Source organism: Caballeronia sp. dw_19, assembly GCF_018449515.1.
In the GTDB taxonomy this organism is placed as follows: domain Bacteria; phylum Pseudomonadota; class Gammaproteobacteria; order Burkholderiales; family Burkholderiaceae; genus Caballeronia.
This window is the reverse complement of sequence record NZ_JAAVUQ010000003.1, coordinates 229,986-287,442: the sequence shown is the minus strand read 5'-3', so window position 1 is coordinate 287,442 and position 57,457 is coordinate 229,986. Positions and strand designations below refer to the sequence as shown.

At 60.6% G+C, this 57,457-nt stretch carries 50 protein-coding genes and 2 tRNA genes (2 of these 52 only partly in view); 24 read left to right on the top strand and 28 right to left on the bottom strand.

Going from position 1 to position 57,457, the window contains the following annotated elements:
- The 3 genes from HB376_RS06085 to HB376_RS06075 form a co-directional block, all read left to right on the top strand.
- Positions 1-188: the 3' end of an MFS transporter gene (locus tag HB376_RS06085; RefSeq protein ID WP_213762648.1), read on the top strand. It extends 1,003 nt beyond the left edge of the window; only the last 188 of its 1,191 coding nucleotides appear in the window; its start codon lies off the left edge, out of view; the stop codon is at positions 186-188.
- 1,051 nt (positions 189-1,239) lie between these two features.
- Positions 1,240-2,940, top strand: coding sequence for a group II intron reverse transcriptase/maturase (gene ltrA / locus HB376_RS06080; protein WP_213762524.1), 1,701 nt, complete (start codon positions 1,240-1,242; stop codon positions 2,938-2,940).
- 158 nt (positions 2,941-3,098) lie between these two features.
- Positions 3,099-3,188, top strand: a tRNA-Ser gene (locus HB376_RS06075).
- A 65-nt stretch (positions 3,189-3,253) separates the two neighbouring features.
- On the opposite strand, the gene HB376_RS06070 is transcribed toward HB376_RS06075, so the two are convergent.
- The 5 genes from HB376_RS06070 to HB376_RS06050 form a co-directional block, all read right to left on the bottom strand.
- Positions 3,254-3,541 (bottom strand): BrnA antitoxin family protein, encoded by a 288-nt coding sequence (locus HB376_RS06070; protein WP_213762523.1) that lies wholly within the window; start codon positions 3,539-3,541, stop codon positions 3,254-3,256.
- 6 nt (positions 3,542-3,547) lie between these two features.
- Positions 3,548-3,793, bottom strand: a complete 246-nt coding sequence (locus HB376_RS06065; RefSeq protein ID WP_255631178.1) for a BrnT family toxin — start codon at positions 3,791-3,793, stop codon at positions 3,548-3,550.
- A 72-nt stretch (positions 3,794-3,865) separates the two neighbouring features.
- Complete coding sequence (locus HB376_RS06060; RefSeq protein ID WP_213762522.1) at positions 3,866-4,144, bottom strand: BrnA antitoxin family protein; 279 nt, start codon at positions 4,142-4,144, stop codon at positions 3,866-3,868.
- Positions 4,104-4,376: a BrnT family toxin gene (locus tag HB376_RS06055; protein ID WP_213762521.1), complete on the bottom strand. Its 273-nt coding sequence runs from the start codon at positions 4,374-4,376 to the stop codon at positions 4,104-4,106. Before HB376_RS06055 ends, HB376_RS06060 begins: the two co-directional genes overlap by 41 nt.
- 130 nt (positions 4,377-4,506) lie before the next feature.
- Positions 4,507-4,665, bottom strand: a complete 159-nt coding sequence (locus HB376_RS06050; protein ID WP_213762520.1) for a hypothetical protein — start codon at positions 4,663-4,665, stop codon at positions 4,507-4,509.
- A 114-nt stretch (positions 4,666-4,779) separates the two neighbouring features.
- Between HB376_RS06050 and HB376_RS06045 the strand changes: the two genes are divergently transcribed.
- On the top strand, positions 4,780-5,259 hold the full coding sequence (locus HB376_RS06045) for a TonB family protein (RefSeq protein ID WP_213762519.1): 480 nt from the start codon (positions 4,780-4,782) through the stop codon (positions 5,257-5,259).
- Between the two features lie 67 nt (positions 5,260-5,326).
- Here HB376_RS06045 and HB376_RS40790 read toward each other — a convergent pair whose 3' ends face one another.
- Complete coding sequence (locus HB376_RS40790; protein WP_255631177.1) at positions 5,327-5,458, bottom strand: hypothetical protein; 132 nt, start codon at positions 5,456-5,458, stop codon at positions 5,327-5,329.
- Positions 5,459-5,634: 176 nt separating this feature from the next.
- Here HB376_RS40790 and HB376_RS06040 point away from each other — a divergent pair, with 176 nt between their 5' ends.
- The gene (locus HB376_RS06040) at positions 5,635-6,894 is read left to right on the top strand and encodes an MFS transporter (protein ID WP_255631200.1); all 1,260 of its coding nucleotides are present in this window, start codon (positions 5,635-5,637) and stop codon (positions 6,892-6,894) included.
- A gap of 64 nt (positions 6,895-6,958) precedes the next feature.
- Here the strand turns inward: HB376_RS06040 and HB376_RS06035 are convergent, their stop codons facing one another.
- Positions 6,959-8,092 carry an OpgC domain-containing protein gene (locus HB376_RS06035; RefSeq protein ID WP_213762517.1) on the bottom strand — a complete coding sequence of 378 codons (1,134 nt, stop codon included), beginning with the start codon at positions 8,090-8,092 and terminating at the stop codon, positions 6,959-6,961.
- Positions 8,093-8,287: 195 nt separating this feature from the next.
- Here HB376_RS06035 and HB376_RS06030 point away from each other — a divergent pair, with 195 nt between their 5' ends.
- On the top strand, positions 8,288-8,467 hold the full coding sequence (locus HB376_RS06030; protein ID WP_062080859.1) for a hypothetical protein: 180 nt from the start codon (positions 8,288-8,290) through the stop codon (positions 8,465-8,467).
- A gap of 308 nt (positions 8,468-8,775) precedes the next feature.
- Entirely contained in the window at positions 8,776-10,146 is a 1,371-nt protein-coding gene (locus tag HB376_RS06025; RefSeq protein WP_213762516.1) for a chloride channel protein, read from the top strand.
- Between the two features lie 208 nt (positions 10,147-10,354).
- Here HB376_RS06025 and HB376_RS06020 read toward each other — a convergent pair whose 3' ends face one another.
- From HB376_RS06020 to map, 6 genes are all read right to left on the bottom strand, one after another.
- Positions 10,355-10,660: a YXWGXW repeat-containing protein gene (locus HB376_RS06020; RefSeq protein ID WP_213762515.1), complete on the bottom strand. Its 306-nt coding sequence runs from the start codon at positions 10,658-10,660 to the stop codon at positions 10,355-10,357.
- A gap of 245 nt (positions 10,661-10,905) precedes the next feature.
- On the bottom strand, positions 10,906-11,160 hold the full coding sequence (minE, locus tag HB376_RS06015) for a cell division topological specificity factor MinE (protein WP_031359136.1): 255 nt from the start codon (positions 11,158-11,160) through the stop codon (positions 10,906-10,908).
- Between the two features lie 9 nt (positions 11,161-11,169).
- A complete protein-coding gene (gene minD, locus HB376_RS06010; protein ID WP_213762514.1) occupies positions 11,170-11,985 on the bottom strand; it encodes a septum site-determining protein MinD in 816 nt (271 codons plus the stop codon).
- Positions 11,986-12,082: 97 nt separating this feature from the next.
- The gene (minC, locus tag HB376_RS06005; protein ID WP_213762513.1) at positions 12,083-12,838 is read right to left on the bottom strand and encodes a septum site-determining protein MinC; all 756 of its coding nucleotides are present in this window, start codon (positions 12,836-12,838) and stop codon (positions 12,083-12,085) included.
- Positions 12,839-13,053: 215 nt separating this feature from the next.
- Positions 13,054-13,581: a GNAT family N-acetyltransferase gene (locus HB376_RS06000; RefSeq protein WP_213762512.1), complete on the bottom strand. Its 528-nt coding sequence runs from the start codon at positions 13,579-13,581 to the stop codon at positions 13,054-13,056.
- 193 nt (positions 13,582-13,774) lie between these two features.
- The gene (gene map / locus HB376_RS05995) at positions 13,775-14,557 is read right to left on the bottom strand and encodes a type I methionyl aminopeptidase (protein ID WP_213762511.1); all 783 of its coding nucleotides are present in this window, start codon (positions 14,555-14,557) and stop codon (positions 13,775-13,777) included.
- A gap of 470 nt (positions 14,558-15,027) precedes the next feature.
- Between map and HB376_RS40785 the strand changes: the two genes are divergently transcribed.
- Complete coding sequence (locus tag HB376_RS40785) at positions 15,028-15,204, top strand: hypothetical protein (RefSeq protein WP_255631176.1); 177 nt, start codon at positions 15,028-15,030, stop codon at positions 15,202-15,204.
- 90 nt (positions 15,205-15,294) lie between these two features.
- On the opposite strand, the gene HB376_RS05985 is transcribed toward HB376_RS40785, so the two are convergent.
- Positions 15,295-15,789: an outer membrane beta-barrel protein gene (locus tag HB376_RS05985; RefSeq protein ID WP_213762509.1), complete on the bottom strand. Its 495-nt coding sequence runs from the start codon at positions 15,787-15,789 to the stop codon at positions 15,295-15,297.
- A 449-nt stretch (positions 15,790-16,238) separates the two neighbouring features.
- Between HB376_RS05985 and HB376_RS05980 the strand changes: the two genes are divergently transcribed.
- Complete coding sequence (locus HB376_RS05980; RefSeq protein ID WP_213762508.1) at positions 16,239-16,613, top strand: hypothetical protein; 375 nt, start codon at positions 16,239-16,241, stop codon at positions 16,611-16,613.
- Between the two features lie 130 nt (positions 16,614-16,743).
- Here HB376_RS05980 and HB376_RS05975 read toward each other — a convergent pair.
- The 3 genes from HB376_RS05975 to HB376_RS05965 form a co-directional block, all read right to left on the bottom strand.
- Positions 16,744-16,833: transfer RNA gene (locus HB376_RS05975), tRNA-Ser, on the bottom strand.
- A gap of 153 nt (positions 16,834-16,986) precedes the next feature.
- Positions 16,987-18,285 carry a serine--tRNA ligase gene (gene serS / locus HB376_RS05970; RefSeq protein WP_213762507.1) on the bottom strand — a complete coding sequence of 433 codons (1,299 nt, stop codon included), beginning with the start codon at positions 18,283-18,285 and terminating at the stop codon, positions 16,987-16,989.
- A gap of 183 nt (positions 18,286-18,468) precedes the next feature.
- Entirely contained in the window at positions 18,469-19,782 is a 1,314-nt protein-coding gene (locus tag HB376_RS05965; protein WP_213762506.1) for a replication-associated recombination protein A, read from the bottom strand.
- 232 nt (positions 19,783-20,014) lie between these two features.
- On the opposite strand from HB376_RS05965, the gene cytX reads away from it, so the two are divergent.
- The gene (gene cytX, locus HB376_RS05960) at positions 20,015-21,352 is read left to right on the top strand and encodes a putative hydroxymethylpyrimidine transporter CytX (protein ID WP_255631175.1); all 1,338 of its coding nucleotides are present in this window, start codon (positions 20,015-20,017) and stop codon (positions 21,350-21,352) included.
- A 175-nt stretch (positions 21,353-21,527) separates the two neighbouring features.
- Here the strand turns inward: cytX and lolA are convergent, their stop codons facing one another.
- Both lolA and HB376_RS05950 read right to left on the bottom strand, forming a co-directional pair.
- The gene (gene lolA / locus HB376_RS05955; protein WP_213762504.1) at positions 21,528-22,205 is read right to left on the bottom strand and encodes an outer membrane lipoprotein chaperone LolA; all 678 of its coding nucleotides are present in this window, start codon (positions 22,203-22,205) and stop codon (positions 21,528-21,530) included.
- A gap of 57 nt (positions 22,206-22,262) precedes the next feature.
- Positions 22,263-24,578: a DNA translocase FtsK gene (locus HB376_RS05950; RefSeq protein ID WP_213762503.1), complete on the bottom strand. Its 2,316-nt coding sequence runs from the start codon at positions 24,576-24,578 to the stop codon at positions 22,263-22,265.
- 378 nt (positions 24,579-24,956) lie between these two features.
- On the opposite strand from HB376_RS05950, the gene trxB reads away from it, so the two are divergent.
- From trxB to HB376_RS05920, 6 genes are all read left to right on the top strand, one after another.
- The gene (gene trxB, locus HB376_RS05945) at positions 24,957-25,952 is read left to right on the top strand and encodes a thioredoxin-disulfide reductase (RefSeq protein WP_213762502.1); all 996 of its coding nucleotides are present in this window, start codon (positions 24,957-24,959) and stop codon (positions 25,950-25,952) included.
- A gap of 279 nt (positions 25,953-26,231) precedes the next feature.
- Complete coding sequence (locus tag HB376_RS05940) at positions 26,232-27,077, top strand: Smr/MutS family protein (protein WP_213762647.1); 846 nt, start codon at positions 26,232-26,234, stop codon at positions 27,075-27,077.
- Between the two features lie 2 nt (positions 27,078-27,079).
- Positions 27,080-27,700 (top strand): TRIC cation channel family protein, encoded by a 621-nt coding sequence (locus HB376_RS05935; protein WP_213762501.1) that lies wholly within the window; start codon positions 27,080-27,082, stop codon positions 27,698-27,700.
- Positions 27,701-27,880: 180 nt separating this feature from the next.
- Positions 27,881-28,534, top strand: coding sequence for a protein-L-isoaspartate O-methyltransferase (locus tag HB376_RS05930; RefSeq protein WP_213762500.1), 654 nt, complete (start codon positions 27,881-27,883; stop codon positions 28,532-28,534).
- 138 nt (positions 28,535-28,672) lie between these two features.
- The gene (locus HB376_RS05925) at positions 28,673-28,996 is read left to right on the top strand and encodes a rhodanese-like domain-containing protein (protein WP_213762499.1); all 324 of its coding nucleotides are present in this window, start codon (positions 28,673-28,675) and stop codon (positions 28,994-28,996) included.
- Between the two features lie 110 nt (positions 28,997-29,106).
- Positions 29,107-29,409, top strand: a complete 303-nt coding sequence (locus tag HB376_RS05920; RefSeq protein WP_213762498.1) for a hypothetical protein — start codon at positions 29,107-29,109, stop codon at positions 29,407-29,409.
- A gap of 74 nt (positions 29,410-29,483) precedes the next feature.
- Here HB376_RS05920 and HB376_RS05915 read toward each other — a convergent pair whose 3' ends face one another.
- The 3 genes from HB376_RS05915 to hemC all read right to left on the bottom strand — a co-directional run bounded on the left by HB376_RS05915 (position 29,484) and on the right by hemC (position 33,954).
- Positions 29,484-30,677, bottom strand: a complete 1,194-nt coding sequence (locus tag HB376_RS05915) for a heme biosynthesis protein HemY (RefSeq protein ID WP_213762646.1) — start codon at positions 30,675-30,677, stop codon at positions 29,484-29,486.
- The gene (gene hemDX / locus HB376_RS05910) at positions 30,677-32,842 is read right to left on the bottom strand and encodes a fused uroporphyrinogen-III synthase HemD/membrane protein HemX (RefSeq protein ID WP_255631174.1); all 2,166 of its coding nucleotides are present in this window, start codon (positions 32,840-32,842) and stop codon (positions 30,677-30,679) included. Before hemDX ends, HB376_RS05915 begins: the two co-directional genes overlap by 1 nt.
- 101 nt (positions 32,843-32,943) lie before the next feature.
- Positions 32,944-33,954, bottom strand: coding sequence for a hydroxymethylbilane synthase (gene hemC, locus HB376_RS05905; protein WP_213762496.1), 1,011 nt, complete (start codon positions 33,952-33,954; stop codon positions 32,944-32,946).
- A gap of 347 nt (positions 33,955-34,301) precedes the next feature.
- On the opposite strand from hemC, the gene ppc reads away from it, so the two are divergent.
- From ppc to HB376_RS05875, 6 genes are all read left to right on the top strand, one after another.
- Entirely contained in the window at positions 34,302-37,364 is a 3,063-nt protein-coding gene (gene ppc / locus HB376_RS05900; protein ID WP_213762495.1) for a phosphoenolpyruvate carboxylase, read from the top strand.
- 378 nt (positions 37,365-37,742) lie between these two features.
- Positions 37,743-38,582, top strand: coding sequence for a helix-turn-helix transcriptional regulator (locus HB376_RS05895; RefSeq protein ID WP_213762494.1), 840 nt, complete (start codon positions 37,743-37,745; stop codon positions 38,580-38,582).
- 385 nt (positions 38,583-38,967) lie between these two features.
- Positions 38,968-39,552, top strand: a complete 585-nt coding sequence (locus tag HB376_RS05890) for a sigma-70 family RNA polymerase sigma factor (protein WP_213762493.1) — start codon at positions 38,968-38,970, stop codon at positions 39,550-39,552.
- The gene (locus HB376_RS05885) at positions 39,552-40,325 is read left to right on the top strand and encodes an anti-sigma factor (protein WP_213762492.1); all 774 of its coding nucleotides are present in this window, start codon (positions 39,552-39,554) and stop codon (positions 40,323-40,325) included. The genes HB376_RS05890 and HB376_RS05885 overlap by 1 nt, the downstream gene beginning before the upstream one ends.
- A 230-nt stretch (positions 40,326-40,555) precedes the next feature.
- Entirely contained in the window at positions 40,556-41,962 is a 1,407-nt protein-coding gene (gene argH / locus HB376_RS05880) for an argininosuccinate lyase (RefSeq protein WP_213762491.1), read from the top strand.
- 145 nt (positions 41,963-42,107) lie between these two features.
- Positions 42,108-43,049, top strand: a complete 942-nt coding sequence (locus HB376_RS05875; RefSeq protein WP_213762490.1) for a bestrophin family ion channel — start codon at positions 42,108-42,110, stop codon at positions 43,047-43,049.
- A gap of 58 nt (positions 43,050-43,107) precedes the next feature.
- Here HB376_RS05875 and HB376_RS05870 read toward each other — a convergent pair whose 3' ends face one another.
- The 4 genes from HB376_RS05870 to apbC all read right to left on the bottom strand — a co-directional run bounded on the left by HB376_RS05870 (position 43,108) and on the right by apbC (position 48,105).
- A complete protein-coding gene (locus HB376_RS05870) occupies positions 43,108-45,402 on the bottom strand; it encodes an arginine/lysine/ornithine decarboxylase (protein WP_213762489.1) in 2,295 nt (764 codons plus the stop codon).
- Between the two features lie 104 nt (positions 45,403-45,506).
- On the bottom strand, positions 45,507-46,076 hold the full coding sequence (dcd, locus tag HB376_RS05865) for a dCTP deaminase (protein WP_089163519.1): 570 nt from the start codon (positions 46,074-46,076) through the stop codon (positions 45,507-45,509).
- Between the two features lie 244 nt (positions 46,077-46,320).
- On the bottom strand, positions 46,321-46,794 hold the full coding sequence (locus HB376_RS05860; protein WP_255631199.1) for a superoxide dismutase family protein: 474 nt from the start codon (positions 46,792-46,794) through the stop codon (positions 46,321-46,323).
- 222 nt (positions 46,795-47,016) lie between these two features.
- The gene (gene apbC, locus HB376_RS05855) at positions 47,017-48,105 is read right to left on the bottom strand and encodes an iron-sulfur cluster carrier protein ApbC (RefSeq protein ID WP_213762487.1); all 1,089 of its coding nucleotides are present in this window, start codon (positions 48,103-48,105) and stop codon (positions 47,017-47,019) included.
- A 261-nt stretch (positions 48,106-48,366) separates the two neighbouring features.
- Between apbC and HB376_RS05850 the strand changes: the two genes are divergently transcribed.
- Both HB376_RS05850 and metG read left to right on the top strand, forming a co-directional pair.
- On the top strand, positions 48,367-49,023 hold the full coding sequence (locus HB376_RS05850; RefSeq protein WP_213762486.1) for an OmpA family protein: 657 nt from the start codon (positions 48,367-48,369) through the stop codon (positions 49,021-49,023).
- Positions 49,024-50,476: 1,453 nt separating this feature from the next.
- On the top strand, positions 50,477-52,624 hold the full coding sequence (gene metG, locus HB376_RS05845) for a methionine--tRNA ligase (protein ID WP_213762485.1): 2,148 nt from the start codon (positions 50,477-50,479) through the stop codon (positions 52,622-52,624).
- A 126-nt stretch (positions 52,625-52,750) separates the two neighbouring features.
- On the opposite strand, the gene HB376_RS05840 is transcribed toward metG, so the two are convergent.
- Together HB376_RS05840 and HB376_RS05835 are read right to left on the bottom strand one after the other, a co-directional pair.
- Positions 52,751-56,809 carry a translocation/assembly module TamB domain-containing protein gene (locus HB376_RS05840; RefSeq protein ID WP_213762484.1) on the bottom strand — a complete coding sequence of 1,353 codons (4,059 nt, stop codon included), beginning with the start codon at positions 56,807-56,809 and terminating at the stop codon, positions 52,751-52,753.
- A gap of 37 nt (positions 56,810-56,846) precedes the next feature.
- Positions 56,847-57,457: the 3' end of an autotransporter assembly complex family protein gene (locus HB376_RS05835; protein WP_255631173.1), read on the bottom strand. The gene runs 1,243 nt beyond the window's last position; 611 of the gene's 1,854 nt are visible here — the last part of the coding sequence; the start codon falls outside the window, past its right edge; it ends in the stop codon at positions 56,847-56,849.

Below are 57,457 nucleotides of genomic sequence, written 5' to 3'. Positions count from 1 at the left end.
TGGGCGCCATCAATTCGCTGTTTATCGGAACATCGAATCAGTTGGGCGAGTTCGAGTCGGGGATGACGGCGGGATTGTTCGGCGCAGTGCCCGCGGTGCTGATTGGCGGCGTGGGCACGATCGCCGTTGCGTTGTTATGGATGCGATTGTTTCCCGGTTTGCGGGCGACCAGGTCGCTGGAAGGTTGAGTCCGTCTTGCTTGCTGGACGCGAGAGAAAGTTGCGCTACAATACGCGCCTTGGTGCGACACGTCGCATCGATTCGACGGTGAAAACTGTCCATAGGCTGACCCCTTGGGTTGGCACTTTTGTAACAAGCGAAACCCGGTGGGTGTATTGGGTTTCGCCATAGGCGATTCTCGGTATGTCGTTTATCACCGAGTATCGCATTGCATTTTCCTGACTACCGTCAGGTTCCGCCCTATCAGCGGCTTCATCTCCGCCGACAGGGCGGAATGTCGTTTGCAATTCCTCGCGTTATCAATGCTGGGTTTGTTACGTTTCGAGCGAAAGCTCGGTGTGTCATTGTTCTGCCCGCTTCTGCGGTTTAGGAGTGGCCAGTGAACCTGCTATACGACTAGCAGTAGCCTAGGAAGACATGCGTCACTGGTAACGGTGGGGTGTGAAGCTCTTCCGACAATGTAGCCCCCGGAAGTTCGGGCAGATGTGTGTCGTGAGGCACGCAGCTGGAGACTCCTAGCAGCGACGGGGTTGAGGAGCTAGGCTGGCTGATATGGTTAACTTATGTGAACTGCTGTTAAACACCGTGAGTATTGAGGTGCCCAAGCTGCTGCTAGGCATTAACCAAAAGGTGTGCGGTTGGTCATTCCGTTCAAGGCTCGGAATGCGTCGTTATTTATAACCGCCGGTGAAGAGGCAGAACCTAAGTCAGTCGTGTGACATGCCGGGAACGTGGTAAGCCCGTATGGTTGCCAGTGCTGTTTGGCTGGCAGGCGAACCGCAAGGAACGCTGTTGATTGTGCGGGTATGGGAGGACGGAAAAAGCGAACGCCGGGCTGTAATGGTCCGGATAGGGGTTGAGACATTACCTCACGCGAAAGCGGGCAGACTTCCGTCTGGTCTACCGTCGCAAGATGGCTGACTGACCCTTAGTAACTTGGTTAGGTACGGATGCATGCGTTCGTACTGAGAGTAATTTTCTGTTCCCCAGCGGGGCGTATCTGCCCCGCTGGGGGAGATGCGTCTTCTGCTTGGGGACTTTTCCGAGTAGGAGAGCAGCATGAAAGTATCTGGTCGAAAGACTGGATCTGCGCTTTCCCACGCACCAGACAACTGGTACGCCGTCGATTGGCGTCGGGTTGAACGGAACGTGAGGGGGATGCAGATTCGAATTGCGAAGGCGACGCGGGAAGGCAAATGGCGCAGGGTGAAAGCCTTGCAACGGATGTTGACCCGCACGTTGTCCGCGAAGCTGTATGCGGTACGACGTGTTACGCAGAACCAGGGTGCGCGAACGGCTGGAGTCGATCGCGAACTATGGGATTCGCCTGAAAGTCGACGGCTTGCTGTCGACCGGTTGAAGCGGCACGGATACAAGCCTCTGCCTTTACGGAGGGTCTTTATCCCCAAGGCCAATGGGAAGGAACGCCCTTTGGGCATTCCGACCATGCATGACAGAGCGATGCAAGCTCTGTATTTGCTGGCGTTGGAGCCAGTGGCAGAGTCAACGAGCGACCCGAATTCATATGGGTTCAGGAGTCATCGCTCAACGGCCGATGCCATGTCTCAGATTTTCGTTTCCATGTCTCAGAAGAGTTCAGCCCGATGGGTCTTGGAAGCGGATATAAAGGGATGCTTTGATCACATCAACCATGATTGGCTGGAACGCAATGTCCCAATGGACACGGCGATTCTCCGAAAGTGGTTGAAGGCTGGCTTGATTTACCAAGGTCAGTTGCAGGCAACGACGGCCGGTACGCCGCAGGGAGGCATCATTTCCCCGACGTTGGCCAATGTGACGTTGAACGGGTTGGAGCGCGAACTGATTGAGCACCTCGGTGCAAAATTCGGGATCGCGAGAACCAAGAAGCTGAAGATTCATGTGGTGCGGTACGCGGACGACTTCGTCATTACCGGTGACTCGCAAGAGGTACTAGTCAGCGAAGTCCGACCTTGGATAGAAGCCTTCCTCGCAGTTCGGGGTTTGCAACTATCCGAGGAGAAAACGCGGATCACTCACATAGATCAAGGCTTTGATTTCCTTGGGTGGAATTTCCGAAAGTACTCGGGAAAACTGCTCATTAAGCCAAGTAAGAAAAACGCGCAAGCGTTTTATCGCAAGGTGGCGGATACGATCAGCGGTCACAAGACGGTGAAACAGGCGGATCTGATCCGACTGTTGAATCCGATGCTTCGGGGCTGGGCGCAGTATCACAGTCCGGTAGTAGCCAAGCAAGCGTACAGTCGCATGGAGCATTTGGTGTTTCAAAGGCTCTGGCGATGGTCAAAGCGGCGGCATCCGCAGAAGAGCGCCGATTGGGTGAGAAAGAAGTACTTTCATTCCGTCGGTGACCGTCAATGGGTGTTCGCTGTTCCTGTAGTAAAGCGGGACGGCGGTAAGGAATTGCTTGAGCTGTATCAAGTCAGCGGAACAGTCATCAAGCGACACTTGAAGATCAAAGCAGGATTCAATCCCTTTGATCCGATGTGGGAGCAGTACGGCGAGAAATTGCGGCAGGATCGCATGTGGGAAACAATGCGCTATCGCAGGCGATGGTCCAAGCTGTACATGTCACAGGGTGGATTGTGTGCGCACTGTGGCACGGCGCTGACGGACGAAACGGGTTGGCACGATCATCATCTAGAGTATCGGATGCATGGTGGCAAAGACACGTTGGCCAACAGGGTTCTGCTTCACCCGCACTGCCACCAGCAGGTGCACGCTGGTAAGATTGTGGTAGCTAAGCCGGTTCTGTCATAAGAGCGGAGCTTCGTTTGTAGGCTTGAGCTGTATGCGGGGAAACTCGCACGTACAGTTCTTAGGGGGCCCTTCATCCATAAGGATGGAGGGCTACCCTACCCGGAAAGGTGCGGCGCGGTTTGAGCGCACTTTTCTAGTAGTTGCTGTGTGTGAAACGTGGAAGCGTGGCCGAGCGGTTTAAGGCACTAGTCTTGAAAACTAGCGACGGGGTGACTCGTCCGTGAGTTCGAATCTCACCGCTTCCGCCAAAAACCGGCGCTCCGGCTTGTCTGCAACCCTCTGCTTCAAATTCCCCGCCTCCATACCAAGCCATTCACACCGCCAGTTCGTCCGGCGAGTGGGTCTTGAGCCAATCGGACAGAACCACGTCGATTCGCGTCTGCCATCCCTCACCCGACGCGCGAAACGCTTCCACGACCTGCGGCGAAAGTCGAAGCGATAGCGGAATTTTCGTTGGCGCTTTTTGCGGACCGCGAACGCCCGTCTTCGCCCGCAACGATGCGGGTAACGCAGCGCCACCGCGCTTGAACGTCTTGACGTCTGAGGCAGTCAGTTCCCGGACTTCGCCGCTCTCGTCAATCATGGGCTTACGTGCTGGCATAGTGATTCACCTCTCTCGAATTAGCTTTGGCGAACTGATCACGCGGATTCCATCGTGGGTTTCAGTGAAGCAGAGAACATGCAAGCGTTCGTCGAGATAACCCAAGGCGACGTACCGTACTTCGCTGTAAACACGCCGATCGTCAGAGCCAATCAACGCTGTCTCGAAATTGAATTCAGCAGCCCGTTCGAACGATAAGCTTCGTTCAGCGATGTTGCGGGCGCTCTTATTCACATCGAAGGAGACTTGCATCGATCAAATTGTATATACAAAATTCGGCGCAGGCTAGGCTTTTTGTATATACAAAGATCAGAGTGAGGCGCATCACACCGCCAGTTCGTCCGGCGAGTGGGTCTTCAGCCAGTCGGCGAGCGCAGCGTTCAGGCGCGATTGCCAACGCGGTCCGGTCGCGCGAAACGCTTCGAGTACTTCGTTGTCTAGGCGGACAGTGGTCGGTGTCTTCGTGCTGCCTAGAGGACGCCCCCGCCGAACCACCTTCCCCCCATCGCGTAACTCCGCGCCAGCGATCCATTCATTGGTGATTTCGGGCGCATCGTCGGGATCAACCCAAGTGCGGGGTGAGTCTTTTAGCTTCGCGGTCATTTGCTTTCCTCATGCTTATGATGCGGCGGTCCGCGCCGCGGGGTGTCCAAACCAACACGACAATCCGGCCATGCAACCAGCCCGCAGTCGTGAATCGTTGTTCCCCGTAATCGGAGCGCAAGTCTGGTTGCGTCAGCGTCAAGCCCGCAAAAACCTCGGCAGCAAGCTCAAAGTCCAGTCCGCGTTCACTAAAGGTTTTGTCGCGCTTCGCGCTGTCGTAGATAATTCCCATCCAATTATTGTACTAACATCAACTCAAAAGCAATGTCATTTTTTGTTAGTACGAAAATTGGCTTTAGCTCGATAAAAAACCCCGCGTCGTCACCGATGCGGGGCTAGCGTACCCAACACACCACCAAACCTCACCCCACATCCGGCTCGCCTTCCCCCTGCTTCTTCCCAGGCTTATCGCTTGGCGCCTGCTTACGGTCGTCGTCGGCGCGATCCGGCATCTTGCTTGCCTCGTTATCGCTATGCTCGGCGGGCTTCGGCTTTTTCACGTCAGTGGAATCGCTGCTCATGGTTCTCTCCTTGCGCATCAAAATGCAGTGGACGTGCAAAATGGGGCAGCAAGACCCGGACCACCCGCGTATTGTTAAGCATGAGTGCAACGAATTCGTGGAGCTTCGCCAGCCATGACCTCCCGTTTGAAAACCGCGCGCATCGCGCTGACCTTATCGATCGCGGCAGCCATCGCCGCCTGCACGATCACCCCGCCGCCCAGCTCCCTCGAACCCAAACCAGCCGCCGCCGTGAGCGGCGCGACGCTCGACCAGTACAAGGTACGCGTCGCGCAACACATCTTTGATCACAATCCGTCGCTGGTACTCAAGGGCACGCCGCAAGCGATGCTGCGCTCGCTCGTCGTGGTCGCGTTCACGGTGGACCGCAACGGACGCGTGATCCGGTCGTCGGTCTACCGGACCAATGGCGACGACGAAGCCGAAGCGACCGCTCTCGCGTCGCTGCGACGCTCATCGCCATTGCCCACGCCACCCGTACGTCTGCTCGACGGCAACGGCCACCTCGATTTGTTCGAAGACTGGCTTTTCAACGATAACGGCCAGTTCCAGCTTCGCAGCGTCCATTCACCGCAGGCGACAACCATCGATTGAGTGGAACCAGCGGAACTATTGGTGCATTCATCAATACGGTTTCCTTGCCGGCCGCGGCGCACGGTCGTTATAATTTTCGATACCCCACGCCGGCCATGCCGGCAAAGCCGTCGCCGCCGCCCATCCAGCGCTTGATCGACGCGCCTGACCGGTCGACTCCGCGACACACTGCGCGCAGTCCAACGCCGTTCGTTTTCATCGCCGTACATACATCGCATCGGGCGCCCGGCGCCCGTTGCACGCTGCGCATTCAATACAAAGCGTCCCGACGCGCGCCCCCGTTCCCGGGCGCGACACGAAGGGCGAACCGGAGACACCATGTCATCAGCCTCACCCTCGGGCTCCTTACCCGCATCGCCCGCAAGCGACGCGAAAATGAGCAGTTCCCGCGTGATCTTCGCGAGTTTTATCGGCACGGCGATCGAGTTCTACGATTTCTATGTCTACGCGACCGCCGCCGCGCTGGTTATCGGCCCGGTCTTTTTCCCGCATAGCTCGCCCGCCGCGCAAGCGTTGTCGGCGTTCGTCACGTTTGGTATCGCGTTCATCGCGCGGCCGATCGGCTCGTTCATCTTCGGCCATTTTGGCGACCGCATCGGGCGGAAATCAACGCTCGTCGCCTCGCTGCTCGTGATGGGCGTGTCGACCACGCTGATCGGCTTCGTTCCGGGCTACGCGTCCATCGGCAGCCTGGCGCCGGTGCTGCTGTGCATCCTGCGCTTCGGCCAGGGCATCGGGCTTGGCGGCGAATGGGGCGGTGCAGCGCTCCTCGCCACTGAATACGCGCCGCAAAACAAGCGCGGCTGGTTCGGCATGTTCCCGCAACTCGGGCCGTCGGTGGGTTTCCTGGCATCGAATGGATTGTTCTTTGGACTGGCGCTCTCGCTCACCGACGAACAATTCCGTAGCTGGGGCTGGCGCGTGCCGTTCATCGTCAGCTCGGTGCTGGTGGCGCTCGGACTTTATGTGCGCCTGAAAATCGCGGAAACGCCGGCGTTCCGCGAGGCGATCGAGAAAAAGGAACGCGTGCGCGTGCCTATCGCGACGCTGTTCAGCCAATACCTGAAACCCACGCTGCTCGGCGCGATCGCGATGATCGTCTGCTACACGCTGTTCTACATCTCGACGGTTTTCTCGCTCTCGTACGGCGTCTCGACGCTGCATTTCACGCGCGAGAAATTCCTCGGTTTGCTGTGTTTCGCGGTGCTTTTCATGGCTATCGCGACGCCGATTTCCGCATTAGCCAGCGATAAATTCGGCCGCCGGCCAGTGCTGATTGTGGGTTGTATCGCGGCGATCCTGTCGGGCTTCACCATGGCCCCGCTGCTCGGCAGCGGCAACACCTACGCGGTCGCGCTGTTTCTCACCATCGAACTGTTCCTGATGGGCGTGACCTTTGCCCCGATGGGCGCGCTGCTGCCCGAGTTGTTCCCGACCAACGTGCGTTATACCGGCGCGGGTGTCGCGTATAACGTGGGCGGAATCCTGGGGGCGTCGGTAGCGCCTTACATCGCGCAATTGCTGGCGAATCGGGGCGGGTTGGCGTGGGTCGGCGGGTATGTGTCGGTCGCGGCGGCGATCAGCCTGCTCGGCGTGCTGTGTATGCGGGAAACGCGGGACATCAAGCTTTCGTAGCGCGTTTTGCGTGCCGGCAAGGTTTCACGAACTTGCCGGCACGCGTTTGTTCACGACCCCTCTTTCATCTGTCACGCCGGTTCGAGGCGTGCGCCGGAACCGGCGGACGTTTCGGCAGCCGCGCCCGCTGCGCCTCCTTACGGTCGCGCCAGAGGGCCGCAAGCCAGATCAGGCTGCCGATCGCGATGGCGTCACCGGTCAGCCCCGCGATCCACTGGTATTGTCCAAGCGACACGAGCCGCAAGGCCGTGTCGATGACCAGCGACATGCACGCGCCCGCGATAAAACACACCAGCCCCTGCTTGCCGATGTTCACCACACTCGGCAAGCTCTTCGCCAGCGCCTTGATCCATCCGGCGTGCACCGCCTGAGCGAACAGCCACGCGATGACGACAAAACTCACTATGCGCAAGCTCGCCAGGTTCTGCTTCATATATCCCGGAGGCGCCTGCGTCTCCAGGAACAGCTTCGCGAACGCAAACGTCAGGAACACGACAACGGCCGCACGGGTCATCCAGCGCGCGGTTTTCGAATCGTGGAATTCGGCGGGGATCGGCTGAACGCGCGCCAGGATACCGAGCGCGAACATCAGTTGCCACGCGAACGGGTTGAAGGACCACCCTTCCGCGTAAGCCGACGGTAGCCATTGCGCAAGCGATGACGCAAAAAGCCATACGCCGAGACTGCCAAACAGCACGACAACTGGCTTACGTTCGGCCAACGGCACCACGAATGGCACGACGAGCGCGAACATGGCATACATAGGCAATACAGCCGATAAATACGGCTGGTGCCGCAACGTAGCGATATCAAACGTCAGCCCCAGCGGCCGGGCCAGGAACGACGGCCATTCGGTGATCTGGAGCATGGGGGTATCGATGCGCAGCCACATGAGCAGCGCGCCGCCGAACAGCATCATCACAGCCGTGAAGAGGTACGCGCGATAAATCTCCCAACTGCGCTTCAGGAAGCGGCGGCAGGCGGCCCCGTGACTCCGGTTCGCGGCCAGCGTTGTATAAGCGGCTGCCGATGCATATCCGCCCAGGAACACGAAAACCTCTGCGGAATCGCAGAACGCGTAGCTATGGAGTGTAAATGTGGATAAGACGCTTCCCGAGATGTGATCGACGGCAATCACCAGCAGCACGACTCCCCTGAAGAAATCCACTTCAAGAGAACGGCGATTTGGGGGATTCATAAAGCAGCTCCGTGGATAAGGCTCGCCCTGCACGGGAAAACACCAATTCGGGTTAGTACGGACAGCGCCCGGAAAATTCCCATCAGATCATTGGATAAATGCAACGACCGGGCCTTCGCTTATTTTTGTGCAACTTGCGTACCGGCACGTCCTGTCTATACTCAACTCAGACTGAACATTCGTGAGGCCAGCGTCATGCGCATTCATCTTCAAAGTGCTGATGTTGTCGCGATAATCGCTATTGCGCTATTCACCGCACTCATGCTGGCCGTGCGTTTCCGGACGACGAGCTGGCGCGGAATCGTGTTGCAGGCGCTGATTGCAAATGCCGGCGCCATTGCCGCCGTAGTCGCTTTCGAAGTAATGACCACCTGATCTTCAGTAAGCACTCCACGTCCCGTCTAATACAGTAATCGATAAAACTTTCAATCGCCCTGGGTCATCGTTGAAACGTTTGCGTGCCATTCAAAAGCCCGAATAATACATTACTTATTCATTACATTCCTCTCTCCGCTCTCGCCACCCCGACGAGAGTGTTTTGGGGCGCCGGCTCATAGCTGCGCCCCGTTTTCTTTTCGCAAGTACTTTCGCAAGTACGTTATCGGGCACCAATCGGCTGGATTATTGAGACAGATCGGTATAATCACCGCTTTGCCGACAGCCGGTCGCATGGCTCACTGCATATGATTCGCGCGTTACGCTCTCTGCCCCGATTTACTCTTCGGCGCGCACGCAGCCTCTGGTATCGCTATGGCATTTTCTGGGTTGGCGCGATTGCGGTCGGGCTCGTCGCGGTGCTGTACGCGAAGCTCATCGACTGGGGCTATAACGCGTTTCGTACCGTTCAGCACGACCATGTCTGGTTGCCGCTGATTCTCACGCCGGCGGTGGCCGCGTTATCCGTCTGGCTCACGCGGAAGTTCTTTCGCGGCTCGGAAGGCAGCGGCATTCCACAGGTCATCGCCGTATTGCATAGTCCACCGGGACTGGGGACGCGGCTGCTGTCGCCGGCCATCCTGATCGCCAAGATGGGGATCTCGTTTATCGCAATCCTGGGAGGCTTCACCATCGGCCGCGAAGGTCCGACGGTGCAGGTCGGTGCGGCGTTGATGTACAACCTGCGGCGACTGTTTCCGCGCTCGAACGCTCGCATTGAACGGCAACTCGTGCTGGCGGGCGCGGCGGCGGGGTTATCGGCGGCGTTCAACACACCGCTTGCCGGCATTGTGTTCGCGATCGAAGAACTGACGCGCAGCTTCGAAGCGCGCACGAGCGGCGTGCTGATCACGGGCATCATCCTCGCGGGTATCGTCGCGCTCGGCCTGAACGGCAATTACACCTATTTCGGCACCATCGACGTCAGCGCGAATTTCCCCAACCTGCTGGCGGTCGCCGTGGTACTCACGGCCGTCGTGACTGGCATCGCGGGCGGCCTGTTTTGCTGGTTGCTGCTCAATACGTCCAAATGGATTCCAGCACGTCTGCGCGAGATGCACGCGACCCGCCCGGTTGTGTTCGCCACGCTCTGCGGGCTGATTATCGCCGTGGTCGGGCTCGTGTCGGGCGGCACGACCTTCGGCAGCGGTTACGCCGAGGCGCGCGGCCTGCTGGAAGGCCACGAGCAGCTTTCGCCGCTGTATCCGCTGCTCAAGATGGTCTCGATGATCGGCTCGTATCTGCCCGGCATTCCGGGCGGCATCTTCGCGCCGTCGTTATCGATTGGTGCCGGCTTCGGCAACGTGCTGCATATGGTCTTCAGCCATATGCAACTGTCGATGCTGATTGCGCTCGGCATGGTCGGTTATCTGGCGGCCGTCACGCAATCGCCGATCATGTCGTTCGTGATCGTGATGGAGATGATCAACGGCCATGCGCTGGTGATTTCGCTCATGGCAACGGCCCTGATTGCGAGCCGGGTGTCGCGCTTCTTCTCACCGCCGCTTTACGAAGCGTTGGCTCAGCGCTACATGACCCCACTGCCTTTGCCCGTGCCCCGGGCATCGCCCGAAGTGCCTGAAACGCCCGTCGAGAACGAAGAGCCAGTCACCAAATAGCGCTCGGGCAAACTTAATAAACGTAGATGCGTGGCACCGGATGATAAGCATACGGATGCGCCGGTACGACAATACAGCCACCCAGCAAGGTCGCGAGCAAGCCGATAATCAACAGTTTGGTTTTCATGTGGAACTCCGGTAACGGGTTCATCGGATTTGGGCGGCGCTTAACAGGCCGCCCGTGCGGCTAACGAGGTATCGGAGGGCGTCAGGCCCAGTGTCCGGGCATCCAGCGCCATGCACCGCCGCGTGCGACCCAGTGTCCCGGCACCCAGTGGTACCCCACGCGCTCGACTTGCCAATGCCCCGGATTCCACACGTACTGGCCGTGTTCCCAACGCCAGTGGCCGTTGTCCCACACATAACCCACCCGCGCCGGCGGAATGGATTCCACACGCACGGGCGGCGGCGCATTCGGCGCCACGATAATCACTTCAGCCGACGCACTTCCAGCGACCGCCGCGACGCCGGCCAGAACAATAGCCGCCTGGGCAATGAACAAACGTATTTTCATGATCGGCCTCTTTGAGTTGGTCGCCTTGTATCGGCGATACACACTCAATGCGCGAGGCCACGGTTTAGCCGACAGCGCCCGTGTAACGACGATGGCTAAACTGCAACGGAATATTGATGTAAGTCGCTTATGCGACTTGAAGGTGCAGGCGCACTTGTGAAAAGGCCGAAATCAAGTGATTTCGGCCTTTGGATGCTGCACGCCAAGGAAATATTTTCAGCGCTGGTTCAAACCGTCATCCATCTTCAAACCGATGGAATCTCGATCTTCACTTCGAGTACTTCGAGATCGTCCTGACGTTCGAGGCTTACCCGGATATCGTCGCTCGAAATCTTCACGTACTTGGAAATCACGGCAACGAGTTCTCGTTGCAACGCCGGCAGATAATCGGCGGGCGCGTGTCCGCCCGCTCGCTCGTGCGCGATGATCAACTGCAAGCGTTCCTTCGCGACCGAAGCGGACTTCTTTTTCTCGCCCAGCAAAAACGAAAGAATCGACATTGCGTCCCCTTACTTGTTGCCGAAGATACGTTGCAACAGACCTGGCTTCTGATAGTCGGTGAAGCGCAGGGACTTTTCTTCGCCGAGAAAGCGCGAAACGATGTCCTTGTAGGCTTCAGCTACGTCAGTGCCATCGAGGTGCACGGCCGGCAGACCCTGATTCGATGCATGCAGCACGGCTTCCGATTCTGGAATCACGCCGATCAGTTCGATCCGCAGGATTTCCTGGATGTCGGTCAGCGACAGCATCTCGCCTTCGCTCACGCGCTTCGGGTTGTAGCGCGTGATCAGCAGATGCTCCTTGATCGGCTCTTTCCCTTCAATCGCGCGCTTTGTCTTCGACGAAAGAATCCCGAGAATGCGGTCCGAGTCACGTACGGACGACACTTCCGGGTTCGTCACGATCAACGCTTCATCGGCGAAATGCATGGCGAGCAACGCGCCCGATTCAATCCCCGCCGGCGAGTCGCAGACAATGTATTCGAAGTCCATCGCGATCAGGTCGTTGATGATTTTCTCGACGCCGTCTTGCGTCAGCGCGTCTTTATCGCGGGTCTGCGAGGCCGGCAGGATGTACAAGTTCTCGCACTTCTTGTCCTTGATCAGCGCCTGGTTGAGGTTCGCTTCGCCCTGGATCACGTTGATGAGGTCGTACACCACGCGGCGTTCGCAGCCCATGATGAGATCGAGATTGCGCAGGCCGACATCGAAGTCGATAACAGCCGTTTTATGCCCGCGCAACGCGAGGGCCGATGCGAAGCTCGCGCTGGTGGTCGTCTTGCCGACGCCGCCCTTGCCCGAAGTCACCACAATGATTTTTGCCATTCCTGTACCTTGTGTTCGTCAATTAAATCCGCTCGCGTCCTGTCCGAAAAGCGCGCCGTCCCCATCAGGCGCGCCTGGCTGATTCGTCTCAGGCCTCTCAGGTCAGCCGCAGCGGTTCGATCATCAGTTTTTCTTCGTCGAGCCAGATCTGCACCGGCTTGCCCAGGACATCGGGGCCGAGCGGTGTTTCCATCGTTCTGTAGATGCCGGCGATAGAGATCAGTTCCGGCTCCAGACACGTGCAGAAAATGCGCGCGTCGAGGTTGCCGTGCACGCCCGCGAGCGCCCGGCCGCGCAACGGCGCATAGATATGAATGTTGCCTTCCGCGATCACTTCCGCGCCGTAGCTCACGAGCCCGAGCACGACCAGGTCGCCCTTCGCATAAACCTGCTGGCCCGAACGCAACGGCCGGTCGATGATGGTCGTCTTCGGCACCGGCGCGCTGGGCGCAGGCGTTTGCGCCACGGCCGCTTCGATCACGGCGGCGGCCTCGGTATTCTCGACGCCCGCGTCCACCGACGGCTTCGGCGCGCCACGCCGGTCGCGCGCTTCAAGCAACGGCAGCGCGCCTTCGGACGCCCATGCCTGGTCCCCCGATGCAACTACGCCGATCGGGCGCATGCGTACGCTGTCGAGCAACGCCGCGAGTTCGCTGATCGATATACGTTCGCCGGCAGCCAGGCGGCGCACGTCGATGGCGACCGTATCGTTCGCGAAAAACTCGGGAGTCGCTTCGAAGCGCCGCGTGAGTTCCGTTCGCAGCGCGTCGAGGTCGGTAGTCTTGACGACAAACAGAAGCGTGTCGACAGAGCCGCTGCGCAATTCGAAAAAGGGCGTTTTTTTGAGCGACATAGGTAAAGCCAAAAATTTTGCGTATTTTACAGGCGTGACGCAAGCAAACGGAATATTTCAGATTGCCGCCCGAGCGCGGGCAGCATGGTATGAAGCGAGAGAAGTGACAGAAGTGAGACCGGGACGGCGAGATGAGCCACGACGGACAAGCCACGCGAGCCGTGGCCAATCCAGCCGCGACGAACGCTGGCGGATCAGATGTTCAGGTCATGCGCTCAGGTCACGTCACGGGAATCGCTCACGCGGCGCACGAGCAGCGTTTCATATTCCTCGGGATGCGCTGGAATCCGGCGACGTTCACCGGTAGGACCAAAGCCCAGGCGCTCGTAAAAACGCATGGCGTTGCGGTTTTCGTCGGTGACCCAGGCAAAGACGTCATGCACCCGCCGCTCCGCGAGCCATTGCGTGGCGGCATTCACGAGCAGCTCGCCACCGCGCAGATGCCGCACGGCCGGCGCCACCCACAACGCGTAGACGAACGCGCGCGGCGCAGGCGCTTCATCGATAAACGCACCGACCAAACCCGCCGGATGACCTTCGGTGTACAGGATAAAGGACGCGGTGGCGGGTGAATTCGCGTGGCGGTCGGCCGTTTCGTCGAAGCTCGCGACGTCGGCGGACAAGGCCTCCTCCAGCGTCTCACCGAACGCGTAAGGCGCCTCGCGCAATGAGGCCGTGCGAAGCTCGCGCAGGACTGCACCTTGATGCGCGGCGATCCTGCGAACAGTTAGTGAAGGACTCATGCGGGTGTTTTTCTCTCAAGCTTTCACAAGCTTCTTAAGCTTTCTTAAGCCGGCTTGGTCTATTTAATAGCTTCAACCGAACAGGCGAACGAGTCAAATCATTATTTCAGTCGATGCGCGAAGTGCCCTCACCGCGGGTCTCCCGGCCTGCCATCCCGCTCGTCCATGGTGCTTTATGGTGCCTCAGCGTGCATCAGGGTGCTGCGTATTCGCCCGTGCCTTCGGGCCAGGGTGTCAGCAATTCGAAGCCGTCGTCGGTCACCGCGACCATGTGTTCCCATTGCGCCGACAGCGACCGGTCCTTCGTCGTCACAGTCCAGCCATCGCGAGATTGCTGCGTTGCGGCGCGGCCTGCATTAATCATTGGCTCGATCGTGAAAACCAGCCCGGGCTTCAAACGCAATCCGGCTCCCGGCTGTCCGTAATGCAGCACTTGCGGATCCTCGTGATACACGCGGCCAATGCCGTGTCCGCAATACTCGCGCACGATCGAATACCCTTCGCGGTTAGACACCGTCTGAATCGCATAACCGACGTCGCCCAGTGTCGCGCCCGGACGCACCGTCCGAATGCCGGCGACCATTGCTTCATACGTCGTGTCGCACAGCCGTTTCGCCTCGCGGCTCGGCGTACCCGCGTAATACATGCGGCTGGTATCGCCGAAATACCCGTCCTTGATGATCGCGACGTCGATGTTGATGATGTCGCCATCCTTCAGCGCCCGCGGGCCGGGAACACCGTGACAGACCACGTGATTCACCGACGTGCAAATGGTCTTGGTAAAACCCATGTAACCCACGTTTGCCGGAATCGCCTTCAGTTCTTCGACAATGAACCGGTTGCAGATCGTATCCAGCTCTTCCGTGGTGATCCCTGGCTGCACATGCTCGCCGATCATCGCGAGGACTTCTGCGGCCAAGCGCCCGGAAATACGCAGTTTTTCTATGTCGGCAGGCGACTTGAGTGTAATAGCCATGGAGCGTTGGTGTGTCGGCGCGCGATATGAATGGTTCGCTGACGCATTAATTCAGGATGCCGGCGATGATAGCATCGCGCGCTTTCCCGCTCTTTTTTCGCTCTTTTTTCAATGGCGCGTTCGATTGCCTTGCGGCCGCGCGACCTCATGCCTTAGGCTTTGATCCAGCTTGATTCAGTTTGCCTGGCGCGGGTTGAGCGGGTTGTTTCTGCCCCTGATTTGCGGCCTGTTGCTGTTCTGATGTTGCCTTGTTTGTTGTCTTATTTGCTGCCTTGTTTCTACTGACGCCATTGCTTATGCTCTCACGCCGAGTTGTCCCGTTCACGTCCTTGTTTGCATCCGTGCTTGCGCTTGCTGCGTGCAGTTCCGCGAGCGTCCCTGAACTTCGCGCTTCGAGTCCGATGATCTTTGTGTCGTCGCATCGCCAGCCCCGTGATGTCCTGAATTGTTTGGAGGACAAGCTGCCTTCGGTGTCAACATCGAAGCTGGGTAGCGCCTCGGAACTGCTGGTTGGACCGAACGCGTGGCTGGTTACGCTCACGCCGTCACAATATGGGTCGACGGTGAAGGTGCAAAAATCTTCAGAAGATTATGGCGGGTTGCCCGAGCCTGAAATGCGCTTCGATATAGCGCGCTGCACGACCTGAATTCAATTGGCATCGGTCAAATAAAATCCCCGGCGAATAATAATTCACCGGGGATTTTTTAATACCGACGCAAGAAATTACTGAAACCAATCAGAAGTAGTAGTGAACTCCGACTGTGACGCTGTTATTACTACGTTTGGTTCCGTCATGACTATTTGAATCAGCGGTCCATTCTGCTGCGACGCTAACTTTTTTCATGAACTTATATTCAACGCCCAAGCCGCCATGAAGGCGCGCATTAGGCCAGGTTCCCGTCATGCCTAAACGCGCGTAGGGCATGATCGTGTTGAATGGCATTCCGGCCTTGAGATCTATACCAGCATCCTTATAGGTGGTTGAACCGTGATGAAAGTCCCCGAATACTTCCGCGCCGATCACGAACTGCTTTACATCGAATCCGTAACCCGCGGTCAGGCCGGGGAAAGTGGTGGCATGGGACTTGACATTGACGACGCCGGACGCGTCAGACCAGTTCTCACCCACCTTGACGCCGGCGTAGGGGCCCGCGAACTCGCTTGCTTGAGCGCACGAAATACCGGTCAGGGCGATGACCAGTGCGGCAAAAAATTTCTTAAAGTTGGACATGGGGATTGATGCATAACATTAAATCGAAAAGCAACGTTAATTGCCACATTTCGTGCACATTCATTGTGAATATGAATTCACATGATTTCTATTGATCTGAATTTAGCAACGAAGCGAAAGACTAAATTGCAGGGGCGTACAGGACCAATAAGAGCGATCCTAATTACCTGTTTTGGCGTTACTATTTATAATCTTTCCCTTCAAAACTGACTAAAGGGAACAATGTTGCGATGATTTTGTTCTCCATTTGCAACGGCGATCAATAGAACGTCCACACAGTTTATTTAATCGAATGCAACGAATTACCGATTTGAACCGGAGATTGATATAACGGCGAGCTGGACAAGGATAAAGAAGTGAAATCGCGTTTTCATTTTGCGGAACGCTTCGCCTTTGCCTGGATATTCCCACCGCGCCCGCTGCCGGTCTCTCACCACGGAAGTACACGCATGAACCTCCTCGCTCTCAACGTCCGCGCAAGCTTGCTGGCCACAGCGGTGACTGCTGCATCGCTTTGCTCAACGGCAGACGCCCAGACTGCCGGCCCGGTTGCGGTCGCGCCGTCCGCCGACAATCCCGTCTCGCTGTCCGTGGTGCCGGTCCATGTGTATCGGTCGCCCTCGATTACCGGGACGTCGCAACCGGAACCCGTGGCAAACCCCGCATCCGGTGCCGATGACGGGTCGAACCGGCCGACGCCGAGTGTCGAGAAACCGGACAACTGGGCCTGCCGGACATCGAATAATCTGGCGCGGAGCTCCGCCAGCAAAAATCCCGACGGCAAATCGACCTTCGATATTGAACACCTGCTGCCGAAGTGCTGAGACAAGAGCGCATGGGTGTGATGCGTGGTAGCCGCGTGGATGGCTGAGTCGCACACCTTACGAGACGTTCTAGCTGTGCTAGAACGGCAAAACCCCCGCTGATCTTCAGATCAGCGGGGGTTTTTGAATTTGGCGGAAAGGGTGAGATTCGAACTCACGGTACGCCTAAACGTACACTGGATTTCGAGTCCAGCGCATTCGACCACTCTGCCACCTTTCCATTTACTGCAACCGCTTTAGTGCCTGTTACTGCTCTTTGCGGCCTTCGCTGAACGGGTCGATGCTCAGCGAAGAGAAAGATTATAGACGACTCGGAATCGATTTCCAACCCCTTTTCGTGAGCCGGTTACAACACACCGACTCATTGCGCCGCTTATTCCGATCCCACCACTTCCAGCTTTTCCACGCCACGCATGTACGGCCGCAATACGGCCGGCACCGTCACCGATCCATCCGCATTCTGGAAGTTCTCAAGCACCGCAACGAGCGTGCGCCCCACCGCCAGTCCCGACCCGTTCAGCGTATGAACAAATTCGGGCTTGCCCTGTGCATTGCGGAACCGCGCCTGCATCCGGCGAGCCTGGAATGCTTCCGTGTTCGAGCAGCTTGATATCTCGCGATAGGTGTTCTGCGCCGGCAGCCAGACTTCCAGGTCGAATGTCTTCGACGCCGAAAATCCCATGTCACCGGTGCACAGCGTGATCACGCGATACGGCAGTTCGAGCTTCTGCAGGATTGCTTCGGCGTGGCCGACCATTTCGTCGAGCGTGTCGTACGATTTTTCGGGTGACACGACCTGCACCATTTCCACTTTATCGAACTGATGCTGGCGGATCAGGCCACGCGTATCGCGACCGTACGAACCCGCTTCGGACCGGAAACAGGGTGAATGCGCGGTGAGCTTCACCGGCAACGCAGCAGCCTCGAGAATGCTTTCGCGCACCGTGTTCGTCAGCGAAATCTCGGACGTTGAAATCAGATATTGCGTGACCGTGTTTTCTTCGCCGCCCTTCTCCACCCGAAACATGTCGTCCGCGAATTTGGGCAACTGTCCCGTTCCGACCAGAATCTCCGGATTCACGATATACGGCGTGTACGCCTCCGTGTAGCCGTGCTGCTCGGTGTGGGTGTCGATCATGAACTGGGCAAGCGCGCGATGCAGTCGCGCGATCTGCCCGCGCAGCAGCGTGAAACGCGCGCCGGACAGCTTGGCGCCAGTCTCGAAATCAAGGCCGAGCGGTGCGCCTACATCGACGTGATCCTTGACCTCGAAATCGAACGAACGCGGCGTTCCCCAGCGGCGCAGTTCCACGTTTTCGGTCTCGTCGCGGCCAACCGGCACGCTTTCGTGCGGCAGGTTCGGTACGCCGAGCATCAGGTCGGAGAGGCGTTTCTGGATGTCGTCGAGTTGTGCCGACGACGCTTTCATGGTGTCGCCAATTCCGCCCACTTCCGCCATCACCGCAGCAGTGTCTTCGCCGCGGCCTTTCATTGCACCGATCTGCTTCGACAACGTATTGCGCCGCATCTGCAGTTCTTCGGTCCGCGTCTGGATCTCGCGACGTTCAATTTCCAGTGCCGCGAACGCAGCGATGTCGAGGGTGTAGCCGCGTTGGGCCAGGCGCTGGGCGACGGCGTCGGGGTCTTTGCGCAGAAGTTGAATGTCGAGCATGGCAGGGCTGGTTCTTAGTAGGTGCGAATCCGCGATTTTAGCTCAGCACCGAAGGGTTATTGTCGCGCTTTGGCCGGGTTAGCCGTTGGGACTAAAGTTCGGGGCGTTTTCCGTTCCAGAAAAACCTGTCTCGAAATTAGTCGTTACGGTATTCATCAGCAATACCGCGGCACAGGACCACGATCACTTCTTCTCGCCTTTGTTCTCGCGCCGCCATTGCGCGTCCATCTCGGCCAGCCTTGCCATCTTCTCGCCGATCTTGCCTTCCAACCCGCGCGGCGTCGGCTCGTACCAGTGCGGATCGCGCATGCCGTCCGGCAGGTACGTTTCCCCTGCCGCGAACGCGTCGGGTTCATCGTGGGCATAACGGTATTCATGCCCGTAGCCCAACTCCTTCATCAGCTTCGTCGGCGCGTTGCGCAAGTGCACCGGCACCCCGCGCGACTGATCCTTGCCGACAAACTGGCGCGCCTCGTTATAGGCCTTGTAGCCCGCGTTGGATTTCGGCGCGACCGCCAGATAAATCAGCGCCTGCGCCAGCGCCAGCTCACCTTCGGGCGTACCCAGGCGCTCGTAGGTTTCGGCGGCATCGAGCGCAATCCGCCCCGCGCGCGGATCGGCGAGACCGATGTCTTCCCATGCCATGCGCACGATACGCCGCGCCAGATAACGCGGATCGGCGCCGCCATCCAGCATTCGACAAAACCAGTAAAGCGTCGCGTCCGGATTACTGCCGCGCACCGACTTGTGCAACGCGCTGATCTGGTCATAGAACGCGTCGCCACCCTTGTCGAAACGACGCAAATTCTCGGCAAGCGCGCTGCCCAGCAACGCCCCGTCGATATGCGTCGACTTCTGCTGCGCCGCCGCTCGCGCAACGATCTCGAGATTGTTGAGCAGCTTGCGGCCGTCGCCATCGGCGGAACCGATCAACGCGTCGCGAGCGTCGTCGGTGAACGTGAAGCCGCCCAGTTCGCCTTGCGCCCGGTCCAGCAACTCGGTGAGCTCGCTCGCTTCGAGACTTTTCAGCACATAAACGGCCGCCCGCGACAGCAACGCGCTGTTCACCTCGAACGACGGATTCTCGGTCGTCGCGCCCACGAACACGAACAGGCCCGACTCCACATGCGGCAAGAATGCGTCTTGCTGGCTCTTGTTGAATCGATGCACTTCGTCGACAAACACCAGCGTCTGATGCCCGTTCGCCCGATGAATCTGCGCCAGTTCGACCGCCTCCCGAATGTCCTTCACGCCCGACAGCACCGCCGACAGCGAGATGAATTCAGCGTGAAACGCCGCCGCCATCAAGCGCGCGAGCGTGGTCTTACCCACGCCCGGCGGCCCCCAGAGGATCATGGAATGCGCTTCGCCGGACTCGAAGGCGACACGCAACGGCTTGCTGACGCCGAGCAGGTGTTTCTGGCCGATGACCTCGTCGATAGTGCGAGGACGCAGACGCTCGGCAAGCGGAACATTGGCACGGTTTTCTTCGAACATGGCGCTCTGGAGGTTTCCGGATAGGTCTGGTGGTGCAATTTGGGCAAAGACAGCGATAATCGTGCGCTTTTCGAGACGGACGCCGCCGCTGCGTCAAAATGAACGTTTCGCCTCGAAAAAAGCGAATCGAGCCGCAACGGTGATTATGACAGCCGCGGACGAACCGAAGAAACGCGCATGAACCGGGCCAAGCCCTACAGATAAGGACGAAACGCGAATGGGACAAGGGAACATGAAGGAGAACACAACAGGCGCGAGCGGCGAAACCGGCACATCGACTTACGCGCCGCTTCTGCCGGTCCCCGCCGCGCGCCGCGCGTTCGGCACATCGGACGCCTTCGCGTTGTGGTTTTCACTCGGCATCGGCTTGCTGGTGGCGCAGGCCGGCGCACTGCTCGTACCGGGCATGTCGCTGCCGCATGCGCTTGCGGCCATTGTGATCGGCACGGTGATCGGCGTGGTCTTGCTGGCCCTCGCCGGCGTGGTCGGCACGGATACGGGCCTGGCCGCCATGTCGTCGCTGCGCCCAACACTGGGACTGCGCGGTGCGTCCGTGCCCGCAGTCATCAACGCGGTGCAACTGGTCGGCTGGGGCTCGTTCGAAATCATCGTGATGCGCGATTCCGCCGATGCCCTCGCCAAACAATCATTCGGCCTCTCCATGCCGCTGATCTGGACCTTGATCTTCGGCGTGCTGGCGACAACGCTCGCGATCACCGGACCGTTGTCCTTCGTCCGGCGCTTCTTGCGCACGTGGGGAATCTGGCTGCTGCTCGGGGGCGCGGGCTGGCTGACGTGGAATCTGCTGTCGAAACAAGACTTTGGCGCGCTGATGAACCGCCCCGGCACGGGTGATATGCCGTTCGGTGCGGGTATCGACCTGGTGGTCGCGATGCCGCTGTCGTGGTTGCCGTTGATCGCGGATTACACGCGTTTCGGGCGCAGCGCGGGCGGCACGTTCCGCGGCACGCTGTTCGGATACGGGATCGCGAACATCTGGTTCTATGCGCTCGGCGCGTTCTACGGCCTCGCGGCCGGCGGCGGCGATGCGCTGCTGACCGTCGCGCTGGCTCAGGCTGCGGGCGGGATTGCGCTACTGCTGATTCTCATCGATGAAATCGACAACGCTTTCGCCGATATCCACTCGGCCGCCGTTTCCACCGGCACGTTCTGGGCGAAGGCGAGCGTGCCGTTGCTGTCGGCGGCGTTCGGCGCGTTGTGCACGCTGATCGCGCTGCTCGTGCAGATGGGCAAATATCAGAACTTCCTGCTGCTGATCGGTTCGGTGTTCGCGCCGCTATTTGGCGTGGTGCTGGTGGATCACTTTATCGTGAGAAAACGTCGCGTTGAAATCGCCGCGCTCACCGATCCGCGCGGACCCTACGGGTTCTCGGGCGGTTGGCACGTGAGCGGGTTTATTGCGTGGGCGTTGGGAATCGCGGCGTATCACGCGATCAACCAGTGGTTGCCGAATCTCGGCGCGACGCTGCCGGCACTCGTGGTCGGCGCGCTGGCTTATCTGGCGTTAGTGTCCGGGCGCCGGGAGCAACAACGGTCGTCGGCGACTTAGGCGGTAGGTCGGGCGGTGACTCGGGCGGAAATTCACGCGATGAGCTCACCAGCGACATAGGCGAGCGATTCGGGCGTGAGGACCGTCAGATCCCCTCGCCCGCTTGCTGAGTTCGCTGGCTGAGTTTGCGTGCTAAGCCCGACTGAGCAGCCTATCCCGAACAAGCTGCACTACATTACCCGTTGATCACATCCGCGCCCTTCGGCACGATGAACTTGAACTGATCGGCTTTCAGCGGCGGATTTTTCTCGATATTCGAGAACGTCAGCAAGGTGACATTGCCGAACACGTCATGCAATTCCATCGCTTCGAGATTGCCGTTCTTGAAGCCGATACCAACCTGCTGGAATTGCGTGTCCTGTGCTTTCGGCGTCAGTTCCAGCCAGTCGATGCCATCCTTCACGCCCGCATCGCGCGACGTGAAATTCTTGTCGAGGTCATTGCTGCCGAAGAGAATCGCAGCCGGACTCGCGCCTAGAGCATTGCCCAGCGGGCGGATCGTGACCTGGTTCAGGTCTTTATCGTAGACGTAGAGCTTGTCGCCGTCAGCCTGCAGCACTTGCGCGTAGGGTTTGTCGTACGACCAGATGAACTTGCCCGGCCGCGCGAACGTGAACGTGCCGCTCGACGTGCCGCTCGACGTGCCGCCAAGCCGCGACGCCATGCCCTGCGTAGCCGATGCAGCGGCCTTACTCGGCGCCTTCACCTCACGCTGGACAAAGTTGCCATGCGCCGCGTGAACCTGCGCGATAAACGCCTTCAATTGCTCGGTACCGCTTGCGAAAGCCTGCGACGCCAGCAACATGGAAACGCCGAAAACAACGGCTTTTATTGTCCGGCTTTGATGTTTCATGGCCGATCTCAAAGTCGATCCCAAAACTGACTGCATATAAAAACTCTCCAGATAACCTTATTCGGCTTCACGCGCCGGCGTGAGGATTTCTCGATTGCCGTTCGAGGACATCGACGAAACGAGCCCCGAATTTTCCATTTGTTCGAGCAGTCGTGCTGCCCGGTTATAACCGATCCGCAGATGCCGCTGCACAAGCGAGATCGACGCGCGGCGGTTCTTGATAACGATTTCGACGGCCTGGTCGTAGAGCGGATCGGCTTCGCCTTCTCCGCCCGCGCCCGCGCCGCCTGGCGCACCGTCCTCGCCATCGCCCAGCACGCCGCCTTCAAGAATGCCCTCGATGTAGTTCGGCTCGCCGTGCTCCTTCAGCTTGGCCACCACGCGATGCACTTCTTCATCCGAAACAAACGCGCCATGCACACGCACGGGCAATCCCGAGCCCGGCGGCAGATAAAGCATGTCGCCCATGCCGAGCAGCGATTCCGCGCCTTGCTGGTCGAGGATGGTCCGCGAATCGATCTTCGACGACACCTGGAACGCCATCCGCGTGGGCACGTTGGCCTTGATCAAACCGGTGATCACGTCCACCGATGGCCGCTGCGTGGCGAGAATCAGGTGAATCCCGGCGGCGCGCGCTTTCTGCGCGATCCGCGCGATCAGCTCTTCCACCTTCTTGCCGACCACCATCATCAGGTCGGCGAGTTCGTCGATTACGACCACGATGGTCGGCAAGCGGTTAAGCGGTTCCGGTTCATCCGGCGTCAGGCTGAACGGATTCGGGATCTTCTCGTCGCGCTTGGTGGCTTCGTCGATCTTGTTGTTGAAGCCCGCAAGATTACGCACGCCCATCTTGCTCATCAGCTTGTAGCGGCGTTCCATCTCGGCCACCGCCCAGTTGAGCGCGTTGCCGGCCTGCCGCATGTCGGTGACGACCGGACAAAGCAGATGCGGAATGCCTTCGTAGACGCTCATTTCGAGCATCTTCGGGTCGATGAGGATCATGCGTACTTCGTCGGCGGTGGCTTTGTACAACAGCGACAGGATCATTGCGTTGATCCCCACCGACTTGCCCGAGCCCGTGGTGCCCGCCACCAGCAAGTGGGGCATTTTCGCGAGGTCGGCGCATATCGGCTTACCGCCAATATCCTTGCCCAGACCCATGGTCAAAGGCGAAGCGGCATCGGCATAAACCTGCGAACCGAGAATCTCGGATAAGCGCACAGTCTGGCGGCGCTGATTCGGGAGTTCCAGCGCCATGAAATTCTTGCCCGGAATGGTCTCGACCACGCGAATGGAGACCAGCGACAACGAGCGCGCCAGATCCTTCGCCAGCCCGACGATCTGCGAGCCCTTCACTCCCGTTGCCGGCTCGATTTCGTAGCGCGTCACGACCGGACCCGGGTACGCGGCAACCACGGCCACTTCCACGCCGAAATCCTTCAGCTTTTTCTCGATCAGCCGCGACGTGTATTCGAGTGTATCGGCGGAAATGGTTTCCTTCACTTCCGGCGCGGCGTCGAGCAGAGCCAGCGGCGGCAGCGTGGAGTCGCCGGGAAGATCGGTGAAAAGCGGCACCTGCTTTTCCTTCTCCACACGCGCCGATTTGGCCGCTGCGACCGGAGGCACGATCATCACCGGCTCCTGCTCCTCGATCTTCACGCGCCCGCGCACCACCTTGCCTTCGCGCTTCTCGGCCGCCACCTCACCCAGCTTGCGGTCCCGGCCCGCCTCACGGCGCATTCTCGCGCCGGTGATGGTAGCCATGATGGCGTCACCGGTTTTTTCGCAGACGGACAACCATGAGAAGTTGAAATACAGCGACAAACCGATCGCCAGCGCGACCAGCAGGAACAACGTAGCGCCGGTGAAACCGAGCGCATGGGAAACCCCGTGCGCAACCGCCTCGCCAATCACGCCGCCCGGCGCCCGCGGCACCTGCACCTTGAGCGACCACATCCGCAGCGCTTCAATGCCGTCGCTTGCGGCCAGCACCAGCACGAACGCGAACGCCTCGGCCAGCCACGTGCGATCTTTCGATGGCGAGTCGTCGGCGTCAGCCGCTTCGTGATTCGTGATCCGCCGATAATTCGCGATGATCCGCCGCACCAGCAGCACGACCCACCAATAGGCCGACAGCCCGAACAAAAGCAGCAGGATGTCTGCTGTCCACGCGCCCACGCGGCCCGCCCAGTTGGCGATCTGGTCGACTTGCGCGGCGTGGGTCCAGCTTGGATCGTGGCGGCTGTAGCTCACCAGCGCCATGAGCAGGAACACGCCGAGCGCGACCTGCAAGATCCATCGAATCTCGGTGAAAAGGCGCGACATGCGGTGCGGCAATGCCTGGGCGCTTGCAGAATAGGTAGCTTTTGCCATTGATCCGTAAGGCTTTCTGACCCGCCGCACGGCGTGCAGCAGGTCGACAGGTTTAATGACGCATTGTAAACGCTGCGTTGCGATGATCGAGCAAAAATGGTCTGCAGTTTCACCCTGTAACACACGCGTTACACGCTGCAAGCCCTGCAGCGTGCTATGGCCGCGATTAAAAGGATCACTCGGCGAGCGTTCTTTACCCCCTTTATAATGGCGAACTCGCACCTAACTACAGGTCATCGGCAACGGTGCGCGGCAAGCGGTTAGCCGCCATAAGCGACTTTCCACGGTCCGCGTGCTCAAGCCGATATGAATCGTTCATCGATCACCGCGGATCAATGCGGATCAACGGTTCGGCCCTAACCACAACGGATTGCTCTCATGTCTTCGCCCAAACACGCAAAAGTGCTGATTCTCGGTTCCGGCCCCGCCGGCTACACCGCCGCTGTCTACGCGGCGCGTGCCAACCTGTCGCCGTTGCTTATCACGGGCCTGGCGCAGGGCGGTCAGCTCATGACCACTACCGACGTCGAAAACTGGCCCGGCGACGCAATGGGCGTGCAAGGTCCGGAGCTGATGCAGCGTTTGCTGGATCACGCCGAGCGCTTCAACACTGAAATTGTCTTCGATCACATCCACACCGCCAAGCTGACCGAACGGCCTATCCGCCTGATCGGCGACTCGGGCGAGTACACCTGCGACTCGCTGATCATTGCGACGGGTGCCTCGGCACAATATCTCGGCGTGCCTTCGGAGGAAGCGTTCATGGGCAAGGGCGTGTCCGCTTGCGCGACGTGCGATGGTTTCTTCTACAAGAACGGTGAAGTAGCCGTGATCGGCGGCGGCAACACCGCCGTGGAAGAGGCGTTGTACCTGGCGGGTATCGCGAAGAAGGTGACGGTGGTTCATCGGCGCGACAAGTTCCGTGCCGAGCCGATCCTGATCGACCGCTTGCTCGCGAAGGAAAAAGAAGGCCTGGTCGACATCAAGTGGAACCACGTGCTGGATGAAGTCACGGGTGATGCTTCCGGCGTGACGGGCTTGCGCATCAAATGCACCGAAACGGGCACGACCAGCGACGTACCGCTGCAAGGCGTGTTTGTCGCGATCGGCCACAAGCCGAATACGGACCTGTTCGTTGGCCAGCTCGAGATGAAAAACGGCTACATCATCACGCACGGCGGCCTGCAAGGCAACGCGACAGGCACGAGCATTCCGGGCGTGTTCGCCGCCGGCGACGTGCAGGATCACATCTATCGCCAGGCAGTCACCAGCGCTGGCACGGGCTGTATGGCCGCACTCGATGCGCAGCGTTATCTTGAAAGTATCGACGAAAATCCCGCCGTGCACTCGATGAGCGCCGAAGCGGAACGGTAAGCGGCGGGAGAGGCGGCGCCCGATTAACACGAATTTGCGCGCCGCTTGAACACGACTCGGTATTGCCCGTACGGGTATGCCGGGTACAAAGAAACGCCGGTCGCGATCCCTTGGATCGGCCGGCGTTTTCATTTGAGCGCGGTTGGAGTCGATTGAAGGCGACTGAAAACGAGTAAGAAAACGCCCTCCGCGCCGATTTTTCCTCTTCCCATGTTAAAAAGGGTTTCCGAAAGCGGCGTGAACCGTGTTCTGCCGCCGTGCATCTTCTTCTGCCGTGTAATGCCCAAGAACCTGCCCCATCCGAACGAACCCAAGCTGAAACGCCAGCGCGACGCCGTGCCGGGCACGGCCACCGCTCCGCCCAAGGCCGCTGCGCCGACGCCGGAAGAATTGTCGGCGGTGTTGAAACGCGATGGCCTCGCCGGGCTCGGCGCGTTGCGCAGCTCCCTCGAGGCCGCTGCGGCCAAACGCAAGATCCAGCGCGCCGCGGCCGTGGCGGCCGAGCGCGAAGCCGTGGCGGATGCGGATGTATTCCGTCGTTCGATCGGTGAAGTAGCGCCGTTGAAAGTGCCGCCCCGCATGCCGCTGCCGCGCGTGCCGCCGTCGCCGCTGCCGTTGCAGACGCGCCTGGATGAAGAGGCCGTCCTGCACGAAGCGCTCTCCGACGAATACGATCCCGAAAGCCTGCTCGATACAGACGACTCCCTCTCCTACTGCCGCCACGGCGTGCGCCAGGAAGTGGTGCGCAAGCTCCGGCGCGGCGCATGGATCGTGCAGGCGCAACTCGACCTGCACGGCATGCGGCGCGAGGAAGCGCGCGAGGCGCTGTCGGAATTTATCCGTGAATCGGTGAAACGCGGGCTGCGCTGCTTGCGCGTGATTCACGGCAAGGGACTGGGGTCGATCGGACGCGAACCAGTCCTCAAAGGCAAAGTGCGCGCGTGGCTCGTGCAGAAAGAGGAAGTGATCGCATTCTGTCAGGCGCGGCCTCATGACGGCGGCGCCGGTGCCGTGCTCGTGCTGCTGCAGCCCGGCACCTCATCGCAGCATCACAGTCATCCGCAAGACCGGGACCACCGGATTCACGATTCCGACCACCGGCGCGACCAGCGAAAGGGGCCGTAACCGTGCATCCGAGGCTCACACTGGCCATCTCCATCATGGAGGCGTTCGCGATCTTCGCGTATGCGATTTCCGGGTTGATCGAAGCGAGAAAGCGCCGGCTGGATGCCGTCGGGGCCTTTCTGGTCGCGCTCGCCACCGCTTTTGGCGGCGGCACGATACGCGATGTGCTGCTGTCACGCCGGCCGTTTTACTGGGTCCAGCACCAGGATTACGTGATCGTCATCTTCATCATGGCGATTTTTGCACCTTTCCTGCTGCGCACGACCACACGCCTGTTCGATCAACGCGCGCTGCTGATTGCAGACGCCATCGGACTGGGCCTGTTCAGCATTTCCGGGACGTCGATTGCGCTCGATGCGGAGATGCCCGCGTTCACGGCGGCCATGATGGGCGTGGTGACGGGGGTGTTCGGCGGCATCATGCGGGACGTGCTGTGCAACGAGGTGCCGCTGATCCTGCGCGATTCGCGCCCGTATGCGGTCTGCGCGTTCGCGGGTTGCTGGCTGTATCTCGGACTCGACTGGCTGGGGCTGGAAGGGGTGTACAACGTGCTGGTATCGACCGGGTTTACATTGTTCGCACGGCTGGTCACGCTCAAGCTGGACGTGCGCTTGCCGCACTGATCCGAGGCCGCAGGAGCGTTACGGCAAATGCGCGGCCACAGCCCCGCCCACACACGCGAGCGAAGGCCGCCGGCTATTTGCTACAATCTGTCCTCGATTTTCGCCTTATTCCGGCGTCGCATTTACATCAACTCGTTACGTCAACTCCACCCCAACGGTCGATCGACCCGCAGACTGAACATGAATATCGAGCAAGCGCGTTTCAACATGATCGAACAGCAAATCCGTCCCTGGGATGTGCTGGACCAGGACGTCCTGAACCTGCTGTCGATCGTCAAGCGTGAAAATTTCGTTCCGGCCGCGTATCGCAACATCGCGTTCGCGGATCTCGAGATTCCGCTGCCCGCCGGCCAACACATGCTGTTTCCGCGAGTCGAAGCGCGGGTATTGCAGGAACTGGCCGTGAAAAAGCACGAAGTCGTGCTTGAGATCGGCGCCGGATCGGGTTACATGGCGGCGTTGCTCGCCGCACGTGGCCGGTCGGTCACCACCGTCGAAATCGAGCCCGAACTCGCGAAGCTGGCCGCAGAAAACCTGACGGCGAACGGCGTGTCGAATGCGCAGGTCGAGCTCGGCGACGGCGCACGCGGCTGGAAAGAAGGCGAAACCTACGACGTGATCTGCGTGTCGGGCGGCCTGCCGGTCATGCCGCAGGAATTCCTCGATCAGTTGAAGATCGGCGGCCGGCTGGCGGCGTTTGTCGGCGGCGCGCCAGTCATGAAGGCGCAAATCATTACGCGCGTGGACGAAAAGCAATTCCGCGTCGCCGATATTTTCGAAACGCTGATCCCGCCGCTCAAGAACGCCGTGCAACCGTCGCGCTTCAAGTTCTGACACGACCTGGTTTCACGCTCGGACTCGCGTTACTGGGGCGAGTCCGAAGCGTCAAGTTGCACGCTGCACCTTTGTTTGTGCGGGTAGCACCAGCGGGCCGGCCGGCTCGCTGTCGCTGACCACTTTCACCGGAATCCCATGCAAAATCTGTCCGCACCCGAACTGGCCGAATGGCTCGCCGATACATCGCGTCCCGCCCCTCTCCTGCTCGACGTCCGCGAACCGTGGGAAATCGAAACCGCCAGGCTTGCCAATATTGTCGCCATCCCGATGCGCGATATCCCGGCGCGCAGCGAAGAACTGGACGACGAAGCGCAGATCGTCTGCATCTGCCACCACGGCGCCCGTAGCGCGCAAGTCGGCATGTTCCTGGAGTCGCGCGGCTTTACGCAGGTATTCAACCTGTTCGGCGGTATCGACGCATGGTCGCGTCAGGTCGATCCGGCCGTGCCGACGTACTGATCCGGCCGCTTTAGTATTCTCGTTTTACCCCGCACTCACCGATACCAACGAAGCCCAGGCCAAATACGATCAGGCGATCCCGCAGGAAATTGCGCGCAGAACGACCTTGAGTGAAGCTGGCGGCGCTGGAGCAGATCGTCGGGCATCTGGCGACCCGGGGTGGATGGCCTCGCGCGCGGTGTGACGCTGCCGCCGCCCGTTCCGGCCGACATGCAGCAATGGATCGATACGGCACGCGACGCGAACTATCAGGTCGTGCTCAACTGGCCGTAGCGAACTCGCAGCGCGAGACATTGAAGGCGAAGGCCGGCCATTACCCGACGCTCGATCTGGTCGCAAGTTACGCGAAGAGCAGTCTGGGCGCGGCGGCATGTAAGACCAACGCGGTTCACCGCCTCTCGATGCCGCAATAAAAAACCGCGGGCTTCTTTCGAATACGAAAACGAAAACGAAAGAAGCCCGCGGTTTCTTTAAAGCCGGTAAAAACTCAAACCACGTTCATGGCCAGCGCGCTCTCGCGATAATGCAGACTCGCCTTTTCGCTATCGCCGAGTTGCTCATGCAAACGGGCCAGCGCCCGATGCGTACGAATCTTCAACGGTTCGTTGTCCGCGAGCTTCAACGCCGATTCCAGGAACGCCTGCGCCTTGCCCCACAACTGCTGATGCAGGCACAAGCGCCCGAGCGTGAACAACAGATCCGCGTCTTCGGTGCGTTCCTTGTGCCAGGCTTCGGCCCGCTGGATCAACGGCAATGCATCGCCCGGCGACGCACAATCCGGATAACGCCGCAACAGCCGCGCGTCCCAGTTGTGATTCAACGCTTCTTCCACGATCTTGCGCGCGTCGTTCCTTCTATCGAGTGCAATCAGCAATTCGGCGGCAAGGTCAGCAAGACGAGGCGATTGCCGCTCAGTCGCCGATAACGACTGCCAGAACTCCAGCAACGCGTCCGGGTTATGCCGCCGATCACGCAGCAGATTTTCCGCTGCGACCTGACGCAAACGCACCGCGACCGCCGGATGCAGCGCCTCGCGTTTCTCCAGCGTCTTGACCAGCTTCAGCACTTCGCCCCAGTTCTTCAACTGCTGCTGCGCGCGCAACGCAATCTGCTGTGCGTACAGGCGCCGGCCGCCCTGCGCCTGCATCTCGGTCAACGCGACCAGCGCGCCGTCCGCGTCGCGGCCATCGGCGCGCATGTCGGCGGTGGCCATCAGACGCGCGTCCTGCCAGTCGCTGCCCTGCACCTTGGCGAGCCATTCGTCGCGACGTGCGTACTCGTTCATCTCGTGCGCCGCCTTGGCGCCGATCAACCCAGCAGCACCGGCGTTTTCATCGGCGATAAGGGAATCGCGTGCGGACTTCTCCGCCTTGGAAAAACGTCCCGCATACAAATGGCCGATGGCATCGCGCAACGCGGCATTGGCCTTCGCGAGCCGCGAGCGGGTCCGGTACGCCGACACCCGCTGCGGCATTTTCAGCACGCTGCGAATGGCGCGAAGCACGGCGTAGATCACGATGAACGACACGACCAGCGCCACCACGAACAGATTCAGCGATATATCCACCCGATACGGCGGCATGACCAGCAGCACTTGCCCGCCGTCGAAGACACCGACGAGCGCCAGGCCCGCCGCTGCCGCGAACAGCAGTACAAACCAGATGAGTCCGCGCATCGTCATCATCCGCCTCGCTTGAACTGGTGAACCGCCGCGAGACTCGCGTTCAGGTCGGGCACGGTGACCGCGAGCGACGCCTGATCGACTTGCTGCAAGAGCGCACGAACCGCCTTGACCTTGCCCGACGACTGATCGAAATACCGGCCGAGCGCCGTGTCCGCAGCGTGAAGATCCGACTTGAGCGCGGGTTCACTGCGCGACAGCAGCGACAAGCGCGCCGACAACAAACGCAGCTTCACGTTTTCGCGCACAAAATAACCTTGATCCGGCGATGCGAGCATGGCGTCGGCGTTATCGATGCGACGCACCGACACAAGGCTCGACAACTGCTGCCCGATCCCGCTGGCAACCTGCTCCAGCCACACTTTCCAAACAGGCTGGCCCGTCGCGGCTGCGATGGAGGCGGTATTGCGCGGAGTATCGGCGTGGGCGGTGGCTGGCGTGATCGGCGCTTCGCCCGCCAACGGCAGGGAGTCGATCTGATCGATGGCCGTATCGAGCTTGATGGCCAGCCCGGTGAGGTCGGTGGACGGCGTTGCGTGCAGCTTGTCCATGTCCTGCGCGATGGCCTTGCGGATCGTCACGATCTGCGGACCCGTGGTCGCGGCCAGGCGCGTGTCCGCGCTTTGCAGTGCAAACAGCGCGAGCTGGACGTTGCCGGTGAGCTGCAACTGCTGGCTCGCGCTGGAGAGGATCTGCTCGACTTCGGCAAGCGTCCAGTCGTCGCGATTGCTCGCCAGATCCTGGTATTGCTGTTGCAGCGCCTGGCTTTGCGCCTGTGCGTCGGTGAGTTTGCCCTGGAACTGGATGATCTGCGTGTTGAGCGCCTGCACGGAACTGGCGGCCTGGTCTGCCTGGGCTCGCAACGCGGCCGTTTGCGTGTCATTCGCTTGCAGGCGTTGCGCGAATTGCGCGTCGCGCTGATCGAACTTGCGGTTGAGCATGAAACCGCCCACGCCCGCGACCACCACGACAATCAGCAGCACCAGCCACAGCAGCGCAGTGCCCGCGCCGCCGCCACGCTGTTTCGGCTGAGACTCGTAGGGCGTGAACGGTGTGTTCGGCGGGTTCGACGCCGGGGGCGGCGTCGACGTAGCGGATTTCGGGGCGGTTTTACTTGAATCGATCGAATCAGTCATGCGTGATTGAGCCGGTTGGTGAGCCGGCGTTGAAGCCGGCCTGGAATCCGTCGGCGCGGACTCCTGGTTGGTTTGACTGGATTGGCTGAACGGCGCTGCCGTCGAGGCCTTGTATCCATGTTCCTGCGCTTTTGCAACCTGCGCGCCGGGTTCTTGTTCGGGTTTCGATTGTTCCGCGGTCTGTTCCGTTCTTTCCGTTGCCGCGGCGAAGATGCCCGTGAGCGCCTGCACGATACGCTCGTCGCCAGCGCCGGACACCGTAATCGTATCAAAACCCGCTTGCCGCGCGGCTTCGGCAATACGCGGATGCGGGCTCACGAGCGGCGCGTGCTTGAGCGTAAGGGTTTCATCGACGGTGAGATGTTCGCGGGCAAGCTCTTCAAGATTGCGCACGCCTTCCGAGCTTGTCAGCAGCCACGCGTGCGGAACGCCGGCGAGCAATGCATGGATGCGTTCCCAGTCGCGCATGGACGGTTCCGGCACGATCCGCCGGTACGCCGCGACCTTCTCCACTTTCGCACCCGCTGCGCTGAGCGCGTCCGCCAGCCATTCACGGCCGCCATCGCCGCGCACGATCAAGATGCGTTTGTCCTTGAGACCGCGGAGGCCGAAATGCACTTCGATAGCCGCAAACAACGCCTCGGAATCGTAACGGGGGTCCGTTTGCGACGCCGTTGTTGTCGCCGTTGCCGTTGCGCCGGGCGCTGGACTGATAAGCGGGCTGATGATCGTATAAGCCGGCTGCGCTACGCCTTGCCGGGCGAGCGCAGCCACGCTGCCGGGGCCGACTACGCCAATGGGTATCTGCGAAGGCCACGCTGAACTGAGCGCGGCAAACGCGTGATCGACCGCGTTCGGCGATACAAACACGACCAGCGCAAAGCCAAGCGGCGCGGGTGCGTAAAGTTCGCCGAGCGCGGCGTGCAGCGGCGCGGCATCGGCCACCGGGCCGATATCGATGAGCGGAAACTCAATTGGCTCGAAACCGGCGCGCTCCAGCAGCGGCAGCAGCACGGCCGATTGGCCCAAAGGACGCGTGACGACAACAGCGGGTCGTTGGGTTGGCGGCTGCGTTGGCGATTGCGTTGGCCCTTGCGCCGATGAATGGGCAGATCCTTGAGCGCTCGCCATCAGTCGGCAGGCGACGCAGCGAGAGGAGCGGGAGGAATATGCGCGCCGCTCGCGGTGCTCAACTCACGGACGATATCCATTGCGCCCTGCGCTTCGAGTTCGGCCGACACGCGACTGCCGAGATCCAGCGCGGCCTGTACGTCAGCGGCCTGTGCCGAGCCTTCGGCGCGCAGGACCCGCGTGCCATCGACCGTCGATACACAGCCGCGCAAATGCAGCACGCCGTCGCGCCAATCGGCATACGCGGCAAGCGGCACTTCGCAACTGCCGCCGAGCGAGCGCGACACCATCCGTTCAGCTTCGACAGCAGCCGCTGTCGCTTCATGGTGCAAGGGCGCGAGCCACGCGGCAAGATTGTCGCGGCCGGCGCGGATCTCGATACCCAGCGCGCCCTGTCCTGCTGCGGGCAAGCTGATTTCGACCGGCAAGCTCTGGCGAATCCGTGATTCGAGGCCGAGGCGTTTCAAGCCGGCGGCGGCAAGAATGATCGCGGCGTAGTCACCACGATCAAGTTTGCCAAGCCGGGTATCGAGATTGCCGCGCAACGGACGGACGTCGAGATGAGGGAACTGCATGCGCAACATGGCTTCGCGGCGCAGGCTGGAGGTCCCCACGATGCTGCCTTCAGGCAGTTCCGAGAGCGACGCATAGTGCGGCGAGACGAAGGCGTCGCGGGGATCTTCGCGCTCAAGGATCGTGCTCAGCGTGAAGCCATCAGGCAGTTCCATGGGCACGTCTTTCAGCGAATGCACGGCCAGGTCGGCGCGGCCGTCGGCCAGCGCGGCTTCCAGTTCCTTGACGAACAGGCCCTTGCCGCCGACCTTCGATAAGGTCCGGTCGAGAATCTGGTCGCCGCGTGTCGTCATTCCCAGGATTTTGACGTCGCAAGATGGATATAATTTGTGCAGCGCAAACCGCACGTGCTCAGCCTGCCACATGGCTAGACGGCTTTCCCGCGAGGCAATGACCAGAGTGTCGGGCGGTGGCGTGGAAGGCGTCTCGGAGTTCATTGCAAAGTCAATCGAATGACGGGATGGATAACAAACAATGGTAGCACGCACGCCATGGCCCAATTACAGTCGGACCCCGCGCCCGAACGCCACGGCGCGGGCTTCGAGCGAGGCGGCAGGACGGAGACAGCAAGGGTGTGCCGCATCGCGCGGCATCGCCGGGGCACGCATTTTATCGTGTGGCCGCGGTAGGGCGCCTTCGCAATCTCGGGTTTCATCCGCTACGGTGTAGTAAGGCATGGCAAAGCAGTCGAACGTCGCACCGGCAGGCGGTCTCGCGCCCTTTCGTGTTTTCTGGCGCCCGGCCACCCCGGTATCCTGTCTCTGGCTTTCAAGAGGAATTCAACGTGACGTCTCCCGGATCGGCGCGCAATGCCCGCCCCCGCCGCAACGCTGTATCGAAGGATGCTTCTTCCGCTGCGCCTGCCACGGCGCCCACCGTTCGTAGCCGCACGGCCACCGCTACCGTTACTGCCAGCAAAGCGTCCAAAACCGCCGCGCCCGTGAAAAAGGCTGCAACTGGGACAACTAAACGTGTGGTCAACGGCCGCGCTGCAGCCACGCCTGCGCCTGCGTCCGCGAAGACTGTGAAGAACGGCAAAGCCCCCTCGCGCACGCGCGACAACAAGGACCAGCCGCTTTTTGAGGACATCCGCTATCTCGGCCGCCTGCTCGGCGACGTGGTGCGCGAGCAGGAAGGCGACGAGGTATTCGATGTCGTGGAAACGATTCGTCAGACGGCTGTGAAGTTTCGTCGCGAGGAAGACAACGAGGCATCGCAGACGCTGGAAAAGCGCTTGAAATCGCTCTCGCCCGAGCAGACGGTGAGCGTCGTGCGCGCGTTCAGCTACTTCTCGCATCTTGCGAATATCGCGGAGGACCGGCATCACAACCGGCGCCGTCGGATTCACGCGCTCGCTGGTTCCACCCCGCAGCCCGGCACCATGGCCTATGCCATCGAACGCCTGAAGGCGAGTCCGAATGCGAAGTCGGCGAAAGCTACGCTGCAAAAATTTTTCGATGACGCGCTTATCGTTCCGGTCCTCACCGCCCACCCGACCGAAGTCTCGCGCAAGAGCATCCTGGATGCGCAGCACGAAGTCGCGCGGCTCTTGGCCGAGCGCGATCAGGAACTGACCGCGCGCGAACGGGCGCACAACGAGGCGATGCTGCGCTCGCGCGTCACGTCGCTCTGGCAAACGCGGATGCTGCGCGAGGCCCGGCTGAGCGTTGCCGATGAAATCGAAAACGCGCTCTCGTATTACCACACGACGTTTCTCGAAGAAATCCCCGCGCTTTACGCCGACATTGAAGCCGCGCTGACCGAACACGGCCTGCCCGCGCGCCTGCCGCCGTTCCTGCAAATGGGGAGCTGGATCGGCGGGGATCGCGACGGCAATCCGAACGTCACCGCGCCTACGCTCGTGCACGCCATCACGCGTCAGGCCACGGTGATCTTCGAACATTATCTTGAGCAGGTGCACAAGCTGGGCGCGGAGTTGTCGGTGTCGCATTTGCTGGCCGGCGCGAGCGATGCGCTGAAGACGCTCGCCGATGCGTCGCCGGACGCGTCGCCGCATCGTATCGATGAACCTTACCGGCGCGCGTTGATTGGCGTGTATGCGCGGTTAGTGGCGAGCGCCGACGAGCGGCTCGGACGCGGCCTGGTCGCGGCGCGCAGCCGCCATCCAGCGAAACCGTATGCATCGGCGGCGGAATTTGCAGCCGATCTGAATGTGCTGATCGAATCGCTGGCGGCGCATCACGGCGAATATTTGTCGGCGCCGCGCTTGTCGCCGCTGGCGCGCGCCGCAGAAGTGTTCGGCTTCCATCTGGCGAGCATCGACTTGCGTCAAAGCTCCGATATCCACGAAGCGGTGATCGCGGAATTGCTCGCGCGGGCGGGCGTCCAGGACGATTACGCCGCGCTGCCGGAAGCCGACAAGATCGCGTTGCTGCTGAGCGAACTTGCACAACCACGGCCGCTGCGCCTGCCCTATTTCGATTACTCCGATCTCGCCAAGAGCGAACTCGGCGTGCTGGAAACGGCACGCGTGACGCGCGAGAAATTCGGTACGCGCGCGGTGCGCAACTACATCATTTCGCACACGGAAACGGTCAGCGACTTGCTGGAAGTGATGTTGCTGCAGAAGGAAACGGGCTTGCTGCACGGGCGGCTGGGACATGCCAAAGACCCCGCGCACGACGGGCTGATGGTGATTCCGCTGTTCGAAACCATCGCCGACTTGCGCAATGCGCCGCACATCATGGGCGATTTTTTCGCGCTGCCGGGCGTGGACAAGCTGGTCGAACTGCAAGGCGGCGAGCAGGAAGTGATGCTCGGTTACTCGGACAGCAACAAGGACGGCGGTTTTCTCACGTCGAACTGGGAGCTGTACCGGGCAGAACTGGCGCTGGTGGCTTTGTTCAAGCAGCACAAGACCACGCTGCGGCTCTTTCATGGCCGTGGGGGTACGGTCGGTCGCGGAGGCGGTCCGACCTATCAGGCGATCTTGTCGCAACCGCCGGGTACCGTCGATGGCCAGATCCGCACGACCGAGCAAGGCGAAGTGATCGCGAGCAAGTTCGGCAATGCGGAGATCGGGCGGCGCAATCTCGAGCTCGTGGTTGCCGCTACGCTCGAAGCATCGCTGTTGCCGCACGAGAACACGCCGGCGCAGTTGCCGCTGTTCGAAGCCACCATGCAGACGCTGTCGGATTCGGCGATGGCCGCGTATCGCGCGTTGGTCTATGAAACACCCGGCTTCAAGGAGTATTTCTTCGAATCGACGCCGATTTCGGAGATTGCAGAGTTGAACATTGGCAGCCGACCGGCATCGCGGAAACTGCAGGATCCGAAGCAGCGCAAGATCGAAGATCTGCGTGCGATTCCGTGGGGCTTCTCGTGGGGCCAATGCCGTTTGCTTCTCACGGGCTGGTATGGCTTCGGCAGCGCGGTGACCGGTTTTCTCGATGCGTCGCCGGATGCAGCCGAGCGCACCAAGCGTCTTGCCACGCTCAAGAAGATGCACAAGACCTGGCCGTTCTTCGCGAATTTGCTGTCGAACATGGACATGGTGCTGGCGAAGACGGACATTGCGGTGGCATCACGTTACGCGCAGCTCGTCACCGATAAAAAGCTCCGCAAGCATGTGTTCGGCCGGATCGTGGCGGAATGGGAGCGGACGTCGAATGTGTTGTCGGAGATCACGGGGAACAGCGAACGGCTGGCGAATAACCCGCTGCTCGCCCGGTCGATTAAAAACCGCTTCCCGTATTTGGATCCGCTGAATCACCTGCAGGTGGAGTTGCTGAAACGCCATCGAGCGGGGGATGACAACGTGCGGCTGGGGCGCGGGATTCATTTGACGATCAACGGGATTGCGGCGGGGTTGCGTAATACGGGGTGATCCAGCAGTAGCAACGTGATCGCTTCATCGAAAAAGCCGGCTTGTGCACGTCACAGCCGGCTTTTTTCATTACCTCGCCGGGAGGGTCAATTGTCGGATTCCCGGTGCACTTGATGTGCTGCGTGGTTCCGTGGCAAAGGGACCGTCGAGCAGCGCTCGCTCCGTTATGGGCAGGCTACAGAACCGCCGCACGGGAACCGGCCGCGTCGGCAGCTTGCTCATCGCGTCTCATCCATCGCTCCAGGTTTTCGTCCGTATTTTCTTGCCGCCCGCAACGCTACAATGGCACCCTCTTGTACCGGTACAAGTCGCGCGGTTATTCTGGTATCTAAACTACCCGAGCCACTGCCGGACTTTCCAACGCGTGTATTGAACCTCATGCCCTTGTCACCCGCCGCCCCCGCTGCCAGCAAAACCGACGCCGCGCCTCCCCTCGACGCCACGCCGGCCCGCGCGCTTGGCGACTTCATCCGTGCGCATCGGGAACGGCTGTCGCCCATGGCCGTCGGCTTGCCGCCCGGCCCACGCCGCCGTACACCCGGCCTACGACGGGAAGAGGTCGCCCAATTGTGCGGCGTCAGTCCAACCTGGTACACGTGGATCGAACAGGGACGGCCAGTGTCGGCTTCCGCCGACGCGCTTGCGCGCATCGCCGTGGCGCTGCAGTTGTCACGGGCCGAACGGGCATATCTGTTTGAACTGGCCGCCCAGCGGGACCCCACCGAACCCGATCCAGCGGCGCAGGACGCGCCGGCAGCGCTGTTGAAGTCAGTGGAATTGATCGATGCACCCGCCTACGTCCTCGACCGGCAGTGGAACGCCTTGCGCTGGAACGCGCGAGCGGCGGAATTGTTCGTCGGCTGGCTGGACGGCGTTCAGGACCGCAATCTGCTTAGCTTCACGTTTACGGCGCCGGGGGCGCAGAGCTTGATCGTAGATTGGGAAACGCGCGCGCGAAGGCTGGTAGCGGAGTTCCGGGCAGATTCGATCCGCCATCTGAACGATGCCCCCACGCGAGCGCTGATCGATTCGCTCAGTGCCGCCAGCGATGCATTCGCGCGTTTTTGGGCGTCGCAGGACGTCGGTGAACGGGAGGGCGGGATGCGGGAATTCAATCATCCGACCCGCGGGCGTCTGGTGTTCGACCAGATTACGTTCAAGCCGGCGCATCGGGAGGATTTGAAACTAGTGATGCTGGTGGGTGCCGACGGGACATAACGACGGGAATAGCCCGCACACGCCCTCCTTCAAAGAGGGCGGTGCCCCCGCTCCGAGGACCGTTCAATACGATAACCACCCGCCGAGCGCTGCCGCATACGCGTGAGGCACACGAATCCAGGCTGTCGGCACGTTTCTGAACCGATAACCCAAAAAAATGCCCGACCTACGCGGTCGGGCAAAGCCGCCTCTCCCCGGCAGGGCCGGTGGAGAACGGGGACACATGGTGAGCTGTGCGTGCAGCGCTGATTGTTTCGCGGGCCGCAAAGCTCGTATCCGTTGGTACGCAGGTAAAAGCGAAACGGATGCATCCGGATGCAAAAAAACCAGCGCGGTTTGTATCGATTATTTCTATAAGATCAATCGCGCCCACCCGACCGGTCCCATGACGACAACACTCCCCCACGACCCGACCCCCGACACCCTCGCGCAATTACTCGATCGTGTCGCCAGTGAAGATGCCGCCGCGTTGCGCGCGCTCTACGATCTGACTTCCTCGAAACTGTTTGGCCTCGCGCTTCGTATATTGGTGAAGCGTGAGTGGGCCGAAGAGGTTTTGCAGGACGCGTTCGTCAATATCTGGCGATACGCGGGCGACTACAAAGCCGGCCTGTCCGCACCGATGACCTGGATGGCGGCGATTGTCCGCAACCGCGCCCTCGACTATTTGCGGCGGCAAAAGGCCAACGGGGCAAGCGCCGAAACAGAATGGAGCGATGCGTTGGACGATACCTTGCCGGCAAATGAGGCAGATCCTTCCGAGCAGATGTTGATGAGCCAGGAAGCACGGCAACTCGCCCTTTGCATGGGCCGGCTCGAAGCCAATCAGCGACAGGCCGTGGCGCTGGCCTATTTGCGCGATCAGAGCCACAGCGAAGTGGCCGATGTCCTGAAAGTACCGCTTGGCACAGTGAAGTCGTGGATTCGGCGCGGCCTCGAAAAACTGAAAACGTGCCTGGGAGGTCTGTGATGGATCTGCATCGATACCCGGGCCTGGTAGACCAGCTTGCTGCCGAGTACGCGGTCGGCGTGCTGCGTGGGGGTTCGCGCAGACGGTTTGAAGCTATTTCGCAGCACGACCCGGCGATTCGCCTCGCCGTGGAAACCTGGCGTTTGCGGTTGACGGCAATGAACGAACTTGGGGCCGCGGTCGCGCCGCCGCCGGAGATCTGGCCGGCGATCGAGCGGCGCTTGAATCTGGTGAATGCCCGGCGCGACGCGACGGCGGGCTCGGTTCCGCCGGTTAGCCGGCCAAAACCCAACTGGTTCGAGAATCTCTCGTTCTGGCGCGGCTGGTCGATCGCCGCCACCGCCATCGCGGCTATCGCGCTGGTTGTTTCCATTCGCGAACTGTCGACGGTCGCGCCCGTTCCTGCCCCCGTGCCCGCGCCGCAAGTCGCGCAGGAACCGCGGATCGGTTATGTGGCGACCCTCGCCGATCAGCAATCCAACGCAAGGATGCTGGTGACGTGGGACGACCGGACTTCTGAAGTGACCGTGCGCCGTTTGAGCGGCTCGTCGGATCCATCGGACAAGTCCATGCAACTCTGGGGTCTGCCCAAGCAAGGGCACCCGGTTTCGCTCGGCGTGCTGCCCGTCGGAGGAACCGCTCGGTTCAAGGCGGCTTCTGTGAATGCGTATCCGATGTTGGCGGTGTCCGTGGAGCCGGTCGGGGGATCGCCGAATCCGAATGGACCGAGCGGCCCGGTCGTCTATACGGGTAAGGTGATTCCAGCGGCTTGACGGTTATCGTTTGATCAAGGGGCGTCGCGAGGCGCCCTTTTCTTTTGCGCCTTGTCGTTACGTACGTATAGCTCCGATCGACCGGATTGCGCCGGACTAAGCCGCTTCCCTCCGTTCGATGGTTGCTCGTTCCCATTGCCTGTAAAATCGCCAGTTCCGCGGGTTTCTATCCGGATTGCGCCACACCCGGCCGCCTGCCATCGACTTTCCGCCCTCTTACGAGCATCACTATGACGTCCCAACTGCACAAAAAAGGCGAAGCCTGGTCGGCTCGCTTCAACGAACCAATGTCCGATCTGGTCAAGCGCTACACGTCATCGGTGTTCTTCGACAAACGCCTCGCGCTTGTAGATATAGAGGGATCGCTGGCGCATGCCGCCATGCTGGCCGCGCAAAAGATCATCGCCGATGCGGATTTCCAGGCCATCCAGCAAGGCATGACGCAGATCCGCGGCGAAATCGAACGCGGTGAGTTTGAGTGGAAACTCGACCTGGAAGACGTCCACCTGAATATTGAAGCGCGGCTGACGGCGCTTATCGGCGATGCCGGCAAACGCCTGCACACCGGCCGCTCGCGCAACGACCAGGTCGCGACCGACATCCGCTTGTGGCTGCGTGGCGAGATCGACCGGATTGGCGAACTGCTGGTTGAGCTGCGTCGCGCGCTGATTGATATTGCCGAGCAAAACGCCGAAACGATCATGCCCGGGTTCACCCATCTGCAAGTCGCGCAACCGGTAACGTTCGGCCATCACCTGCTGGCTTACGTCGAAATGTTCAGCCGCGACAGCGAACGCCTGCTCGATTGCCGCAAGCGCATGAACCGCCTGCCGCTTGGCGCAGCAGCACTCGCCGGAACAAGCTATCCGATCGATCGTCACGCTGTTGCCAAAACGCTGGGCTTTGAGGGCATCTGCGCGAACTCGCTCGACGCGGTCTCGGATCGCGATTTCGCCATTGAATTCACCGCGGCCGCCGCGCTGATCATGACGCACGTGTCGCGCTTCTCGGAAGAACTCGTGCTGTGGATGAGCCCGCGCGTTGGGTTTATCGACCTGGCTGACCGCTTCTGCACCGGCTCGTCGATCATGCCGCAGAAGAAGAATCCCGACGTGCCGGAACTGGCACGTGGCAAGACGGGTCGCGTGAACGGGCATCTGATTGCTTTGCTGACGCTGATGAAGGGCCAGCCGCTCGCGTACAACAAGGACAATCAGGAAGACAAGGAACCGCTGTTCGATACCGTCGATACCGTCTCGGACACCCTGCGCATCTTCGCCGAAATGGCGGCGGGCATCACGGTGAAGCCGGATGCCATGCGCGCAGCCGCGCTGCAGGGTTTCTCGACGGCGACCGATCTCGCGGACTATCTGGTGAAACGCGGCCTGCCGTTCCGCGATGCACACGAAGCGGTGGCGTTGGCCGTGCGGATCTGCGTGGACCGCGGCTGCGATCTGGCGGACCTGACGCTTGATGAAATGCGCGCGGAATTGCCGAATGTGGCGCGTTTGATTGGCGACGATGTGTTCGAATACCTCACGCTGGAAGGCTCGGTCGCCAGCCGCAATCATGCTGGTGGAACCGCGCCGGAGCAGGTTCGGGCGGCGGCGAAGGCGGCTCGGGCGGCGTTGGGGTAATTAAGGCGCCCGGCTAAGCCCGGCGCTAGACCGATATCGATATCGATCGTAGCTAATTTGGCTACGATCGTAGCCGATCTGGCTACAGTCACGCGCGGCGATTGCGCAGAAGCATGCATTCAACTCCGTTGTTTCCGGTACGCCCATGATCATCCGCCCCAAACTCAACTGGTTCCGCATGCTGTTCGTCTGGCGCGGGTCCGTACTGCCGCAGCTATTGCCGCGCCTTGCATTGATCTTCGTGTTGTCAGTCGCGGCGATCGTGATGCACGACCACGTGCGCAATTATCCGGTCGGACTCGGCACACCACCGTTCGCGCTGGTTGGCATCGCGCTCGCCGTGTTCCTCGGCTTTCGCAATAGCGCGAGTTATGAGCGCTGGTGGGAAGGCCGCAAGCTGTGGGGTTCGCTGTTGATCCACGGCCGCTCGGTCGCACGCCAGGCGCTGACATTGCCGCGCGGCGTAAAAGACGAAGACACGCGCGAGTTCATCGCGGCAATCGGCGCACTGGGTCATGCGCTGCGCCACGAAATGCGCCGCACGGATCCCCTCCCCGATCTTGCCACGCGCCTTCCGTCCACGCTTTATCAGCGCGTCGCTCAAGCGCAATATCGCTCGGCCATGATCCTGCGATGGCTCGGCGAATGGGTCAGTACGCGTGCTCGCGAAGGCGCATTCGACGGCTACGCCGTGCTCGCATTCGAGCAAAATCTGAACGAGTTGTCCGCGGTGATCGGCGGCTGCGAACGGCTGGCATCGACGCCTCTGCCGTTCTCGTATTCGGTGATGATCCACCGGACCGTGTATCTGTTCTGCGTGATGCTGCCGTTCGGTCTTGTCGATGGCGCCGGTTTGCTCACACCCTTGTTCGCGCTGCTGGTCGCGTACGCGTTCATGTCGCTGGAGGCGATCGCGGCGCAGATCGAAGATCCGTTCGGTCTGGAAGAAAACGACCTGGCATTGACCGCGCTGTGCGAGTCGCTGGAAAACGCGCTGCACGATATGGCCGCCGATCCCGCCTTCGCGCGACCACCGAAGGCATTGCCGGAACCGGGCGTGGCAGAGCGTCTTTTTATTGTTACCTGAACTAAAAAGGCCCGCGCAATGCGGGCCTTCTTCATTCCTACGTTCTTACACCGTCACATCAGCGCTCAACTGCCACGCAATCGACGAAATACTCGATACGCCCATTGATCATCTCCCCGACCAACCCGTGGATATCCGTATGGAAGCCCGGGAAGCGCTCGTTGAACTCACGCGCAAAACGAAGATAGTCCACGATCGTCTTGTTGAACCGCTCGCCCGGAATCAGCAACGGAATACCCGGCGGATATGGCGTCAGCAGAATGCTGGTCACGCGTCCTTCGAGTTCATCGATAGGCACGCGATCGATCTCCCTATGAACAAGCTTCGCATACGCTTCGGACGGCTTCATGGCCGGTTCCATGCTGGAAAGATACATTTCAGTGGTCAGTCGAGCAATATTGTTGGCCCGATAAACGCTGTGAATCTGCGCGCAAAGATCCCGCAATCCCATGCGCTCATACGACGGATGCAGCGCAATGAAATCAGGCAGCACACGCCACAAGGGCTGGTTGTTGTCGTAGTCGTCCTTGAACTGCTGCAACTCGGTGACCATCGAATTCCAGCGACCCTTCGTAATGCCGATCGTGAACATGATGAAGAACGAATACAGCCCGGTCTTCTCCACGATAATCCCGTGCTCCGCCAGATACTTCGTCACGATCGCGGCCGGAATCCCGGTCTCGCCGAACTCGCCGTCCACGTCGAGTCCGGGCGTGATGATGGTCGCCTTGATCGGATCGAGCATGTTGAAACCTTCCGCGAGCGGCCCGAAACCGTGCCAGCGATCGTTCGGCTTCAACACCCATTCCTCGCGATCGCCAATGCCTTCTTCCGCCAGCGCTTCCGGTCCCCACACCTTGAAGAACCATTCGTCGCCGTATTCGTCGTCGACCTTGCGCATCGCACGGCGAAAATCCAGCGCTTCCGCAATCGACTCCTCCACTAGCGCGGTGCCACCCGGCGGCTCCATCATGGCCGCGGCCACGTCGCAGGACGCGATGATCGCGTATTGCGGGCTGGTCGACGTATGCATCAGGTACGCCTCGTTGAAGCGATGCTTGTCGAACGTGCTGTTCTCGGAGTCCTGAACCACGATCTGCGATGCCTGCGAAATCCCCGCGAGCAGCTTGTGCGTGGAGTGCGTGGCGAACACCAGCGCCCCCGTACGCGGACGCCCCGCGCCAATGGCGTGCATGTCCTGATAAAAGTCGTGGAACTCGGCGTGCGGCAACCAGGCTTCGTCGAAGTGAAGCGTGTCGAGCATGTCGCCAAGCAGGTCCTTGATCATCTCGACGTTATAGACAATGCCGTCATACGTGCTTTGCGTAATCGTCAGAATCCGCGGCTTCACGTTCGGATTTTTAGCGAGCGCCTCACGCGCAAACGGATTTGCTTCAATCTTCCTGCGGATGTTTTCCGGCTTGAACTCGTCGCGCGGAATAGGTCCGATCAGGCCGAAATGATTGCGCGTCGGCGTCAGGAACACGGGAATGGACCCGGTCATCGTGATCGCGTGCAGGATCGACTTGTGGCAATTACGGTCGACCAGGACGATATCGCCAGGGGCAACGGTCGCGTGCCAGACAATCTTGTTCGACGTCGACGTGCCGTTGGTCACGAAGAACAAATGGTCCGCGCTGAAGATACGCGCCGCATTACGCTCGGACGCCGCGATCGGCCCGGTGTGGTCGAGCAACTGGCCGAGTTCATCGACGGCATTGCAGACGTCCGCCCGCAACATGTTCTCGCCGAAGAACTGGTGGAACATCTGCCCGAGCGGGTTCTTCAGGAACGCAACGCCGCCCGAGTGCCCCGGGCAATGCCACGAATACGAACCCTCTTCCGCGTACTGCACGAGTTCCTTGAAGAACGGCGGCGCCAGCGCGTCGAGGTAGACCTTCGCCTCGCGGATAATATGGCGCGCGACGAACTCCGGCGTGTCCTCGAACATGTGGATGAAACCGTGCAGCTCGCGCAGGATGTCGTTGGGCAAGTGCCGCGACGTGCGCGTTTCGCCATACAGAAAAATCGGGATATCCGCATTGCGTCGTCGCACTGCTTGCACGAACGCGCGCAACGCGACGATCGCGGAGGCTAGCTCCGGCGTATCGCCTTCGGCCACCACGACGTTATCTACATAGGGCAGCAATTCGTCGTCGTCGATCGACAGGATGAAGCACGACGCGCGGCTTGATTGCTGCGCAAACGACGTCAGGTCGCCGTAACTCGTCAGCCCGAGCACCTCGACGCCTTCACCCTGGATCGCCTCGGCGAGCGCGCGGATGCCGGAACCCGAAATGTTTTCGGAGCGAAAATCTTCGTCGATGATGACGACGGGAAAACGGAACTTCATGCGGCGAATCTCCAAATGGAACGACCGCTGGCCGAGTTGTGCGTGCTCGATTCCAGCGGTCTTTCAAAAAGCGTTGCAATGACGTTTCGAACGATCAAGAAACGTCAGGTTTTCGGCAGCGTTACGCCGATTTGCCCTTGATACTTGCCCCCACGATCGGCGTATGAGGTCTCGCAGATCTCATCGCTTTCAAAGAAGAGAACCTGCGCCACGCCTTCGTTCGCGTAGATTTTGGCAGGCAAAGGTGTCGTATTCGAGAATTCGAGCGTCACATACCCTTCCCATTCGGGCTCGAACGGCGTCACGTTCACAATGATCCCGCAGCGCGCGTACGTGGATTTGCCGAGGCAAACCGTCAGGCATGAGCGTGGAATCCGGAAATATTCGACCGTCCGCGCAAGCGCGAAGGAGTTCGGCGGGATGATGCAGACGTCGCCCTTGAAGTCGACGAACGATTTCTCGTCGAAATTCTTAGGGTCGACAATCGTCGAATTGATGTTGGTGAAGATCTTGAATTCGTCTGCCACACGAATGTCATAACCGTAGCTGGACGTGCCATAGCTCACGATCTTGCGACCGTCTTCAGACACTCGCACCTGGTCGCGCACGAACGGCTCGATCATGTTGTGCGCTTCGGCCATGCGCCGGATCCACTTGTCGGACTTGATGCTCATAGGGAACGCTACCCAACGAAAGAGGCGGCTTGGAGAGGGCCGCCGGGCTTGAAACAGGGCGTGGCCGGAGACTCGGGATGAATGCAGAAGCACGCCGAAGCCAGCCAGACCAGACGAGAAGCGCGTATTTTACTTGATGCGCCGGCCGCGCGGCCGGCTGCACGAGGCGGCTATGCCAACCGGCCGGGTCATGCGCCCCAACAGCCTGATTTCATTGAAAGATCAGTGCCGGATCACGGCCGGATCATTGCCGAATTACGCCGCACGCGAGAGCGGGACCGGCGCCGTGCGGCACGATGGCGTAGGTGTCTGCTGCGTCGCGATGAAGCACGATGGCTCGCGACAACACCGACCGCACGCCGTCGAGCGACACGTCCGGCGCGACGATGAACCCCGTCGCCGTACCGTTTGCGTCGGCGCGAATGCTGGCCAGGTCGCCTTCCACCTTGGAGCCGGAGTCGCTGCGCTCGGACGCGGGCGCGAATACGGGGCCGACGTCGGACGAGGCTGGAATGATGCAGTCCCCACGCTCATGAATCTGCAGCGCGTGCTCGCTGTTGGGTGGCATTCCCGACAGGTTGTAAGACACCTGGACGCCGTCTGAGCGTTCGATGAACGTGACCGTGCCGGTCGCCGCATTGCCGCCGGTAGGCTGCAACGTGGCGTCGGCACGTTTTTCGTGGTTCTGGAACAGAAGGCCACAGCCGCCGAGCAGCATGACACTGGCCAACACGCTGACAGTCGTGCTCAAACTCAGTATCACGCTCGGGACCGGGTGTCTCGCGGCAGGCAGTCTGCGCGATTCAGGCCCGTCGAATCTTTGTTTCATGCGATCCTCATGGCGACCCGCGACCACCCCGTGTGTTCACCCGGCTGCGCCAATCAAGGCGACATGATACCGCGACACGCGCCGCTAAAATCGCCCGTGCCCCGCTGCGCTCTAAGTGTTTTGCACTACGATGCTGGGGAACATCGACGTCATGTCGCGCTGGCGTTCGGCAATCGAAATGGCCACCTTGCGCGCGATTGCCCGGTAAGCGTCAGCAATCTTGCTGTCAGGTTCCGAGATCACCGTCGGCTGGCCGGCATCGGTTTTCTCGCGGATCGCGATATCGAGCGGCAAGTGGCCGAGCACCGGCACGCCGTATTCCTTCGACATCCGCTCGCCCCCGCCCGCCCCGAAAATATGTTCTTCGTGGCCGCAATTCGAGCAGATATGCGTGCTCATGTTCTCCACGATCCCCAGGATCGGGATGCCCACTTTCTCGAACATCTTCAAGCCCTTCTTGGCGTCGAGCAACGCGATGTCCTGCGGCGTAGTGACAATCACCGCGCCCGTGACGGGCACTTTCTGCGAGAGCGTGAGCTGGATGTCGCCGGTGCCGGGCGGCATGTCGACGACCAGGTAATCGAGGTCCTTCCAGTTGGTCTGGCGCAGCAGTTGTTCGAGTGCGGACGTGACCATCGGGCCGCGCCATACCATGGGGTTGTCCTGTTCGATCAGGAAACCGATCGAGTTGGCCTGGATGCCGTGGCCGATCATCGGGTTCATCGACGTGTTGTCGGGCGATTCCGGACGGCCGCTGATGCCGAGCATCATGGGCAGCGACGGGCCATAGATATCGGCGTCCAGCATGCCGACCGACGCGCCTTCCGCGGCCAGCGCGAGCGCCAGGTTCACGGCGGTCGTGCTCTTGCCGACGCCGCCCTTGCCCGACGCGACCGCAATGATGTTCTTCACGTTCGGCAGCAGCTTGACGCCGCGCTGGACCGCGTGCGCGACCACTTGCGAAGCCACCGTGACCTGTACGCCGGCCACGCCCGGCACGCTGGCGATGGCGTCAGCCACGAGCGCACGGATGATGTCGAACTGGCTTTTCGCCGGATAACCCAGCACGATGTTCACGGTGACGTTTGCCCCGTCTACGGCCACGCTGCGGATGCTTTTCGTGTCCGCGAAAGTGCGGCTGGTATTCGGATCGATCAAACCGCTGAGCGCGGTATCGATCTGGGCGCGATCAAGACTCATCGAAACTCCAGGGGAACGCTTTTTGCTTTAGCGGATCGAATGTTCCGCGCGCAAAGTATGAAATTGAAAGGAATTGTTGCACCACGTTGCGTCGCAGCACTGGGCGATGCACTATCCGACGCTGCCATGATTCGGGGACGCATCGTTATAATCGCTTGAATCCTTGGCCGTATTGTAGTGGCAGCCGTAACGACGCGCCGGAAGACCCTTCGGGCTGTCGGTGTCGGCTTTGTCTGAATTGGTATCCTGGAGAATGAACAAATGAACTCGAAAATGATGACCCGCTTGTGTGTAATCGCCGTTGCGGGCGCGCTTGTCGCCGGTTGCGCCACCCAGCAAGGCAATAACGCCGCCGTTGGCACGGGCATTGGCGCGGCGTCGGGCGCGGCGCTTGGCGCGATCTTCGGCGGCGGCAAGGGTGCGGCCATTGGCGCGGGCGTAGGCGCGGCGGCGGGCGGCATCACCGGTTACAACTGGCAGGCCATCAAGGGCAAGCTGACCGGCGCGACGAAGGGCACGGGCACGCAGGTGACGGAACAGCCGGACGGATCGCTGAAGGTCAACATTCCGAACTCGATTTCGTTCGATACCAACAGCTACGCCATCAAGCCAGGTTTTGCACCGGTGCTCGACCAGGTCACGCAAACGCTCACGCAGCATCCTGAGTTGATTGCGCAAGTGGTTGGGCATACGGACAGCACCGGCCAGCCGGCTTACAACCAGACGCTGTCGCAAAATCGTGCACAAAGCGTGGCTTCGTATCTGGCTAGCCACGGCGTGGCACCGCAGCGTCTGTCGGCGCAGGGCATGGGCCAGACGCAACCTATTGCTGACAACAGCACTGAATTGGGCCGTGCGCAGAATCGTCGCGTGGAAATCTATTTGCGCGCGACCGCGCAGCCGGGTCAGGTTCAGTAAGACGTTTGATTTATGAGGGGGAATGGCGCTGTAGCCAGGGTCCGAGATTCAATTTCAAGCTCGGAGATTCAATTCGTTTCGCGGCGAAACAGTAAACCCGCTGCGAACACGAAAATATTTGAAACTTTGCCCTTGCTGTCCGTGTCTGTCTTAACGGTAGGTGGCTGGCTTTGCCGCCACGTGCCATTCTCCTCTTGTCGTTGTTGCTCCGGGGCCGTTGATCGCCCCGGTTTTTTTTCGTCTGGAATTTTTCGTCTGGAATTTTTTTTGGGGCGCAGGGTGCGTCAGGGCCTTTGGTCGTTTTAAGGTTTTGTCTGGGATTTTAGTGCCGGATTGCTAGGGTCCTGGGGTTGGGGGTTGCTAGATTCCGGGGTTGGCGGTTGGGGTCAATGCTGGGGCGGTGCTTTCGGCCGTGGTGGTCTGCGTGAGTCGGATTTTCTCTTTATCACTGTTAGCCACTGTGCGTGGCGGCACGTCATTTCTTTGTCCAAAGCGACAAAGAAACGAAGCAAAGAAAGCGCTTTCAAACACGCTACCCTAAGTGTCCACAGCGTGCAGTTTTCATTCATAGGTGCCCCAAAAGCACGGTGCTCGCCAGAGCGACGGATGTTTGAACCCCTCCTTCTCCGAACACCGATACCCACACGCTTCGCCACCAGTGATTGAACCTGCCCAAGGAGCACCCCGCGCTATCCGCGGACGACCGAGCTCCAAATGTGTACGCACCTCGAACCATGTCGCCAACCCAGCTGGAAACGAGGCCGCAAAGATGCGGGTGGCCGTAACCGACGAAGATAGCTGTGCAGAACGCGCAGCCAATTCACAAAAACTGAAGCAGTAACCACAAACACGCATGAAGCTGTGGCCTATGAATACGGTCGCACAGACCAGGAGCTAAGCCATCAAAAAGCCGCAGCCGTAAATATCTGTAAGGCCGTGCGGGTTCCTTGGCAAATGGTGCTTGCCCGAGAGCGTACGGGGCGAAGCGTGTTCGTGTCAGGATTCGCGAGAAGGAGGGGTTCAAACATTCGAGGCTCTGGCGAGCACCGTGCTTTTGGGGCACCTATGAATGAAAACTGCACGCTGTGGACACTTAGGGTAGCGTGGTTTAAAGCGTTTTCTTTGCTTCGTTTCTTTGTCGCTTTGGACAAAGAAATGACGTGCCGCCACGCACAGTGGCTAACAGTGATAAAGAGAAAATCCGACTCTCGCAGACCGCTAAGGCCGAAAGCACCAACCCGGCACTGACCCCTGACCACTAACCCCAAAACCACCACCCCGGCATTGACCCAGAACCGCTAACCCCAGAACCTGGCCCCCACCACCAACCCCAACACCCCGCACGCCCACCCCGCCCGCCCCCCGAGTGCGAACGAAAGCCCCTTGACTGTTAGAATCGTGATTCGCTTTTTCACGCAATCACTGAATTCTTCAACCGCAGGGCCAGCGCCTTATGTCAGCACCCACCTCGTCCACACCCGTCTCCGCAGCGGCGTCAGCCACCCCTGGCCATCGCCGGATTCTCGTCACGTCCGCGCTCCCGTACGCGAACGGTCAGATTCATATCGGCCATATGGTCGAATACATCCAGACCGATATCTGGGTGCGCTCACTGCGAATGCACGGTCACGAGGTCTACTACGTCGGCGCCGACGATACCCACGGCACCCCCATCATGCTGCGCGCCGAGCAGGAAGGCATCACGCCGAAGCAGTTGATCGAGCGCGTGGGGAAAGAGCACAAACGCGATTTCGACAGCTTCGGCATCTCGTTCGACAACTACTATTCCACCGATGCCGAAGAAAACCGCGTGCTGTGCGAATCCATCTACGAGTCGCTGAAGGCGGCCGGTCTGATCGACGCGCGCGATATTGAACAAGCCTACGATCCGGTCAAGGAAATGTTCCTGCCGGACCGCTTCGTCAAGGGCGAATGCCCGAAATGCGGCGCGAAAGATCAATACGGCGACAACTGTGAAGTCTGCGGATCTACGTACCAGCCGCTCGATCTCATCAACCCGTATTCGGTGGTGTCGGGCGCGACACCGGTGCGCAAGACCTCGACGCACTATTTCTTCCGGCTCTCCGACCCGCGTTGTGAAGATTTCCTGCGCGGCTGGGTCGGCGGACTCGCGCAGCAGGAAGCCACGAACAAAATGCGCGAATGGCTCGGCGACAAGGGCGACGCGAAACTCGCCGACTGGGATATTTCACGCGACTCGCCGTATTTCGGCTTCGAAATCCCCGGCGCGCCGGGCAAGTATTTCTACGTGTGGGTGGACGCGCCCGTGGGTTATTACGCCAGCTTCAAGAATCTGGCGGATGCGCGCGGCCTCGATTTCGAGGAATGGATCCGGCCGGGATCGAAGACGGAGCAGTATCACTTCATCGGCAAGGACATTCTGTACTTCCACACACTGTTCTGGCCCGCAATGCTGGAGTTTTCCGGCCATCGGACGCCGACGAACGTGTTCGCGCACGGGTTTCTCACCGTCGACGGCATGAAGATGTCCAAATCGCGCGGCACGTTCATCACGGCGAAAAGCGTGATCGATACGGGCATCAACCCCGAGTGGCTGCGCTACTACTTCGCCGCGAAGCTGAACCACACGATGGAAGACATCGACCTGAATCTTGAAGATTTTCAGGCGCGCGTGAACAGCGATCTGGTCGGCAAATACGTGAATATCGCGAGCCGGGCGGCAGGGTTCCTGATTAAGCGTTTCGACGGCCGCGTGCTGGACAGCGCAATGGATCATCCGCTGCTGCTGCAATTGCGCGCCGCCGTGCCGCAGATCGCGGCGCTTTACGAGTCGCGTGAATACGGGCGGGCGTTGCGCACAACCATGGATCTCGCCGATACCGTCAACGCGTTTGTCGATACCGCGAAGCCCTGGGATCAGGCCAAGGACGAAGCCAACCCGGCTGCCCTGCATGAAACGTGCAGCGTGAGTCTGGAGGCGTTCCGCTTGCTGTCGCTGGCGTTGAAGCCGGTGCTGCCGGTGCTGGCGGTATCGGTGGAAGGGTTCCTGGGCATCGCGCCGCTCGTCTGGGCAGATGTCTCCGCGCCGCTCAGCTCTTTGCGGCCGATCAACGCGTACAAGCACTTGATGACGCGCGTCGATCCGAAGCAGGTTGAAGCGCTGATCGCGGCGAACCGGGAATCGGTCGCGCCGGGGCAAGCGGTTGCTGCGGCGCCCGCAGCTGCTTCCACGTCCTCGTCGAAGAAAGCCGCGAAGGTGAAAGAGCCGGAAGCGGAGGGCGTGATTTCCATCGATGACTTCGCCAAGGTCGATCTGCGAATCGCGAAGATCGTCAATTGCACGGCGGTCGAAGGGTCGGACAAGCTGTTGCAACTGACGCTGGATATCGGCGAGGAAAAAACCCGCAACGTGTTCTCCGGGATCAAGTCGGCGTATCAGCCGCAGGACCTGATCGGAAAGTTCACGGTGATGGTCGTGAACCTGGCGCCGCGCAAGATGAAGTTCGGGCTGTCGGAAGGCATGGTGCTGGCCGCTTCCGCCGACGACGAAAAAGCCGAACCGGGTTTGTACATCCTCGAACCGCACAGCGGCGCGAAGCCGGGTATGCGCGTGAAGTAAAGCGTGAAGTAAAAGCACCGGTCGCGCGGTTTTTCACCGCGCCCGGACGCAAAACCAAAAGGCCGTTTCCAACTCGCGTTGGAAACGGCCTTTTGACTTTCACGCAACGTTCATGCGGTCCGCAACCTACTTCGAGTCCGTCGGCCCGTTCCTTCGCGACCACGAATCGAATCGCCGCGTGTAAAGCAGATCCATACCCTGGAACGTGCCGCCGTAAGCCGATACCGACCAGAACCGCGACAGGCTCAGCGTCGCCTTGATCGCATTGCTTGCCGACTGCAGACCCTGCTCATAGCCCAGCACGAGCCGTTCATTGATCGCCTTCGACAACATCACGACTTGCGGATCGGTTAGCCCAACCTCACTCGTCCCGATAGAAAACTCATCCAGCCCGAACGTCTGCGCAATCCGCTTGCCCTGCGAACTTCCCAGCAATGCGAGCGCATTCGTCATCGCGCTCTGCTGACCAATGTTGTTGCCCTGATCCGTGCCATGACCGAACAGCAACCACGATAACTTCTCGTTATCCGGCACGTTCGGCTCTGAGATCAGCTTGGCAACCGGCGACTGCACCGTGCCCGTCACCTGCACGCCGGCCTCGATTTCCTGATTGCGGCGCATCGCCAGAATATTGATGCCGGGATTCGCGACCGGTCCGTTGAACGTGAAAAAGCCGTTTTCGATTCCCAGCTTCCGCCCGAACGCCGTATACGTGGAACCCGGCGTGACGCGCACATTGCCGACCGCCCGCAGCGGCATGTTCGGCGCGCTCATCGCGGTGACGGTGCCGGCGAGACCAAGGTCCGCGCCCGCGCCACGGAAGCGGAATTTCTGGCCGAGATTGATATCGATATTCGCGCGCGGCGCGAACGCGCCCACGGGCTTGTCGCCCGTCGCGACCACCTTCTGATCCTCGCCCTTCACCGTCCCGTCGGGACGCACGATCACGACGTCGTCGCCGAGCGACGGTGCCGATTGCTCGGGCAAATCGAAGAGCGCGTGATCGATGGTGAACTTGCCGTCAATCGCCATGCCGCCCTGCAGACCCGCGTTTGCCACGGACGCACTGCCCGACAACTGCAACTGCCGATCCGGCGATGCAAACAGTTCGAGTTTGTCAGCAATGATGCTGGCCGTCAGGTCAGGCTGCTGCTGATCCAGCCGCACCTTGCCGGTCGCGCGCAACGTGCCGCTCGCGCCGTGAAACTCGACCTGCTGCAGATCGACAAGATTCTCCGACAACGCAATCCGGATCACGCCGTCCTTCAACTGCACGCCCTGATCGATGACCGTGACCGACAAGGCGTCACCGGTGAGCATGCCGGAGACCGTCGGTTTCGCCACGATCCCCGCGATAGTCAGCTTCAGCCCAAGGTGGCCATCGAGCAGATAAGCCGGGCCGAACAGCCCGCCGGTCGTGCGCAGCGTTGGAACGTTGGCGTCGATCGCTCCGCTCAGCGGCGCTTCGTCGGCGACCGTGAGCACGCCGTCGCGCGTCACCAGGTTCGTGTGGACATTGGCATCGATCACGCCGATCCGCGTGGCCTGCGCGTGCACCGTCGCGTTGAGCCGATTGCCGCCGGTAAAGTCCGCGCGGGCGGTGATGTCCGTGATGCCGAGCGCCGCGACACCGCGGGCGGCGTCGATGGAGACATCGCCCGAACGCCGCTTCAGCTGCACGTAGCCCGTCGCGGTGGCGCCGAGCGCGAAATTCCAGTCACCATCGAAAACCAGATCGGTCTTGGCTGGCGGCGGTCCGCCCTCCAGTTCCTGACGGATTTCGAGCAGCCGCGCCACCGAGAGGTTCGTCAACTGGCCGGCCGAACTGATGCGCCCGCCATCGAGCGCGAACGATTTCAAGTCGAGCACGGCGCCTTCCGCCGATAAACGCGTCGCCCCCAGCGCCACGTGATTCGGCGCGTAGCTCACGGTTACCGGCGCGTCGAGATTCACGTTCGGCGTGCCCTTGTTCGACAAGCGCGTGACGGTACCGTCCCAATGCGCGCCGTCGCGGGCATCGGTCAGGCGGCCGTTTGCAGCCAGCGTCAGGTCGACCGCGTTACCGCGCACCTTGCCCACAGCGGTTGCATTGAGCGTATGGTTCGCGCGCGTGCCGTTCAGGTTCGCGTCGAGGCTCGCGAGATCGACGCCGTCCGCGCTGACATCGCGGGCCTGCAGGGTGAACACCAGCGCGCCATTCGCGCCGTCACGGGCTTCCGCCCGGCCTTCTGCATGGCCAACGCGGTTCGCACCGAACACCACGCTGTCGGCCTGATAGTTGGCCGCCAGATTCGGATGCGCGAACGAGCCGGTGACATCGCCATCGGCTTTTACAAGCCCTGCCAGTCCGAAGCCCAGCCGCTCGAGTTGCGGTGCATCGATACGAAAACGCAAGCGATCGCCCGGCGCGCCGAAACTGCCATTGAGATCGACATTGTTGCCCGCAATGGAAAGCGTCGCCGTGCTCGGCAGGATGCGCGTTCCCACGACCTGAATCGTACCCGCGCCGGTGAGGGGGAGGTTATCGTAGACGCTGTCGCCGAGCTTGAACTGCGCCTTGGTGGTGAGCGTTGGTGCGAGTACGCCCGTCGCGGAAAGCGTGCCGTTCACCCGCGCTTCGATGGGCCGTGATTTCGCCGCCGGCTTCGCTTTGGATCCCTTCGGCGGAGGCTTCGCGACCAGTTCGTCGGTCAGCAGCAGCGGATTGAAATCGATGACCTTCGCCTTCAGGTCGTAGCTCGAATGCACGTCCTTTTGAAGCGCGCCGCTCAGCTCGATACGGCCTTTCCCTACGCTCAGTTTCACGTCGTCAAACGCGGTTTGTTTGGCGTCTAGCGTGACCTTGCCCTGCGCGTGCAACGCCGCTTTGGGGTCGTTGAGATCGAGCGTAATGGTCTGCTTGTCGCCATCAAGATGGATGCCGATCGGCCCGGCAAACTGCGTCGGACGGATGGTCGATTCGATCGCGTTCAGGTCGAGTTTCGCGACCTTCAGATCGAACTGCCCTGTCCCACCCTTGAGCGTTCCGCCGCCCGTGATGGTGGCGTCCTTCAACAGCCGCACGTTCAGGTCGGAGATAACTTGCGCCGACGCATCGAGCTTCACGTTCGCCTGGGCATCGATCAAGGGAAGCAGTTGCTTGTCGACCGAACCCGGCTTCGCGTTCACGATCGATACCGGCCCGGTCACCACCAGCGCGTTCGGCGTAGCCGGATCGGGGGTCAGTTCTGCCCGCAGCGCGAGGTCCGCGAACGGCGCGCTCGGGCTGAAGGCCTGTGGATTGACGTGATCGATGGTAACCAGTGCGCGCTTGAGCGGCACATCGCCGAACGGCTCTGCCTCGACGTGCGCCTGGCCCTTGAGTTTTAAACCGCTGGCGTTGATATCGGCGGCGAGATTTTCCAGCGAACCTGTCAAATGCGCGGCCACCTGCACGGCCTCGCCGCTGACTTCGCCTGAATAACCGGCATCGCCAGTCAACGGGAACGGGCGCGCGCCGCCATCGAGTTTCAATGCGGCCGTGATCGCGCCGAACGGTGTATCTAGACGCTGGATGCGCGCCTCGTGATGACGGCCGTCGCTATGTCCGTCGAGTGCGAGCCGCGAGAATTCGGTGGTTGTCGCGCCTTCATGAAGGCGCAGCTTGTCGAGCGTGACGTCGCTGACGGCAAGCTGGATCGGCAAACGCAAATCTTGCGGCAACTCCGTCTTGCTGGTGTCTTTTGGCGAAGGCGCAATGCGCGCATCGACCGTACCGACATGCAAATAATCGATGGTGAAACGCAACGGCGCGCGGGTCAGTTCCCACTTGCCGGAAACGCTGTCCACGGCAATATCCGTTCCTTGGCCGTCGAGACTTTTCCAGTGCACATTGCGCAAACGCAGGCCCGTCGATATTGCGCCGCCGTCGAGCGTGCCGCTCAGCCGGCCGCCGAGCAGCGACGTCGCCGCCTGCCACACGTAACGCGTCCCGCGCTCGCTGTTAAGTGCGTACAGGATCATGGCGACGCCGAGCGCGAAGCACAGCACGAGCACCAGCACGAAACCGCCTAGCCATTTGGCCAGGCGCCGCCAGCCGCCGCGCCGTGGCTTTGGATCACGCGTTCCGTTTTCAGACGCGCCGTTTCCCCGGTCCTCGGAAGGGTCCGGTTGGTCCGCGGGAGATTGGCCGTTCTGGTCGCTCATGCTTGAAGGAACAATCGAAATAATCCAGGCAAATTCATCAAAAGGCGATCCCGAGCGTCAGGTACGGGCGGATGTCCCGGTTCTTGAAGCCATACGCAATATCCACGTTTACCGGCCCGACCGGGCTGCGCCAGCGCACGCCCACACCTGTGCCCGGCTCGAATACGCGCTCTTTCCAGGTATCGGTGGCGGTGCCTATGTCGAAGAACACCGCGCCACCCCAATCGTGCGAAAACCAGTGCTGGTATTCCGTGCTGCCGGTCATCAGATACTTGGTCGGCAATACGGAGCCATCGACGTCATTACCAATAGCCTGATAACCGTAACCGCGCACCGAATTCGCACCGCCCGCCCGGAACAGCAGCGACGCGGGAATGCCGCTCGAACTGCCCGCCGTGAACACCCCGCCGAACTCCGCGCGGAACACAAACAGGTCGCGTTTGCCCAGCGGCAGGTATTGCAGCAGGTTCGTATAAACGCGGCCGAAGGTTTGATCGGTGAGGATGCCCTTCACCGCTACATCCGCTTCCGCCCGAATCAGGTTGCCCGAGCGCGGAAACAGCGGATCGTCGACATTACGGCGCACCCATTGCCACGACGGCACGAGCGCACGGCTGGTGGTCGGGGGCCCAAGATTCTGTGTCAGCC

What these genes read in the sequence shown, in the direction of transcription:
- metG (WP_213762485.1), top strand. Translation starts at nt 50,477, where the DNA reads ATGTCAGCACCCACCTCGTCCACACCCGTCTCCGCAGCGGCGTCAGCC.
- HB376_RS06045 (WP_213762519.1), top strand. Translation starts at nt 4,780, where the DNA reads ATGACCTCCCGTTTGAAAACCGCGCGCATCGCGCTGACCTTATCGATC.
- HB376_RS06070 (WP_213762523.1), bottom strand. Translation starts at nt 3,541, where the DNA reads ATGCCAGCACGTAAGCCCATGATTGACGAGAGCGGCGAAGTCCGGGAA.
- hemC (WP_213762496.1), bottom strand. Translation starts at nt 33,954, where the DNA reads ATGAACTCCGAGACGCCTTCCACGCCACCGCCCGACACTCTGGTCATT.
- map (WP_213762511.1), bottom strand. Translation starts at nt 14,557, where the DNA reads ATGGCTATTACACTCAAGTCGCCTGCCGACATAGAAAAACTGCGTATT.
- minD (WP_213762514.1), bottom strand. Translation starts at nt 11,985, where the DNA reads ATGGCAAAAATCATTGTGGTGACTTCGGGCAAGGGCGGCGTCGGCAAG.
- HB376_RS05965 (WP_213762506.1), bottom strand. Translation starts at nt 19,782, where the DNA reads ATGTTCGAAGAAAACCGTGCCAATGTTCCGCTTGCCGAGCGTCTGCGT.
- apbC (WP_213762487.1), bottom strand. Translation starts at nt 48,105, where the DNA reads ATGAGTCTTGATCGCGCCCAGATCGATACCGCGCTCAGCGGTTTGATC.
- HB376_RS06000 (WP_213762512.1), bottom strand. Translation starts at nt 13,581, where the DNA reads ATGAGTCCTTCACTAACTGTTCGCAGGATCGCCGCGCATCAAGGTGCA.
- HB376_RS06060 (WP_213762522.1), bottom strand. Translation starts at nt 4,144, where the DNA reads ATGACCGCGAAGCTAAAAGACTCACCCCGCACTTGGGTTGATCCCGAC.
- HB376_RS06050 (WP_213762520.1), bottom strand. Translation starts at nt 4,665, where the DNA reads ATGAGCAGCGATTCCACTGACGTGAAAAAGCCGAAGCCCGCCGAGCAT.
- HB376_RS05925 (WP_213762499.1), top strand. Translation starts at nt 28,673, where the DNA reads ATGCAAAATCTGTCCGCACCCGAACTGGCCGAATGGCTCGCCGATACA.
- HB376_RS40790 (WP_255631177.1), bottom strand. Translation starts at nt 5,458, where the DNA reads ATGAAAACGAACGGCGTTGGACTGCGCGCAGTGTGTCGCGGAGTCGAC.
- dcd (WP_089163519.1), bottom strand. Translation starts at nt 46,076, where the DNA reads ATGAGCATCAAGTCCGACAAGTGGATCCGGCGCATGGCCGAAGCGCAC.
- ltrA (WP_213762524.1), top strand. Translation starts at nt 1,240, where the DNA reads ATGAAAGTATCTGGTCGAAAGACTGGATCTGCGCTTTCCCACGCACCA.
- HB376_RS05915 (WP_213762646.1), bottom strand. Translation starts at nt 30,677, where the DNA reads ATGACGATGCGCGGACTCATCTGGTTTGTACTGCTGTTCGCGGCAGCG.
- minE (WP_031359136.1), bottom strand. Translation starts at nt 11,160, where the DNA reads ATGTCGATTCTTTCGTTTTTGCTGGGCGAGAAAAAGAAGTCCGCTTCG.
- serS (WP_213762507.1), bottom strand. Translation starts at nt 18,285, where the DNA reads ATGCTCGACATTCAACTTCTGCGCAAAGACCCCGACGCCGTCGCCCAG.
- trxB (WP_213762502.1), top strand. Translation starts at nt 24,957, where the DNA reads ATGTCTTCGCCCAAACACGCAAAAGTGCTGATTCTCGGTTCCGGCCCC.
- argH (WP_213762491.1), top strand. Translation starts at nt 40,556, where the DNA reads ATGACGTCCCAACTGCACAAAAAAGGCGAAGCCTGGTCGGCTCGCTTC.
- minC (WP_213762513.1), bottom strand. Translation starts at nt 12,838, where the DNA reads ATGTCGCTCAAAAAAACGCCCTTTTTCGAATTGCGCAGCGGCTCTGTC.
- HB376_RS05940 (WP_213762647.1), top strand. Translation starts at nt 26,232, where the DNA reads ATGCCCAAGAACCTGCCCCATCCGAACGAACCCAAGCTGAAACGCCAG.
- HB376_RS06030 (WP_062080859.1), top strand. Translation starts at nt 8,288, where the DNA reads ATGCGCATTCATCTTCAAAGTGCTGATGTTGTCGCGATAATCGCTATT.
- HB376_RS05870 (WP_213762489.1), bottom strand. Translation starts at nt 45,402, where the DNA reads ATGAAGTTCCGTTTTCCCGTCGTCATCATCGACGAAGATTTTCGCTCC.
- HB376_RS05885 (WP_213762492.1), top strand. Translation starts at nt 39,552, where the DNA reads ATGGATCTGCATCGATACCCGGGCCTGGTAGACCAGCTTGCTGCCGAG.
- HB376_RS05930 (WP_213762500.1), top strand. Translation starts at nt 27,881, where the DNA reads ATGAATATCGAGCAAGCGCGTTTCAACATGATCGAACAGCAAATCCGT.
- HB376_RS05980 (WP_213762508.1), top strand. Translation starts at nt 16,239, where the DNA reads ATGAACCTCCTCGCTCTCAACGTCCGCGCAAGCTTGCTGGCCACAGCG.
- HB376_RS05950 (WP_213762503.1), bottom strand. Translation starts at nt 24,578, where the DNA reads ATGGCAAAAGCTACCTATTCTGCAAGCGCCCAGGCATTGCCGCACCGC.
- HB376_RS06040 (WP_255631200.1), top strand. Translation starts at nt 5,635, where the DNA reads ATGAGCAGTTCCCGCGTGATCTTCGCGAGTTTTATCGGCACGGCGATC.
- HB376_RS06025 (WP_213762516.1), top strand. Translation starts at nt 8,776, where the DNA reads ATGATTCGCGCGTTACGCTCTCTGCCCCGATTTACTCTTCGGCGCGCA.
- HB376_RS05890 (WP_213762493.1), top strand. Translation starts at nt 38,968, where the DNA reads ATGACGACAACACTCCCCCACGACCCGACCCCCGACACCCTCGCGCAA.
- HB376_RS05850 (WP_213762486.1), top strand. Translation starts at nt 48,367, where the DNA reads ATGAACTCGAAAATGATGACCCGCTTGTGTGTAATCGCCGTTGCGGGC.
- cytX (WP_255631175.1), top strand. Translation starts at nt 20,015, where the DNA reads ATGAAGGAGAACACAACAGGCGCGAGCGGCGAAACCGGCACATCGACT.
- HB376_RS05985 (WP_213762509.1), bottom strand. Translation starts at nt 15,789, where the DNA reads ATGTCCAACTTTAAGAAATTTTTTGCCGCACTGGTCATCGCCCTGACC.
- HB376_RS05840 (WP_213762484.1), bottom strand. Translation starts at nt 56,809, where the DNA reads ATGAGCGACCAGAACGGCCAATCTCCCGCGGACCAACCGGACCCTTCC.
- HB376_RS05860 (WP_255631199.1), bottom strand. Translation starts at nt 46,794, where the DNA reads ATGCTGCTCGGCGGCTGTGGCCTTCTGTTCCAGAACCACGAAAAACGT.
- HB376_RS05875 (WP_213762490.1), top strand. Translation starts at nt 42,108, where the DNA reads ATGATCATCCGCCCCAAACTCAACTGGTTCCGCATGCTGTTCGTCTGG.
- HB376_RS06055 (WP_213762521.1), bottom strand. Translation starts at nt 4,376, where the DNA reads ATGGGAATTATCTACGACAGCGCGAAGCGCGACAAAACCTTTAGTGAA.
- HB376_RS06020 (WP_213762515.1), bottom strand. Translation starts at nt 10,660, where the DNA reads ATGAAAATACGTTTGTTCATTGCCCAGGCGGCTATTGTTCTGGCCGGC.
- HB376_RS05895 (WP_213762494.1), top strand. Translation starts at nt 37,743, where the DNA reads ATGCCCTTGTCACCCGCCGCCCCCGCTGCCAGCAAAACCGACGCCGCG.
- lolA (WP_213762504.1), bottom strand. Translation starts at nt 22,205, where the DNA reads ATGAAACATCAAAGCCGGACAATAAAAGCCGTTGTTTTCGGCGTTTCC.
- HB376_RS06035 (WP_213762517.1), bottom strand. Translation starts at nt 8,092, where the DNA reads ATGAATCCCCCAAATCGCCGTTCTCTTGAAGTGGATTTCTTCAGGGGA.
- HB376_RS06065 (WP_255631178.1), bottom strand. Translation starts at nt 3,793, where the DNA reads ATGCAAGTCTCCTTCGATGTGAATAAGAGCGCCCGCAACATCGCTGAA.